The organism is Phocaeicola sp. HCN-40430, assembly GCF_037890285.1.
Classification (GTDB): domain Bacteria; phylum Bacteroidota; class Bacteroidia; order Bacteroidales; family Bacteroidaceae; genus Phocaeicola; species Phocaeicola acetigenes.
Genome location: NZ_JBBKBS010000001.1, coordinates 57,672 through 115,342, shown reverse-complemented (window position 1 = coordinate 115,342; position 57,671 = coordinate 57,672). Strand labels below are relative to the sequence as shown.

General features: G+C 41.8%; 51 protein-coding genes (2 of these 51 cut by a window edge). 13 read left to right on the top strand and 38 right to left on the bottom strand.

The genetic code is table 11. The features are described 5' to 3' along the window. Positions 1-657, top strand: the 3' portion of a protein-coding gene (hemW, locus tag WKU26_RS00465) for a radical SAM family heme chaperone HemW (protein WP_340320490.1). It extends 477 nt beyond the left edge of the window; only the last 657 of its 1,134 coding nucleotides appear in the window; its start codon lies off the left edge, out of view; the stop codon is at positions 655-657. Here the strand turns inward: hemW and WKU26_RS00460 are convergent. From WKU26_RS00460 to dinB, 11 genes are all read right to left on the bottom strand, one after another. Continuing rightward, a complete protein-coding gene (locus WKU26_RS00460; RefSeq protein ID WP_178266545.1) occupies positions 654-1,430 on the bottom strand; it encodes a family 16 glycosylhydrolase in 777 nt (258 codons plus the stop codon). The genes hemW and WKU26_RS00460 overlap by 4 nt on opposite strands. 106 nt (positions 1,431-1,536) lie before the next feature. Continuing rightward, positions 1,537-2,925, bottom strand: a complete 1,389-nt coding sequence (gene glmM / locus WKU26_RS00455) for a phosphoglucosamine mutase (protein WP_178266546.1) — start codon at positions 2,923-2,925, stop codon at positions 1,537-1,539. A 5-nt stretch (positions 2,926-2,930) separates the two neighbouring features. Further along, positions 2,931-3,626: a DUF4827 domain-containing protein gene (locus WKU26_RS00450; RefSeq protein ID WP_340320489.1), complete on the bottom strand. Its 696-nt coding sequence runs from the start codon at positions 3,624-3,626 to the stop codon at positions 2,931-2,933. Between the two features lie 99 nt (positions 3,627-3,725). After that, positions 3,726-4,766, bottom strand: a complete 1,041-nt coding sequence (locus tag WKU26_RS00445; protein WP_178266548.1) for a DHH family phosphoesterase — start codon at positions 4,764-4,766, stop codon at positions 3,726-3,728. A 170-nt stretch (positions 4,767-4,936) separates the two neighbouring features. Next, entirely contained in the window at positions 4,937-6,910 is a 1,974-nt protein-coding gene (locus WKU26_RS00440; protein WP_340320488.1) for a ComEC/Rec2 family competence protein, read from the bottom strand. Between the two features lie 3 nt (positions 6,911-6,913). Further along, positions 6,914-7,576, bottom strand: coding sequence for a ribulose-phosphate 3-epimerase (gene rpe, locus WKU26_RS00435; protein ID WP_269876874.1), 663 nt, complete (start codon positions 7,574-7,576; stop codon positions 6,914-6,916). An 11-nt stretch (positions 7,577-7,587) separates the two neighbouring features. Further along, positions 7,588-8,574 carry a metallophosphoesterase gene (locus WKU26_RS00430; RefSeq protein ID WP_178266551.1) on the bottom strand — a complete coding sequence of 329 codons (987 nt, stop codon included), beginning with the start codon at positions 8,572-8,574 and terminating at the stop codon, positions 7,588-7,590. 12 nt (positions 8,575-8,586) lie between these two features. Continuing rightward, complete coding sequence (locus WKU26_RS00425; protein WP_340320487.1) at positions 8,587-9,828, bottom strand: clostripain-related cysteine peptidase; 1,242 nt, start codon at positions 9,826-9,828, stop codon at positions 8,587-8,589. Positions 9,829-9,834: 6 nt separating this feature from the next. Further along, the gene (locus WKU26_RS00420; RefSeq protein ID WP_269876870.1) at positions 9,835-10,239 is read right to left on the bottom strand and encodes a hypothetical protein; all 405 of its coding nucleotides are present in this window, start codon (positions 10,237-10,239) and stop codon (positions 9,835-9,837) included. Positions 10,240-10,405: 166 nt separating this feature from the next. After that, positions 10,406-11,266 carry a sigma-70 family RNA polymerase sigma factor gene (locus WKU26_RS00415; RefSeq protein ID WP_178266111.1) on the bottom strand — a complete coding sequence of 287 codons (861 nt, stop codon included), beginning with the start codon at positions 11,264-11,266 and terminating at the stop codon, positions 10,406-10,408. A 749-nt stretch (positions 11,267-12,015) separates the two neighbouring features. After that, entirely contained in the window at positions 12,016-13,104 is a 1,089-nt protein-coding gene (dinB, locus tag WKU26_RS00410; RefSeq protein ID WP_340320486.1) for a DNA polymerase IV, read from the bottom strand. Positions 13,105-13,203: 99 nt separating this feature from the next. Here dinB and WKU26_RS00405 point away from each other — a divergent pair, with 99 nt between their 5' ends. The 3 genes from WKU26_RS00405 to fmt are packed head-to-tail and all read left to right on the top strand — an operon-like array spanning position 13,204 to position 16,567. Then, the gene (locus tag WKU26_RS00405) at positions 13,204-13,767 is read left to right on the top strand and encodes an L-threonylcarbamoyladenylate synthase (protein ID WP_269877042.1); all 564 of its coding nucleotides are present in this window, start codon (positions 13,204-13,206) and stop codon (positions 13,765-13,767) included. An 11-nt stretch (positions 13,768-13,778) separates the two neighbouring features. Further along, positions 13,779-15,578 (top strand): chloride channel protein, encoded by a 1,800-nt coding sequence (locus WKU26_RS00400; protein WP_340320485.1) that lies wholly within the window; start codon positions 13,779-13,781, stop codon positions 15,576-15,578. 17 nt (positions 15,579-15,595) lie between these two features. After that, positions 15,596-16,567 carry a methionyl-tRNA formyltransferase gene (gene fmt / locus WKU26_RS00395; protein ID WP_340320484.1) on the top strand — a complete coding sequence of 324 codons (972 nt, stop codon included), beginning with the start codon at positions 15,596-15,598 and terminating at the stop codon, positions 16,565-16,567. Positions 16,568-16,648: 81 nt separating this feature from the next. Here the strand turns inward: fmt and WKU26_RS00390 are convergent, their stop codons facing one another. Further along, on the bottom strand, positions 16,649-17,383 hold the full coding sequence (locus tag WKU26_RS00390; RefSeq protein ID WP_445323194.1) for a NigD1/NigD2 family lipoprotein: 735 nt from the start codon (positions 17,381-17,383) through the stop codon (positions 16,649-16,651). Positions 17,384-17,562: 179 nt separating this feature from the next. On the opposite strand from WKU26_RS00390, the gene WKU26_RS00385 reads away from it, so the two are divergent. Together WKU26_RS00385 and WKU26_RS00380 are read left to right on the top strand one after the other, a co-directional pair. Further along, positions 17,563-18,117, top strand: a complete 555-nt coding sequence (locus WKU26_RS00385; RefSeq protein ID WP_269876863.1) for an RNA polymerase sigma factor — start codon at positions 17,563-17,565, stop codon at positions 18,115-18,117. After that, the gene (locus WKU26_RS00380) at positions 18,114-19,400 is read left to right on the top strand and encodes a porin family protein (RefSeq protein WP_340320482.1); all 1,287 of its coding nucleotides are present in this window, start codon (positions 18,114-18,116) and stop codon (positions 19,398-19,400) included. The genes WKU26_RS00385 and WKU26_RS00380 overlap by 4 nt, the downstream gene beginning before the upstream one ends. 131 nt (positions 19,401-19,531) lie before the next feature. Here WKU26_RS00380 and WKU26_RS00375 read toward each other — a convergent pair whose 3' ends face one another. The 3 genes from WKU26_RS00375 to WKU26_RS00365 form a co-directional block, all read right to left on the bottom strand. Beyond that, positions 19,532-20,719 (bottom strand): FprA family A-type flavoprotein, encoded by a 1,188-nt coding sequence (locus WKU26_RS00375; RefSeq protein WP_340320481.1) that lies wholly within the window; start codon positions 20,717-20,719, stop codon positions 19,532-19,534. A gap of 18 nt (positions 20,720-20,737) precedes the next feature. Further along, on the bottom strand, positions 20,738-21,679 hold the full coding sequence (locus tag WKU26_RS00370; RefSeq protein ID WP_269876857.1) for a TIGR01212 family radical SAM protein: 942 nt from the start codon (positions 21,677-21,679) through the stop codon (positions 20,738-20,740). A 269-nt stretch (positions 21,680-21,948) separates the two neighbouring features. Next, complete coding sequence (locus WKU26_RS00365; RefSeq protein ID WP_269876856.1) at positions 21,949-22,353, bottom strand: DUF6249 domain-containing protein; 405 nt, start codon at positions 22,351-22,353, stop codon at positions 21,949-21,951. Between the two features lie 133 nt (positions 22,354-22,486). On the opposite strand from WKU26_RS00365, the gene WKU26_RS00360 reads away from it, so the two are divergent. Continuing rightward, positions 22,487-23,032: an RNA polymerase sigma factor gene (locus WKU26_RS00360; RefSeq protein ID WP_340320480.1), complete on the top strand. Its 546-nt coding sequence runs from the start codon at positions 22,487-22,489 to the stop codon at positions 23,030-23,032. Positions 23,033-23,037: 5 nt separating this feature from the next. Next, positions 23,038-23,388, top strand: coding sequence for a hypothetical protein (locus WKU26_RS00355; RefSeq protein WP_338158431.1), 351 nt, complete (start codon positions 23,038-23,040; stop codon positions 23,386-23,388). A gap of 111 nt (positions 23,389-23,499) precedes the next feature. Here the strand turns inward: WKU26_RS00355 and trpS are convergent, their stop codons facing one another. Beyond that, a complete protein-coding gene (gene trpS / locus WKU26_RS00350) occupies positions 23,500-24,594 on the bottom strand; it encodes a tryptophan--tRNA ligase (protein WP_340320479.1) in 1,095 nt (364 codons plus the stop codon). 154 nt (positions 24,595-24,748) lie between these two features. Between trpS and carB the strand changes: the two genes are divergently transcribed. Together carB and yaaA are read left to right on the top strand one after the other, a co-directional pair. Next, positions 24,749-27,973: a carbamoyl-phosphate synthase (glutamine-hydrolyzing) large subunit gene (gene carB, locus WKU26_RS00345; protein WP_340320478.1), complete on the top strand. Its 3,225-nt coding sequence runs from the start codon at positions 24,749-24,751 to the stop codon at positions 27,971-27,973. Positions 27,974-28,115: 142 nt separating this feature from the next. Further along, entirely contained in the window at positions 28,116-28,877 is a 762-nt protein-coding gene (yaaA, locus tag WKU26_RS00340; RefSeq protein WP_340320477.1) for a peroxide stress protein YaaA, read from the top strand. An 84-nt stretch (positions 28,878-28,961) separates the two neighbouring features. Here the strand turns inward: yaaA and WKU26_RS00335 are convergent, their stop codons facing one another. The 15 genes from WKU26_RS00335 to dxs form a co-directional block, all read right to left on the bottom strand. Beyond that, positions 28,962-30,392 carry a DUF5723 family protein gene (locus WKU26_RS00335; RefSeq protein ID WP_340320476.1) on the bottom strand — a complete coding sequence of 477 codons (1,431 nt, stop codon included), beginning with the start codon at positions 30,390-30,392 and terminating at the stop codon, positions 28,962-28,964. A gap of 34 nt (positions 30,393-30,426) precedes the next feature. Next, positions 30,427-32,139 (bottom strand): hypothetical protein, encoded by a 1,713-nt coding sequence (locus tag WKU26_RS00330; RefSeq protein WP_340320475.1) that lies wholly within the window; start codon positions 32,137-32,139, stop codon positions 30,427-30,429. A gap of 542 nt (positions 32,140-32,681) precedes the next feature. Next, positions 32,682-34,103 carry an NADH-quinone oxidoreductase subunit N gene (locus WKU26_RS00325; protein WP_445323193.1) on the bottom strand — a complete coding sequence of 474 codons (1,422 nt, stop codon included), beginning with the start codon at positions 34,101-34,103 and terminating at the stop codon, positions 32,682-32,684. Beyond that, positions 34,103-35,584: a complex I subunit 4 family protein gene (locus WKU26_RS00320; RefSeq protein WP_340320473.1), complete on the bottom strand. Its 1,482-nt coding sequence runs from the start codon at positions 35,582-35,584 to the stop codon at positions 34,103-34,105. Before WKU26_RS00320 ends, WKU26_RS00325 begins: the two co-directional genes overlap by 1 nt. 13 nt (positions 35,585-35,597) lie before the next feature. Then, positions 35,598-37,487, bottom strand: a complete 1,890-nt coding sequence (gene nuoL, locus WKU26_RS00315) for an NADH-quinone oxidoreductase subunit L (RefSeq protein ID WP_340320557.1) — start codon at positions 37,485-37,487, stop codon at positions 35,598-35,600. A gap of 11 nt (positions 37,488-37,498) precedes the next feature. Beyond that, on the bottom strand, positions 37,499-37,822 hold the full coding sequence (gene nuoK / locus WKU26_RS00310; protein WP_340320472.1) for an NADH-quinone oxidoreductase subunit NuoK: 324 nt from the start codon (positions 37,820-37,822) through the stop codon (positions 37,499-37,501). Between the two features lie 19 nt (positions 37,823-37,841). After that, on the bottom strand, positions 37,842-38,354 hold the full coding sequence (locus tag WKU26_RS00305; RefSeq protein WP_340320471.1) for an NADH-quinone oxidoreductase subunit J family protein: 513 nt from the start codon (positions 38,352-38,354) through the stop codon (positions 37,842-37,844). 23 nt (positions 38,355-38,377) lie between these two features. Then, positions 38,378-38,851: a 4Fe-4S binding protein gene (locus tag WKU26_RS00300; RefSeq protein ID WP_340320470.1), complete on the bottom strand. Its 474-nt coding sequence runs from the start codon at positions 38,849-38,851 to the stop codon at positions 38,378-38,380. An 11-nt stretch (positions 38,852-38,862) separates the two neighbouring features. Beyond that, positions 38,863-39,963 (bottom strand): NADH-quinone oxidoreductase subunit NuoH, encoded by a 1,101-nt coding sequence (gene nuoH / locus WKU26_RS00295; protein WP_405371293.1) that lies wholly within the window; start codon positions 39,961-39,963, stop codon positions 38,863-38,865. Between the two features lie 26 nt (positions 39,964-39,989). Beyond that, the gene (locus WKU26_RS00290) at positions 39,990-41,612 is read right to left on the bottom strand and encodes an NADH-quinone oxidoreductase subunit C (protein ID WP_340320468.1); all 1,623 of its coding nucleotides are present in this window, start codon (positions 41,610-41,612) and stop codon (positions 39,990-39,992) included. Between the two features lie 47 nt (positions 41,613-41,659). Further along, positions 41,660-42,241, bottom strand: a complete 582-nt coding sequence (locus WKU26_RS00285; RefSeq protein WP_340320466.1) for an NADH-quinone oxidoreductase subunit B — start codon at positions 42,239-42,241, stop codon at positions 41,660-41,662. After that, positions 42,232-42,582 carry an NADH-quinone oxidoreductase subunit A gene (locus tag WKU26_RS00280; RefSeq protein WP_269876845.1) on the bottom strand — a complete coding sequence of 117 codons (351 nt, stop codon included), beginning with the start codon at positions 42,580-42,582 and terminating at the stop codon, positions 42,232-42,234. Before WKU26_RS00280 ends, WKU26_RS00285 begins: the two co-directional genes overlap by 10 nt. Positions 42,583-42,670: 88 nt before the next feature. Beyond that, complete coding sequence (locus WKU26_RS00275; protein WP_340320463.1) at positions 42,671-43,000, bottom strand: hypothetical protein; 330 nt, start codon at positions 42,998-43,000, stop codon at positions 42,671-42,673. A gap of 320 nt (positions 43,001-43,320) precedes the next feature. Next, the gene (gene trkA / locus WKU26_RS00270) at positions 43,321-44,661 is read right to left on the bottom strand and encodes a Trk system potassium transporter TrkA (RefSeq protein ID WP_340320461.1); all 1,341 of its coding nucleotides are present in this window, start codon (positions 44,659-44,661) and stop codon (positions 43,321-43,323) included. After that, positions 44,658-46,565, bottom strand: a complete 1,908-nt coding sequence (gene dxs / locus WKU26_RS00265; protein WP_340320459.1) for a 1-deoxy-D-xylulose-5-phosphate synthase — start codon at positions 46,563-46,565, stop codon at positions 44,658-44,660. The genes trkA and dxs overlap by 4 nt, the downstream gene beginning before the upstream one ends. 102 nt (positions 46,566-46,667) lie before the next feature. Between dxs and WKU26_RS00260 the strand changes: the two genes are divergently transcribed. From WKU26_RS00260 to uvrA, 3 genes are all read left to right on the top strand, one after another. Further along, positions 46,668-47,654, top strand: a complete 987-nt coding sequence (locus WKU26_RS00260) for a GSCFA domain-containing protein (protein ID WP_340320457.1) — start codon at positions 46,668-46,670, stop codon at positions 47,652-47,654. Beyond that, the gene (locus tag WKU26_RS00255) at positions 47,630-50,095 is read left to right on the top strand and encodes a bifunctional UDP-N-acetylmuramoyl-tripeptide:D-alanyl-D-alanine ligase/alanine racemase (protein WP_340320455.1); all 2,466 of its coding nucleotides are present in this window, start codon (positions 47,630-47,632) and stop codon (positions 50,093-50,095) included. The genes WKU26_RS00260 and WKU26_RS00255 overlap by 25 nt, the downstream gene beginning before the upstream one ends. 253 nt (positions 50,096-50,348) lie before the next feature. Continuing rightward, a complete protein-coding gene (gene uvrA / locus WKU26_RS00250) occupies positions 50,349-53,117 on the top strand; it encodes an excinuclease ABC subunit UvrA (protein WP_340320453.1) in 2,769 nt (922 codons plus the stop codon). A gap of 36 nt (positions 53,118-53,153) precedes the next feature. On the opposite strand, the gene WKU26_RS00245 is transcribed toward uvrA, so the two are convergent. The 7 genes from WKU26_RS00245 to WKU26_RS00215 all read right to left on the bottom strand — a co-directional run. Then, a complete protein-coding gene (locus WKU26_RS00245) occupies positions 53,154-53,594 on the bottom strand; it encodes a Fur family transcriptional regulator (protein ID WP_340320451.1) in 441 nt (146 codons plus the stop codon). Positions 53,595-53,673: 79 nt separating this feature from the next. Next, positions 53,674-54,267, bottom strand: a complete 594-nt coding sequence (folE, locus tag WKU26_RS00240) for a GTP cyclohydrolase I FolE (RefSeq protein WP_178266077.1) — start codon at positions 54,265-54,267, stop codon at positions 53,674-53,676. Beyond that, entirely contained in the window at positions 54,267-54,722 is a 456-nt protein-coding gene (locus tag WKU26_RS00235; RefSeq protein WP_178266076.1) for an SPOR domain-containing protein, read from the bottom strand. Before WKU26_RS00235 ends, folE begins: the two co-directional genes overlap by 1 nt. An 86-nt stretch (positions 54,723-54,808) precedes the next feature. Next, a complete protein-coding gene (tpiA, locus tag WKU26_RS00230; RefSeq protein WP_340320448.1) occupies positions 54,809-55,564 on the bottom strand; it encodes a triose-phosphate isomerase in 756 nt (251 codons plus the stop codon). Positions 55,565-55,623: 59 nt separating this feature from the next. After that, positions 55,624-56,946 carry a BT_3928 family protein gene (locus WKU26_RS00225; protein ID WP_340320446.1) on the bottom strand — a complete coding sequence of 441 codons (1,323 nt, stop codon included), beginning with the start codon at positions 56,944-56,946 and terminating at the stop codon, positions 55,624-55,626. Beyond that, positions 56,936-57,478 (bottom strand): DUF1599 domain-containing protein, encoded by a 543-nt coding sequence (locus WKU26_RS00220; protein ID WP_178266073.1) that lies wholly within the window; start codon positions 57,476-57,478, stop codon positions 56,936-56,938. Before WKU26_RS00220 ends, WKU26_RS00225 begins: the two co-directional genes overlap by 11 nt. A 175-nt stretch (positions 57,479-57,653) precedes the next feature. Then, positions 57,654-57,671 carry the final stretch of a peptidoglycan DD-metalloendopeptidase family protein gene (locus WKU26_RS00215; RefSeq protein WP_340320443.1) on the bottom strand. The gene runs 891 nt beyond the window's last position, so the window shows 18 of its 909 coding nt (coding positions 892-909); its start codon lies beyond the right edge, outside the window — the gene reads right to left on this strand; it ends in the stop codon at positions 57,654-57,656.

Below are 57,671 nucleotides of genomic sequence, written 5' to 3'. Positions count from 1 at the left end.
GGTCTTCCAGGAGAAACCATGGCAAGTTGGGAGAAAGACCTGCAACAGGCTCTTGAAATGAAACCCGAACATATTTCAGCCTATCATCTGATTTACGAAGAAGGTACCCCTTTGTGGAAACTGCGACAACAACATCAAGTAGAAGAGGTAGAAGAAGATCTCAGCGTTTCTCTCTTTACCACACTCATACACCGACTGAAAGAACATGGATACCAGCATTATGAAATCTCCAATTTTAGCCTTCCCGGCTTCCATTCACGTCACAACTCCAGTTACTGGACGGGAAAAAAGTATTTAGGATGTGGCGCCTCTTCCCATTCCTATAATGGCCATTCCCGCCAATGGAACGTAGCTTCTATTGAGAAATACATTCAAGGTATTGAACAAAAAAAACCGGAGTACGAGATAGAAGAACTCGATCTGTACACCCGGTATAATGATTTTGTGATTACTACCATCCGCACCTCTTGGGGAATGCCCCTATCCAAGTTAAAGTCCGATTTCGGTGATTCTCTCTACCAATACTGCTTGCGGATGGCTCAGCCTCACTTAAAACAAGGGAAGTTAGAGATAACCAATCATGTCCTGCGCCTGACCGAATCGGGTATCTTTGTATCCGACGGAATCATGAGTGATATGCTTTGGGTAGAAGACTAGCGTTTTCGGTAATACTTCACCCAATCCACCCACATCTCTACCGGAAGATCTTTCGGGTCGACCTGTCCTACCCACGAGCCTCCAAGTTGCATATCAATCAGCAGATAGTAAGGACAATAGAAGGGAAACTGTCCAGGTTCATCAGTTTCAATACGAGGATAAGTAAAAGTATGACTACCGTTGACTGCAAAGACCAAACTATCTGGATAAATATCTACAGAATAAATATTATAATCCTGAGGATTGATGGCATGTGTTCCAAAATGAGGTGGAATGGTATCGTTACCATTTCCTTTCAGCGTATAAGAAGAATGTACGGTCTGGTAAGCAATTGTATCATAATTCAAACGTTCCATTATATCAATTTCTCCTCCATCAGGCCATTTGATATTTTCAGGAAGCATCCATATCGCCGGCCAGACTCCACGTCCCGCCTGTAACTTGGCTCTTATTTCCATTCTTCCACCTGTAAACATTTGTTTTCCTTGTGTATAAAGTCCTCCGGTGAGATATTGAGCCGTATCATTCTTTTGAGTATAATTCACAATACCCCTCAAGACCAGATTACCGTCACGCAAAGCATAGCATGAATCAAAATCAGACATATAATTATCCCAGTCGGATGTTCCCCGAGGTATTTTGCTCCAGCACGTTGTATCAATTACCTCTCCGTCAAACTCATCCGACCATACCAACTCCCATTCATTCGTGTTTTTCGTACAAGCAGTAAGCATGCAAAGTAAAGCTGCTACCGATAAAAGTGTCTTTCTCATATAGTATTTGTTTCTTGATAAAATGATGGCAAATGTAACAAAAAGAAATACCCCATCAAACAAAGATTTCTGTCTGATGGGGCTATATCACTCAAAAAAATTATTCTTACTTAGCCAGGCTGTACACAATATCCATAATCTGTTTACCCAACTCATCGGCCGCCTCCATAGTAGCAGCTTCCGAATAGACACGGATAATAGGCTCTGTATTACTCTTACGCAAATGTACCCATTTATCCGGAAAATCAATCTTCACACCATCAATATCGTTTATCTCTTCATTTTTGTAGAGTTCTTTCACTTTTGCAAGGATAGCATCTACATCTGTTTCCGGTGTCAGATCGATACGGTTCTTAGCAATAAAATAGTTAGGATATCCGGCACGCAATTCACTCACCTTCTTGCCTTCATGTGCCAGATGACTAAGGAAAAGAGCAATACCTACCAAAGCATCACGTCCGTAGTGAGATTCAGGATAAATTACACCACCATTTCCTTCACCTCCAATTACAGCATGAGTATCTTTCATCTTGGTCACTACATTTACCTCACCTACTGCCGACGCATTATATTCAGCACCGTATTTACGGGTCACATCGCGTAAAGCACGAGTAGAACTCAAGTTAGATACAGTATTACCTGGAGTATGTTTCAATACATAATCAGCCACAGTAACCAATGTATATTCCTCGCCATACATTGTTCCGTCTTCGCAAATCATAGCCAGACGGTCAACATCCGGGTCTACCACAAAAGCCACATCAGCCTTTCCTCCCTTCATCAGGTTCATGATATCACCCAAGTTCTTTTCAAGAGGTTCCGGATTATGCTGAAAATCACCGGTCGGTTCACAATACAATTTTTCTACATGCTGTACTCCCAGGCGCTCCAACAACTGAGGAAGAATAATTCCTCCCACCGAATTCACACAATCGATAGCGACACGGAAATCAGCCTTGCGGATAGCTTCCACATCCACTAACTTCAAAGCCAATACACTATCAATATGTTTCTGATTATATGTATTATCTTCAGTATACTTGCCAATATGATCAATATCCGCAAAATCAAATGCTTCGGCTTCTGCAATGCGCAACACTTCATTTCCTTCTTCAGCATTCAGGAATTCTCCATGCTCATTCAGCAGTTTCAATGCATTCCATTGTTTCGGATTATGGCTGGCAGTAAGAATGATACCACCGCAAGCACCTTCCATTGTTACAGCGAGCTCTGTGGTCGGTGTAGAAGCCAGACCGATGTTTACCACATCAAATCCCATCCCCATCAAAGTTCCACATACTACGTTCTTCACCATCTCTCCAGAGATACGTGCATCACGTCCAACTACAATCTTATTACTTTTTACAGTAGTTGTTTTACGAATCAGCGTAGCATAAGCCGAAGTAAACTTTACAATATCAAGCGGATTCAGTCCTTCTCCGGCTTTTCCCCCGATGGTTCCGCGAATACCGGAAATAGATTTAATCAGTGTCATGACAATTATTTTCCTAAATTATAAGTAATTTCATAGAAACAAGGATACACATACTTGGAAGCTGTAGAGGAGCCCTGACCATGAGGAACAATCAGACGTACTCTTGTAACCTGTTCACTTGAGGTAGTTCGGAAAGGCTTCACATACTTCAACGGAATCAGCCATCCGGTAGGAACCGCAGTACTGCCATACTGATTATACATCAGCGAGCGTCCCTGAAAAGTAGCCGAATAAGAAGTACCGTCTATTGTAACCTTAAATTCCTCATCATAGATATAATAGTCGGGGTTAAGAACTCCCATATTAGCCAGTAAAGTATCACCCACAACCATGCCCAAATCAGAACGTTCCTGCATAGCAACCTCCACAAAGCGAGAAAGTATTTCCTGTGAGCCATCTCCCAGTACCTTTCCTTTATATTCGCCTGCATGTTCTCCTTCGGTATACTTCGGACCTTTCTGAATAATATTCATGTATACACCGCTTTCTTCAAACAGAACATACTGGTTTTCTGTTGTCATTGTATCCTGCGCATAGAAGTCTTTTTCGCTGATTACATTAATGTTGTTACGGCTAATCCATGCATTAATAGCATCTGCTTCTTCTTCTTTCATCTCCGCATACGTTTTGCCATTGTTACAACTCTGTAAACAAAAAGCCAACGCACATACTATGGTAAATACAAAATTTATCTTTTTCATTTTTATTCGTTTTATCACGACAAAAGTAATAAAATGGTTAATATACACCTTCCTTTTTTATCGTATTATGAATTATTTAACGTTCAAGGGAGATTTCTTTCATTCGTTTTTCAACAACAAATCCTCATATTTTACCAAAGCCTGCTTAAACAGCCCTATAGCTTCTTCCATCGTGCCATAAAACTCTCCGCCCGAGGCATTCAGATGTCCGCCTCCATTGAAGAACTCTGCCGCAACCTTGTTGCAAGGGAAATTACCTACAGAACGAAGTGAAACTTTAATCATATTCTTCTCTGTATCTTCACGCAGGAATACAGAGAAACAAATTCCTTTCATCTGCAAGGGAATATTGACAAAACCTTCTGTATCTCCTTTTACATACTGGAACTTACCTTGTTCTTCACGGGTAAGCCAAATCAGTGAAGAGCGGAATTGAGGGAATACTTCCATTTTATCGTACAGCACATAACCCATCAAACGCAAACGGCCTTCGGAATAAGTATTGAAAACTTTTCGGTAAATCGCATCCTTATCGATTCCTTTCGACAGAAGCTCGCTGATAATAAAGTAGATTTCACGATTATTGGAGTTGTAGCTGAAACCTCCTGTATCGGTCATCATTCCAGTATAAATACATTCAGCTCCTTCGCGGGTAATATCACTAAAATATCCCAAACGGCAAATCAAACGAAAAATCAACTCAGAAGTTGATGATATTTCCGGATGAGAAATCGTTACTTTACAGAATGGTTCCGGATTCAGATGATGGTCAATCATCACTTTACGTCCTTCTGCTTTTGCCACTGATGCTGCTACAGCGTCAATGCGCGAGAGAGCATTGAAATCCAAACAGCAGATTACATCAGCTTCTGCAATCAACTGATCGGCAAATTCAGCATATTTATCATATCGGATAATATCTTTTGCTCCAGGCATCCAACGAAGAAAGTCGGGAAAAGCATTAGGTACTATAACGTGAACATTCTTTTCCTGTCCTTCCAAAAAGTGGTATAGTCCCAGTGAAGATCCCAAAGCATCTCCATCGGGAGACACATGTGTAACAATTACTATTTTGTCTGCTCGGTCAAAGTATTTCTCTACTTTATCAATATTGGCCTGAAGTATTACTTTTGATAACATATGTGTATAAATTTTTGAAGCAGCAAAAATACAAATTTTATTCTGATTCTACCTGGAGTTATCTACAAAATCAGCCGATTACATACAGGTAAAGTTTGAAGTTTTTATTCTTTCCAGGAATGACAATTACTCATTGGCCGATTTTGCACAATGCGAGTTATATTCCACTGTTAGGATTCCAGTGCAATCAGCATTCCTTCTTCCGCCACCTCTGCATAAGAAAGACCTCTTTCACGACATTCGTCTTTCAAACGTTCCTTGTAACGAACATTGAGTGATGAATCGAACAAAATCTGACGAGGAGAAAAGACGCTGGTCAGATCGGACAGACTACCTTTGAATCCCCTACATACATATATATAATCCAACTCCAATGGAAAAGCCGATTGTTTTTCTCTCCACCGGCCATCATCTATCAGTCCCACAGACAATGAACCGACTTGATAGATACCGGAAGAATTATCCAATAGCGTAAGTTCTCTCCCATACTTAATATATACAGAAGAACGGGCTACACAGAGATAATGCTGCTCCGGAAATAACTTATCGGAAAGGAACGTCCCCAACCAGACATTCAGTACAATCAAAAAAGGCAATAAACGACGAAAAGTCCACTTTCTGTAGCAAGAATAAAAGAAAGCTATCAGTAAAAAAGAAAGCACAACCTGAGTTTCCGAATAATAAATGGATGTAAACTGTGAGGAAGACAGACCTTGTACCCATGCCATGGTTTCATTAAGAGCAATTACTCCTCCCTTCAAACAAGCGACAATCAGACTGCTTACCCCTACCCCAGCCGAGATGTCTAAACACAATGCCAATAGAGCAGTACCTAATATACAAACCGCAAGCGGAGTTACTACCAAATTGGACAACAGAAAATAAGTGGGAAAAGCTCCAAAATAATACAATATCAAAGGTAAGGTACCCAGCTGAGCTGCCAGTGATACAGCCATCGTGTTCCATACATATTTTAAAGGTTTATTGCGAACCGACTTAGACGAAAATATCGGATAAAACAGAATTATAGACAAGACAGCAATAAACGATAATTGGAAACTGACGTCAAACAAATAAAGAGGTTGATACAACAACATCAGAAAAGCAGCTAATACCAATGCATGTCCACCCGAGAAACGATCTTCCACAAAAAGTGAAGCTATTATATATAAGGAGAACATAGTCACAGCACGAACTACAGAAGGACTCAGTCCTGTCATAAAAGCAAATCCCCACAACAGACTGACTATCACCAGAGCAATTCCTGTCTTTCCGCCCCTCAAATAGCGTAACGGATACAGAATACCACCAAGAATCATCGCAAGAATACCTATATGAAGTCCCGACAATGCCAAAATATGACTTACCCCTGCTGCACTATAGGTCGCTTTCAGTTCCGGTGTCAAATCGCTCTTGTCTCCCACAGTAAGAGCCGATACCACAGCCAGTACTTCACCAGTCAGCCCCCACTCACTGTACTTCTGCACAATAGACTCTCTCAGCAGAAGTGCCCGCTGTCTGAATGTGAGTTCCGCTTCCCGTTTCAACAACTTCCAGTCTCCCCGAAAAGCGACCGCAGTTCCACTCACACCCTGTACCTCCAAATATCTGCCATAGTCAAAGCCGGTAAGCAAAGCGGCCGAAGCAGGACGACGAATACATGCCTGAAAACAAATACGGTCTCCTATGGCAGGAGTATCCTGCAAGGAATCGGGCATCCAATACAACAATACAGACCGGTCTACCGGTATCCAGCAGTTCTGAAGCGTATCTTGCCGTGCCATTACCCGTACCTTGGCCTGCAGGGTTTTCTTTTTAGGCTGTGGTATATCTTCTACAATTGCTGTATAGACACACTCTTCTTCCAGCCAGTCATAGCGCACCTGTTCTACCCGAAGGGTAGAAAGCAACATACCAAGTATAATAAAACAAAGGGAAATTATTCCACCAAAGAAAAAACGGAAACGATACTTTCCTATAAAAAACACTCCTGCTGCCAACGCAGCACCGGCAAGCAAACATCCCCAAAGAAAAGACACAGAAAGATATCCGGAAAACAATCGTTCCGATAAAAAGATTCCGGTTGCCAGCGCAAGGGTCAACCGGAATATAGGATAAGCTGTCAATGTGGATACAGCTGCCACACTTTACTTCTTCAACTGTTTCAACTGATGAATCATATCAATCATATCGGGAGCCTTAAATACAGCATTACCTGCCACCAGAACATCAGCTCCGGCATCGGCCAATAGAGCACCAGTTTCCAGATTTACTCCACCATCGACTTCAATCAATGCATGTGAGCCTGTACGCGCAATCAGTTCACGCAATTCTTTTACTTTATTCAGTGTATGTGGAATGAACTTCTGACCACCAAATCCAGGGTTTACACTCATCAGCAATACCATATCTACTTCGGTAATAATATCAGCCAGCATAGACACAGGTGTAGACGGATTCAATGTAACTCCGGCCTTCATTCCTGCCTCCTTGATTTGCTGTACAACGCGATGCAGATGCGGACAAGTTTCAAAATGCACATTCATCATCATCGTGCCCAAATCTTTCACTTCCTTGATGAACTTTTCGGGCTGTACAATCATCAGATGCACATCAAGCGGTTTCTGACACAGTTCTGCCACGTATTTCAATACCGGAAATCCGAAAGAGATATTAGGAACAAATACCCCATCCATAATGTCGATATGCAGCCAGTCGGCCTCACTTTGGTTAATCTTATCCAAGTCTGCTTTCAAATTTCCAAAGTCTGCCGACAGCAGCGATGGAGATATCTTCAATTCATTTGCCATATCAATACAGTCTATTTAGTTTTATCAATTTTTCTGGGTAATGTTTCATACTGGAAAGGAGGAGCCACTTCATAATTACCTTTATCGTCCGTCCAACGGCAATGTGCTATGCCCACCTTATTTCCTTTTATTTTAAGTACAGCAAACGATCCGTTTCCATCCTCATCGGGCCACGCATTGTTCACTTGATAAATAGGATACCCCCGATAATGCTGTACGGAAGGTTCATGAGTATGTCCAACCAGGAATGCAGCTACGTTATAACGGTCCAGAATGTCGAACAAACGTTCTCTGGCACTTTCAGGCCACCATTTAATCGCCCAATCATCCACGCCATAGTGCTGTATATATACCACCGGATTACCTTTTGAGGCATATTTTTCCAAGTCATCTTCCAGCCATTTCCAATTCGCTTCGCCCAATACGGTATCTCCCGAGAAGCGTTGAGCCTGCACAAAATGCACATGACCGATATTCCATGAATAACTGCGGCTTGACGGATGTACGTTCAAGATCTCTTTATGCTGCAATTTCTCCAACAGCAAAGAATCCAAATAATACAGATTGAAAGCCCTTCCCGTCAGATTAGCCATAGAGTCTCCGGATATAGGGTCGATATCATGGTTCCCGAATCCGGGATATACAGGATAATTCACACTTTTATCCCCTTCTTTTCTTTCATAACGCTGACGATATAAATCCAGTATATCGGGATGAGGTTTATCAAACATATCTCCTGCTACAATAACTCCATCCAGTTTGCCGACTGTAGTTCCTGCTATTCCCTGAGGGGCATCTTGTGGAAAACAGAACTTGCCTTCTATATTATTAATAGCACGTACATGATAGTACTGATCCGTTTCGGGAGGTAAATCAAAATGCAAATCACCGGCGACAACTACTGTCACCTCGTCTGCTGTTTGCGATTTATCCGAACACCCGCACAAACAGCATACCCCCAATACGCTCCATAGATAAAAAAAAGATTTTCTTGCCATATTAAATCAGAATCAATTCATTACTTCTTCCCATCCCACAGCTTTATACCAGGCAATAGATGAAGTATAATATGTATTCCATGTTCCATTATTTACATTACAAGGATCGTACATTCCCATACCACAAAAACGGCTATCATCTATTACAAGTCCATTAAAATTATATCTGGCGCCCGATAAACAATTCTTAGCAACCACTACCTGCGACATGGCATCCCGTATGGCATCGGGAGCCGTTCCTCCGTTTACTTTTGTGAGATAATCCACCAAATCGAAAGAAAAATATTTATACGAATATTCATCTAAAGACACGCCGTACTGTTGTACCTTCGTATAATCAAAATTCTTCACTGCTTCCTTGTTTCGAGTCAGTTCCGCCTTCACCACTTCTGCCAATTCTTCCATTTTTGTACAGTCGAAGGCTGCATAGGTTCCCCACGCACGACTGGCATCTTCTGCATTAAAACTGACGATAATATCGCAAACGCTTTGCCAATTTACCTCATCTTCATACAGCAAATCGAATATACGATCATAAGGCATTCCGATTCTCGGTGTTTCCATTACCGACGCAAAACAATACCGTGTAGCATTACGAAGTTCGTATGCTACCTCTGCAGTGCCCATCATGCAGGCATCAAACATTACGAAATCGAGATTGTCAGCTGGGAAACTTCTTTCCAATGTCTGTGCCAATTCCGGAATATTAATAGCATTCTTACTACTTCCGTCTTGCCCAAAAGAACGGGCGGAATATGTAGTTGAAACCGGCAACCATCCACTGGCATGTGAACCGAAAATCAATCCGTAGCTTTTAGAAGGAGCTATACTTTGCATCGTTTTCAAGATATCCTCCATCACATACGGGTCGGTAGCAAGCCCCTCTCGCGCCTGATGAATTTTCGCATATTGCAACATCTTGCTGATGGTAATGTCACCCCAGTCTATCACCGGGATTCCGTTTATATTGCCATAACCGTCAGTCCGAAATTCCAGAATCTGAGGAACATCAATATTATCATTCGAAGAAGTTGGCTTATAATAAACCAATAATGTACAACTATCCGGAGAAGCAACCAGATTTTCGTACATCCATAACACATTCCTCATAATATCTCCATCCAGATTATTATTGGCGACCAAATAGGCCAGCATGGTACGATTCTTTTTTACCGAAAGATGATAGTCCGGCAATTCATTGGAGCACGATACCAACAACAGGATGGAAAACAGGCATAACAAAAGTTTCTTCATGTCAAATTAATACAATTCGGCTTTTTCGAACTTAAATTCCGGATTTACATCCTTTATAATCAATGATTTTCCCTTCTGGTAACGTTGTCTAATCTTATTGACTTCCTTATTCAGTTTTTTCTTGCTTTTATTGAAATAGATAAAACAAGTACGGTTTTTTCCATTCTCCTTGCTTTCCAGATACTCTTTCAGCTGGATACTATACTGTGCTCTTCCATCCAGAAGTCCTTTTTCTCCCAATGAAGCACTATCTACATACTGTACGTTGGTAAAATAGACTAAAGAATCTGTAAACGAAGCAGATACTCCAGCTATATACACCCCATACTCTTTATCCTTAGACTTCTTTCCCCACATAGGAAAAGCAAGAGAAGCTATCAACAAGAAACAAACAAATTTCAGATACCGCATAATAAATCATTTTACATATAATGTGACAAAAGTAAACATTTATAGGCAAACTAAAAAAGGTAAATAATAAATTAATAAGAAAAACCAATAAAAAATGCGAAGCCCGTTCTTTCCGGACTTCGCATCTTTAATCTCTTTTTAGATTCGAAAATCAAGCCTTATCTTATTACCCCAAATAAGATTTGAGCAACTTACTACGAGAATTTTGTCTTAATCTTCTGATAGCTTTTTCCTTAATCTGGCGGACACGCTCACGAGTGAGCCCAAATTTGTCCCCGATTTCTTCCAACGTCATTTCCTGCGTATTAATACCGAAAAACATCTGGATAATATCCTTTTCTCTTTCGGTCAGCGTAGAAAGTGCTCTGTCGATTTCCTTCGAAAGTGATTCATTAACCAGCGAACGGTCTGCCATTGGCGAATCGTCATTCACCAATACATCCAGCAAACTATTATCTTCTCCTTCGACAAACGGTGCATCCACCGAGATATGACGTCCGGAAACCTTCAAGGTATCGGAAATCTTATCTACCGGGATTTCCAACTCGTCAGCCAATTCTTCCGGTGAAGGACGACGCTCGTTTTCCTGCTCAAATTTAGAGAAGGCTTTGCTGATTTTATTCAGCGAACCTACCTGGTTCAAGGGCAAACGTACAATTCGAGACTGTTCTGCCAAAGCCTGCAAAATAGACTGACGGATCCACCATACAGCGTAACTGATGAATTTGAAACCACGGGTTTCATCAAACTTTTCGGCAGCCTTGATCAAACCAAGGTTTCCCTCATTAATCAAGTCCGGCAAGCTTAATCCCTGATTCTGATACTGCTTGGCTACAGACACTACAAATCGCAAGTTCGCACGCGTAAGCTTCTCTAATGCTATACGGTCCCCTTTACGAATGCGCTGAGCGAGTTCCACTTCTTCTTCTACAGTAATCAGGTCTTCACGACCTATTTCCTGCAAGTATTTGTCCAAAGAAGCGCTCTCTCGGTTAGTGATACTTTTGGTAATCTTTAATTGTCTCATTATTATAAACCGATTTGGTAGGCAAAGTTACTAAAAAATAATCAAAGATGAAGCCTTTCTTTAAGAAAGATTAAGTATTAAAATTTGTCAATATTACTTACACAAACTTTACTCCTTATCTTTTTCAACTGATTCTTTTTATAAACACTTCTCACACAAAAAGGTTCTGAGGGTATTTTACAAGAAAAACAAAATAACATTAAAAAAGGGATTACACTATACAAATTCAAGAAATCAGCACTTTCCGATAACACGCATTTGAAGAAAAATCTTCATTCACAAAAAGAAAAAGAGACAAAAACAGGCAAAAACAGAGTAAAATACATGTTTTACAACAGAATTACACTGCATTAAACAAGAAGGTTTTTCAATTGAACCGACAGTTTACGATACTTGTATTGACAGGAAACGATACAAGTACCGTCGGCTAATGCGACTAATCGCATCTGCCAACGCAACCAAACATAGATTTTACAGCAACTTTTTACCTCCTTTTCTTTGTTTTTCACAAGCAAAACAAGACAAATTCCGTATTACCAAATTACATATTCACGAAACATTACCAGACAAATAAACAGAAGAAATACGGTAAATACAGAACTTATATATAAATAGCGCGGCAAATACTATCTTTTTGCACTTCATCAACCTTCAAAAAACACCCTTTTTTCCCGGCACTTTCCTACCGAAGTTCAAATACGCCATTCTACAAGGGGGTAAATTATCATTTTGTCAGAAATGACAATTTGTTATTTTTCAAATTCCAACTCCAGTTGTACCCACTCCGGAACACGCTCTTGCTGTTCATCCTTTGGATTGGATACAGACAATCCTAACAAACGGATAGGATGTTGCTCATAGTCCACTTCACTCAACAACTGCTTGGCCATGGGGAGTATATCCTCCAGTTTATACAACAAGCGGGAAGAAGTGCGACTCCGGGTAATCTGGGAAAAATCATGGAATTTCACCTTCAGTGTCAAAGTCATCCCCTTGAACTCTTTCCGCTCCAAGCGTGCTACCAGTTCACGGGCTACATGGTAAAGTTCGATAATTACTGACGACTTCAGTGTAATATCTTTCTCCAAGGTATGCTCGCAACCTATCGACTTACGTATACGCTCAGCTTCTACGGGACGCAAATCTATTCCCCGGGCAAAATCGTAATACAACTGACCGGTTTTACCAAACTGCCGTGTCAGCATCTCAAGCGAACAGGCCCGCAAGTCTTTCCCCGTGTGTATTCCCAACAGATGCATTTTCCTGGCCGTCACACTCCCAACTCCCCAGAACGATTCGATGGGAAGGGTACTGATAAACTCTTCGGCCCGCTCGGGATGAATGGTGCACAGTCCGTCTGGCTTACGATAATCGGAGGCTACTTTTGCCAGAAACTTGTTGTAAGAAACACCGGCCGAAGCCACCAGATTCAGTTCCGAACGGATACGTTGCTTGATTTCCCGGGCAATATCCACAGCCAGTTCCATGTGCTTCTTATTCTCTGAAACATCAAGAAAAGCCTCATCCAGTGAAATCGGTTCAATGATATCCGTATAATCGTGAAAGATTTCATGAATACGAGCCGATACACCTTTGTAGACTTCCATCCGCCCTTCTACGAAAATCAATTCGGGGCAGAGTTTCTTTGCCTTTACCGACGGCATAGCCGAACGTACCCCATACCGGCGTGCCTCGTAACTGGCCGCAGCCACTACACCACGCAAATCGGCATGCCCCACCGCCACCGGTTTCCCCTTCAGTTCCGGATGGTCGCGTTGCTCAATAGAAGCATAAAAGGCATCCATGTCGATATGAATAATCTTACGTCCGTCTGACATACATTTCCTCTCTTTCCCGCAAATTTAGCGAAAGTTTTTTGCGTCCTCGTAAAATCATTTGTACTTTTGCTTGTTAGTGTCTAAAATAGAAAACTTATGATGAAAGACGAAATAAAAAAAGCCTGCGAAGTGATGCAGAAGGGTGGAGTTATTTTATATCCAACCGATACAGTGTGGGGAATAGGCTGTGATGCAACCAACGAAGAAGCTGTAAAAAGAGTATACGAAATCAAACACCGTGCGGACAGCAAGGCAATGCTCGTATTGGTAGACAGTCCGGTGAAGGTAGATTTTTATGTACGTGACGTTCCTTCGGTAGCTTGGGACTTAATTGAACTGACAACAAAACCGCTGACTATTATTTATGATAATGCACGCAATCTGGCTCCCAACTTAATAGCAGAAGACGGCAGTGTAGGCATCCGTGTAACCGAAGAAGAGTTCTCCAAACAGCTTTGTTTCCGTTTCCGAAAAGCAATCGTCTCGACATCTGCCAACATCAGCGGACAACCGGCACCGGCTGTATTCAGTGAAATTACAGAAGAAATCAAACAAGCCGTAGACTATGTAGTGGACTTCCGACGTGAAGAGACCGGACACCCCAAACCTTCAAGCATCATCAAACTGGGCAAGGGAGGAGAAATCAAAATTATCCGGGAATAAAAGACAAGAGTATGGAATCCATTCAAGAAAAAAAGACATTACTTCAGCGATTTATTGTCTGGAGAAGCAAACATATCAAAGATAAACAGTTTATTTTAATCCTGAGCTTTCTGGTGGGTATCTTCACCGCTTTTGCTGCTTATGTTTTGAAATTCCTGGTAGAGTACATCAAAGAGTTTCTGACAGAAAATTTCGACTCAACAGGAGTAAACTGGTTGTATCTTGTATATCCGGTAGTCGGTATTTTACTGACAAGTCTTTTCATCCGGAAAGTAGTACGCGATGATATCAGTCATGGAGTGACCAAAATCCTTTATGCTATCTCACGGAAACAGAGTCGTATTAAACGCCATAACATCTGGTCGTCTGTATGCGCATCAGCCATCACCATCGGATGTGGTGGTTCGGTCGGTGCCGAAGCTCCGATTGTACTGACAGGTTCTGCCATCGGCTCCAATCTGGGTAGTATCTTCCGTATGGATCACCGTACACTGATGCTACTTGTAGGATGTGGTGCGGCAGGTGCTGTATCGGGTATCTTCAAAGCTCCTATTGCAGGATTGGTCTTCACCCTCGAAGTACTGATGATTGACCTTACCATGGCCTCGCTGCTTCCACTGCTGATTACCAGTGTCACAGCTGCATCGGTTTCCTATCTGCTCACCGGTACGGAAGCAATGTTCCAGTTTCATCTGGATTATCCTTTTGCACTGGAACGTATTCCTTATGCTATTGCCTTAGGTATATTCTGCGGATTGGTAGCCTGGTATTTCACCCGCTCCATGAACTGGATAGAAAACATTTTCCGCCGTTACAGCAATCCTTATATCAAATTCTTGATAGGTGGTGCAATGCTGAGTGTATTGATTTTCCTGTTTCCTCCACTATACGGTGAAGGATACGATACCATTTCACTCCTGCTGAACGGAACCACAAATGCTGAATGGGAAACCGTAATGAACAACTCACTGTTCTACGGCAGCAGCAGTTTGCTGGTTTTATACCTTATACTTATCATCCTGTTCAAAGTATTTGCCTCCAGTGCGACCAATGGAGGTGGCGGATGCGGTGGTATCTTTGCACCAAGTTTGTTTTTAGGCTGTATTACCGGTTTTGTATTTTCGTACGTATGCAACGAGTTTCATATAGGTAATGTATTCATTCCCGAAAAGAACTTTGCACTGATGGGAATGGCGGGACTGATGTCGGGAGTCATGCATGCACCGCTGACCGGAATCTTCCTGATTGCCGAACTCACCGGAGGATACCAGCTCTTCCTCCCGCTGATGATTGTATCAGTCAGTGCCTATCTTACCATCATTGTTTTTGAGCCTCACAGTATCTACTCCATGCGTCTGGCTAAAAAAGGAGAACTGATTACACATCATAAAGACAAGGCTGTCTTGACATTGATGAATATTGAAAGTATTGTGGAAACCGACTTCTTGAAAGTACACCCTAGCATGGACTTGGGAGAAATGGTAAAAGTGATTTCAAAATCAAATCGTAACCTATTCCCTGTTGTCGATACTCAGGATCATTTGATTGGTATTGTAGTATTGGATGATATCCGAAACATCATGTTCCGACAGGAATTATACCATCGCTTTTATGTAGAACGTTTCATGAATCTTCCACCGGCACGTATTATCAATACAGATTCCATGGAAGTAATCATGAAAAAGTTCGATGATACTCAAGCATGGAACTTACCGGTAGTAGATGAAGAAGGCAAGTACATTGGTTTCGTTTCGAAATCGAAAATGCTGAACACATACCGTCAGGTCTTGGTAGATTTTTCAACTGAATAAATACAAAAGACATACATATGAATAAGAAAGACTTAAGAATTGTATACATGGGTACTCCCGAATTTGCCGTAGAGAGTTTGAAGCGGCTGGTAGAAGGAGGATATAATATAGTAGGAGTTATTACCATGCCCGACAAACCAATGGGACGTCATGGCAGTGTACTCCAACCCAGTCCGGTAAAACAGTATGCCGTATCACAAGGTTTGAAAGTGCTTCAGCCGGAAAAGTTGAAAGACGAACAGTTCTTGGCCGAGCTTCGTGAACTGAAAGCCGACTTGCAGATTGTGGTGGCATTCCGTATGCTTCCCGAAGTAGTTTGGAATATGCCTCCTATGGGAACTTTCAATCTTCATGCTTCTCTATTACCACAATACAGAGGAGCTGCTCCCATCAACTGGGCGGTCATCAACGGAGATACAGAAACTGGAATTACGACATTTTTCCTGAAGCATGAAATTGATACAGGTGAAATCATCGATCAGGTACGGGTACCTATAGCAGATACAGATAACGTAGAAATTGTATACAACCGCCTGATGATGTTAGGAGGAGATTTGGTACTAAAGACTGTAGATGCCATTCTGGAAGGTAACGTAAAGACAACTCCGCAAGAAGAACTGGCTCAAATAGAAGAACTGCGTCCGGCTCCTAAGATATTTAAAGAGACCTGTCGCATAGACTGGACGCAAGGAGTAAAGAAGGTATACGATTTCGTACGAGGATTGTCTCCCTACCCTGCTGCATGGACAGAGCTTCACCAAGGAGAACAAGCACCGGTAATGCTGAAGATATTCGAAACAGAAAAACAATATTGCTCACACAACTATCAACCGGGCAGTATCGATACAGATAAAAAAACTTACTTCCGCGTTGCTACTACAGACGGATATCTGAATATACGTTCCTTACAGTTAGCAGGAAAAAAACGAATGGAAGTTACCGACTTCTTGCGAGGATATCGCTTCGACGATTCTACTTATGTAAAATAAACACTCTTCTATAAAAACAAAGACCCGGTAGTGACGGACAACCAATGTCGGTCCTACCGGGATTTTCATTAATATATAATTTTAAAAAGAGTGCATTACAGAAGAAACGGTCAAAGGTTTTATAATCATTCTATCCATCGCTTGCCGTTTCACTATACATTGTGCATGCGAGCCAGATTCGTCATAATATAGAATCTTAAATCCTTTAATTTCCGTATCAGGGTATTTTTCATCTATACTCGCTAAAGTATACGAAGCAATTCCCCAGCCTCTGGTATCCCAATCAGGCAAATCTCCTTCAGCATTATGACGGAACTCTACCGGAAGTATTCCATTTTCATCAGGTACACTTTCTTCCGTCAGTACCAGACTGATGCGATGCGGCTTTCCCGATGTAGAAGATGCGAGCGTAAACTGAATATTCAGATGCTCTTTAGTCACAGAAGCTACAGCAATATGCACAGGGTCATCTCCATATATATCTTCTTCACCATTTCTTATATCATCTACGTTTTTAGTCAGGACCTTATAGAGTTCTACTATCTGAACAGAAGCAGGAGTATTTTCGTTATTTCGTTTCTCACCTTCATAAAACTGAACACCAGCCAATACACGTTGCCCGACTGAGTCTGCTTTTTCAGCAATAAACCAGTTCGGATTAGTAGGCTTTAACAAGCCGTAAGAGTCCGATTCAAAAGTCAGATTAGTGCCCACTTCCGTAACTGTACCCAACGTAGAATAAAATCCTTCCGGCTCATCATCATTCAAACAAGATGAAAGGAAAATACTCCCTAATACAAGGGACATGCAATGCATTTGTTTTAGAAGTTTCATTATACACTTTCTTTTTTTAGTTCATCTCTTAAATACAAGAAAAGAAAGTTCACTGCATGCCTGTTTGTTAAAATACATTAATAAAAAAAAGTAATGAATCAGATGCAGTAAATTTACCTCATCTTCATTTTAAGAATAAAAACAGAGAATAAAAACCGGATATGACAGAAGAAGAGTTGGCGTTACAATGTAAGCGAGCAGATAACAAAGCCCGCAAGCTTCTTTATGAGCGTTACGGCGGTCAGCTGATGGCTATTTGTCTCCGTTATTCCGGCGATAGAGAAAGTGCAGAAGATATTCTGCACGACGGATTTTTACGCATCTTTCAATCAATTGGACAATTTACCTATCAGGGCGAAGGCTCCTTAAAGGCCTGGCTATCCAAAGTAATGGTAAATGAAGCACTGGGATTTCTCAGGAAACGCAATACCCAGATGCAGCAAGAGGTATTGATGGAAGAAGTACCCGATCAGGAAACCAATGAAAACGAAAATTCAATAAACGAAATTCCTCCCTCTGTTCTCATGAAATTTATCAGAGAATTACCGGAAGGATACCGAATGGTATTAAACTTATATATTTTCGAGAACAAGAGTCATAAAGAAATAGCTTCTTTATTAGGCATTGCAGAACATACCTCATCGTCACAGTTCTACCGTGCCAAAAGTTTATTGCAAAAAAGAATTAACGAATATAGAAAACAAATAGCACAATGAAGAAAGAGGACAAATGGATTCAGGATATACGTAAAAGCTTGGAAGACTATTCCGAACCGCTTCCCTCTCATCTATGGGAAGAGCTGGAAAAAGAATTGCCTGCTCCCAAGGTTATTCCAATGTGGCGCAGATGGCAAACAGCAGCTGCAGCAGCAGTACTGGTACTGGCTGTTTCTTCATTGACAGTTTGGTTCTGGTCTTCTCCTTCGGCACAATATATACAACAGATACCTGTCGCATCACAGGAAGTACAACCTCATACTGTAAATGAAAGTCCACTTCCTCAGGTCACGGTAAAAGAAGTTACACCTTCCGAAGCGCATGAGTACCTTGCCCAAGGACAAATAAAGAAAACAACAGACGAAGTATCACCACAAACCTATGCTACTTTGCCGGTTGAAGAAAAAGTTCCGGCACCTGCTATCATAAAAGAAGAAAGTGAAAAAACAGAAGAAAATAACATCACGAAAGCAGAAAAGGAAAATACAGAAGACACCAAGCAACTTCGCCAGCAGCGTATGGAAGCTGATAAAAGGCAAATGCAGAGAAATCAATATCTGGCATACGCACAATCCAAGGCTTCCAATAAACAGAAATGGTCTGTGGGGGTAACTGCAGGAAACACTCCTTATTCCACCTCTTCCTCTTTCGGAGGCTTTGGACGTTTGGACACACGGGCCATGTCGCTCGAAACACTCAATCCAACCAACCGGGTAGAAGCTGCTTATAGTCAGGTTTTATTGAATAACAGAGAACAAGTCACTCAAACCGATATACGTCATCGCACTCCTGTCACAATAGGAGCTTCTGTAAAATGGAATCTGAATGACGACTGGGCCATTGAAAGTGGATTGAATTATACTTTACTGTCTTCCGAACTTCATTCGGGATCCCAATCGTACGTAGAAGAAGAACAAAAACTACATTATATTGGTATCCCTCTGAAAATACACCGTACCATCTGGCAAAACAAGCTGTTCTACTTCTATGCTTCTGCAGGAGGAATGATGGAGAAATGCGTATCGGGGAAACAGGAAGTTATTTATGCATACGATACCAACAGCATAGAAAAAGAGACGAGATCGCTGGATATATCTCCTCTGCAATGGTCGGTAATGGCTGCTGTAGGAGCACAGGTAAACATAGTCAAACGATTCGGTATCTACATTGAACCTGGTATGGCTTATTACTTTGATGATGGAAGCGATGTAGAAACTATACGCAAGCAACACCCGTTCAACTTCAACCTGCAATTCGGATTGCGCTTCAGTTTATCGAAATAAAGCTGCTCTTTTAGATTCGTTTATATACAAATTCTCCCTTTATCTTCTGGCTACATCAGCCAATAGCATAAAGGGAGAATTCATTTCCGACAGAATGTACAATGTACATTCTGTCCGGTTAATATATCATCTTAACGGTCGGCTTTCAAGCGCTCTGCCATTGCTCTAGCCAATTCTTTAGCCTTCTGGCAGCTATCCGCCTTCATACTCTGCTTCATTTCTACAGGTTCACCCACCAATTCGAAATTCAATTTCTGACTGCATTCACACAACTTCTTCACTGCAGCACTAGCCCATGTAAACGAGCCGAAATATCCCATATAACGGTTCTTCATCTCACGTGCAGCTACCTTACTCAACAAAGCTTCCATCTCAGGATAAAGATTCATATTGTATGTAGTACAGCCTACAATCAATCCTTTATACTTGAAGATATCCGACAGAATAAACGAATGATGTGTATGTGACACATTATACATCACAATATTACGGATGCCCTGTGCGCTCAGTTCTTCGGCAATGGTCTCAGCCATTTCTTCTGTATTACCATACATAGTACCGTAAGCAATCACTACTCCTTCTTCTGCTTCATAGCGGCTCATCTTATCGTACATGTCTACTACCTTGGCAATATTTTCTTCCCATACCGGACCGTGAGTAGAACAAATCATCTTGATATCAAGACCGCTACATTTCTGCAAAGCCTTCTGTACCGGATTTCCGAATTTACCCACAATGTTTGAGTAGTAACGACGCATTTCGTTCCAATAAATATCTGTATTGATATCCTTATCGATACATCCGCCGTTCAATGCTCCAAAGCAGCCAAAGGCATCACCTGCAAACAAGATTCCTTCAGTAGAATCGAATGTAACCATTGTTTCCGGCCAGTGCACCATCGGAATCAGATAGAAGTTCAGTTTATGATGTCCTACGTTCAAAGAATCACCGTCGGCTACCACCAAACGCTCACCGGTTACCCCATAGTAACCTTCCACCATATCGAAAGTTTTCTTGTTACCTACCAATACAATATCGGGATAATGCTGCTTGATCAAAGCCAAAGAACCCGAATGATCCGGTTCCATGTGATTAATAATCAGGTAATCAATCTTTCTGTCTCCAATCACATTGCGGATTTTCTTCAGATACAGTTCAAAATAACAAACGTCTACCGTATCTACCAGAACCACTTTTTCTTCGTCTGCAATCAAATAAGAGTTATAAGATACGCCATAGGGCAACGGCCACAGATTTTCAAACAAATGTTTGTTACGGTCGTTTACACCAACATAATGTACATTACCTTTCAGTTTCATTGTTTTTTACTTACTAAATTAATACGTTATATTATTTTTACTACAAAACTTTCCCTGCCATGCATCGCGTTCCACCAAACGCTTCTTTACTTTATTTGTAAATTCATGATTCTTCAATCCCCAGTCTGGTGCGATAAGCAACTCTTTGGGCGACTGCGATACAAAGCGTTCCAGCACTATATCGGAACGTAAATGCTCAATATAGTCGATTACCAAATCGATGTACTCGTCTGCCGAATACAGATGAAACGAATCAGGCTCTTTGGCATATTCCAACGCCATCCGCGTTCCCCGGATTAATTGAAGCTGATGCAACTTCAGGGTAGTAAGCGGAAGCTCCGACAAAGCCTCAGCCTGTGCCATCAGCTCTTCTTTACCTTCTCCGGGAAGTCCCAATATAACATGCCCTCCTGTCAATATCCCTCTCGAAGCCGTACGACGTACCGCATCGGCTGTACAGGCAAAATCGTGTCCTCTATTGATGCGACGTAATGTTTCATCATTCGTACTTTCGATGCCATATTCCACCAACAGAAAGGTCCGCTTATTCAGTTCAACCAGATAATCAAGCAAAGAATCGGGCATACAATCCGGACGAGTACCAATCACAATACCCACTACTCCTTCTACAGATAAAGCCTCTTCGTACATACGTTTCAACTCCTCCAGTTCGGCATAAGTATTGGTGTACGCCTGAAAATAAGCAAGATATTTCATCTCCGGATACTTGCGTGCAAAGAATGCTTTCCCCTCCTCCAACTGCTGTGATACGCTTTTCTCCGTACGGCAATAAGCCGGATTAAAAGTCTGGTTATTACAATAGGAACACCCGCCATATCCTTTCGAGCCATCTCTATTGGGACAGGTAAAACCGGCATTTACAGAAATCTTCTGTACCTTGAAAGGAAACATACGAGCCAAGAAGCCGGAAAAATCATTATATCGCCATTTCTTATCCATCCTATTGTATTTGCACCGCAAAGATAACATTTTTTGGTGGATACCAGATAATCAGACCATAGCGAATCATATAAAAAGTTATCCATACAGGCAGAGTAAGATAACCAGCGACGTTGTTCCCACAACCAACGACATCGAATACACAATCGGCGACGCTGTTTGTATATACGACGTCGCCGATTACAGAGTAAAACAAAATGTAAGTAATAAGAGAGTTATAATACTATCACATCAAGATTTGAAGCAACTGCTTCATTCTCTATATAACCTTATTTGTTTTTCTTAGCCCTTGCCACTTCAATCAGAAATGACACAATCAGTCCGGCACCTCCACCCAACAAGACACAAGCTCCGTAAATAATCGATACGGTCTCACCTACACGCGAAGAATAAGAATCGGAGAAATACTCCGGCTGAGTACCGACAACCAAAGCATAACCTGCCAATAAGCCTAAGCCAAGTCCTGCCAGCAAACATCCCAAACGTAATCCGGAACTAGAAGCAGGCAAATGAAAAGCCGGCAACTTTCCTTCTTTCAACGATTCGGCGTCCAACTTATCTGCCAGTTTTTCAATCATCAGAATACGTTCACGACGTCCTGCAAACAATTCAAACAATTTATAAATTACTCCAAATACAATTGCCACATTGGCTACTACCATCAATTCTTCCATAATATCATATTTTAGTTCTACATTTTTTTGTTTCTTTGCCCCTTTAGACGCAAAAAACAGAAAGAGGTTACAAGATAAAAATATTTTCTTCCGCTTGTAACCTTTTATTTTGTTTCTGCGTCTAAAAAGACAAATGAAAACAGACGAACTACATATTATTACCCAAATACAGGCAGGAAAGACAGGAGAGTTTGCCTATTTCCTCGATACCTACGGCACGCAGGTCTTTTCCCTCATAGTCCGCATGGTAGGTTCGGAGGAAGATGCAGAAGAGCTGACTCAGGATACTTTCATGAAGGCTTTCGAGCATCTGTCTTCGTTCAATGGAAACAGCAGCTTCTCCACCTGGATTTATCGCATAGCCTACAACACAGCACTGTCTGCCTTAAGAAAAAAGCAGACGGAGGTACTGACTTTCGACGATAAATTATGGAATACCGTCTCGGAAACAGAAATAGACGAGGCCTTGGACGATGAGACAGAAGAGAATCTGGAGAAATTACGGAATATACTGGAACTGCTTCCTCCCGATGAAAGAGCTTTATTGACTTTATTCTATGAAGAAGAAAAAACCATTGCGGAGATTGCACATATACTGAATCAAAGCGAAGGAAACATTAAAGTCAAACTATATCGCTTGCGAAAAAAACTATATGTATTAATGAAAACAAAAGACTAAGAGATATGACTGAAAAAGACAAAGGAATAAAAAAAGCTTTACAGCAACAACCTACTTACCGGCTGTCCAGCAATTTTACATACCGTATGATGCTACGGATAGAGGAAGAGGCCCGCTTAAAAGAGAAACGGATGGAACTCCGAATGCGGATAGCATTAATACTGACGGTGATAGCGGCAATCGGCTGTATCGGATGGCTTTATGGAAAAACCATGCTGAATGCGCTGCGTACTTCCACCTCGCATCTTTTGGAGCACATCTCACTGGACTTTTACCTTCCCATAGCTGGTGCTTTGGTGTTGCTCTTCTTCTTCAACCGATGGTTACGCAAAAAATACGGTCATCTACTGACATAAAGGTCTTATTCTAAAATACATCTAAAACGAAATCACCCTTATCACAGTTTTCTGCGGTAAGGGTGATTCTGTTTTAATATAAAGACTAATTGTATCTGTCTGATATAGAAATTATTCCTGAGCAAAACGTTTTACCTGTTCTTCAATCAAAGCTGCATCATCAAAATAATTGATTTTCATAGCCTGACGTACTTCACTCATAGTCTGTGCTGCAGCTTCACGTGCTACTTCACAACCTCTCTTCAGCATATCGTATACAGCAGGAATATCTTTTGCAAACTCTTTACGGCGTTCGCGTATCGGAGTCAACTCTTCCTGCATGATGGCAGCCAGGAATTTCTTCACCTTCATGTCACCCAAACCACCACGAGTATAGTGCGCCTTGAGTTCATCCAAGTTAGGATATTCCGGCAAGTAACGGCCGAAATGTTCCGGACGACAGAATGCATCCAGATAAGTGAACACACAGTTTCCTTCCAGTTTACCCGGATCGCTTACCTTGATGTGTGTAGGATCGGTATACATGCTCTTTACTTTCTTTTCTACTTCATCGGCAGTATCCGAAAGATAAATACAGTTGCCAAGCGATTTACTCATCTTAGCCTTACCGTCTGTACCCGGCAAACGCAAGCAGGCTGCATTATCGGGTAATAAGATTTCCGGCTCTACGAGTGTTTCTCCATAAATATGATTGAAACGGCGTACAATTTCACGGGTCTGTTCAATCATCGGTTCCTGGTCTTCGCCTACCGGTACGGTAGTAGCCTTGAAAGCTGCAATATCGGCTGCCTGACTGATTGGATAAGTAAAGAAACCTACCGGAATACTGGTTTCGAAGTTACGCATCTGTATTTCAGTCTTCACTGTCGGATTGCGCTGAAGACGAGATACGGTAACCAAGTCCATGAAATAAAAGCTCAATTCATACAACTCCGGTATCTGAGACTGGATAAAGATAGTAGACTTCTGAGGATCCAATCCTACAGCCAGATAGTCGAGCGCCACTTCTATTACATTCTGACGCACCTTCTCCGGGTTATCAATGTTATCTGTCAAAGCCTGACCGTCGGCTTCAAATATAAATATCTTGTCGTAAAGACCTGAGTTCTGCAACTCAACACGACGACGCAACGAACCTACATAATGTCCGATATGCAGTTTTCCAGTCGGACGGTCTCCTGTCAATATAATTTTCTCTTTCTTCATTATCTGCTAAATGTTTGATTTATCAATCCTATCTTTCTTTAATTACCGCAAAGATACGTAAATACTTTGTTTTCTTCAAAATAAATTGTTTCTTTGCAAATACTGACGGGATAAATAGCAGAAACGAAACAACCCATAAATCTATATAAACACAATGAAGAAAGAACTTAAAAAAGTACTCGTCTTAGGATCTGGAGCACTTAAAATCGGACAAGCAGGAGAATTCGACTACTCCGGTTCACAAGCATTAAAAGCCTTAAGAGAAGAAGGCATACGTTCGGTATTGGTAAATCCAAACATCGCTACCATACAGACTTCGGAAGGTATTGCAGACCAAGTATACTTCCTTCCGGTAACTCCTTACTTCGTAGAAGAGATTATTAAAAAAGAACGCCCGGACGGCATTCTGTTGGCCTTTGGAGGACAAACTGCATTGAACTGCGGTACTGAACTTTATCAAAAAGGATTACTCGACAAATATGGTGTACAGGTATTGGGAACTTCGGTAGAAGCTATTATGTATACCGAAGACCGTGACCTTTTTGTCAAAAAGCTCGATGAAATTGAAATGAAGACTCCCGTGAGCCAGGCAGTAGAAAACATGGAAGATGCACTGCAGGCTGCACGCAAGATAGGTTATCCGGTGATGATCCGTTCGGCTTATGCCTTAGGAGGATTGGGAAGTGGTATCTGTCCGAATGAAGAGAAATTCATTGAACTGGCAGAAAGTGCCTTTACTTTCTCTCCACAGATTCTGGTAGAAGAATCGCTGAAAGGCTGGAAAGAAATCGAATTCGAAGTGATTCGCGATGCCAACGACCATTGCTTTACTGTAGCCAGCATGGAAAACTTCGACCCGCTGGGTATCCATACAGGTGAGTCTATCGTAGTAGCTCCAACCTGCTCACTGACCGAAGCTCAGGTTGAAATGTTGCAGGAATTGTCGAAAAAATGTATCCGACATTTGGGTATTGTGGGCGAATGTAACATTCAGTATGCATTCAATGCCGACACAAACGACTACCGTGTAATTGAAGTAAACGCTCGTCTGAGCCGTTCTTCTGCACTGGCTTCGAAAGCAACCGGTTATCCATTGGCTTTCGTTGCTGCTAAAATCGGTTTGGGATATACCCTCGATGAAATCGGTGAAATGGGTACACCCAACTCTGCTTATGTAGCTCCTTCACTGGACTATCTCATCTGTAAGATACCTCGTTGGGATTTGACAAAATTTGCCGGTGTATCTCGCCGCATCGGTTCAAGCATGAAATCGGTAGGTGAAATCATGTCTATCGGACGCTCGTTCGAAGAAATCATCCAGAAAGGCTTACGTATGATTGGTCAAGGCATGCACGGTTTTGTAGGCAACGACCATACTCGCTTCGAAAACCTTGACGATGAACTGGCTAACCCGACCGACCTCCGTATCTTTGCCATTGCACAGGCTTTGGAAGAAGGATACAGCATTGACCGTATCTTCGAACTGACAAAGATTGACCCATGGTTTATCGGTAAGCTGAAAAACATTGTTGATTACAAGAGCAAATTATTGTCTTACAACTCTCTGGAAGAACTTCCTGCAGAAGTATTGCGTGAAGCCAAAGTGTTGGGATTCTCTGATTTCCAGATTGCCCGTTTCGTACTGAAACCAAAGAGTGGCAACATGGAAAAAGAAAATCTGGCCGTTCGTGAATTCCGTAAAAAACTGGGTATCTTGCCGGCTGTAAAACGCATCAACACCGTTGCTTCCGAACATCCGGAGTTGACCAACTATCTGTACATGACTTATGCAGTAGAAGGTTACGATGTAAATTATTACAAGAATGAAAAATCGGTTGTCGTACTTGGTTCAGGAGCTTATCGTATCGGTTCTTCTGTTGAATTCGACTGGTGTTCAGTAAATGCAATACAGACAGCACGTAAGCTGGGATACAAATCTATCATGATTAACTACAATCCTGAAACTGTATCTACCGACTACGACATGTGCGACCGCCTGTACTTTGACGAACTTTCATTCGAACGTGTACTCGATGTCATCGACCTTGAACAACCACGTGGTGTGATTGTTTCTGTGGGAGGACAGATTCCGAATAATCTTGCCATGAAGTTATACCGCCAGTCTGTTCCTATTCTGGGTACTTCACCAATCTCTATCGACCGTGCCGAAAACCGCAATAAGTTCTCTGCAATGCTCGACCAGCTTGGAATTGACCAGCCTGCTTGGCAGGAACTGACCAGTCTGGACGATGTAAAAGCATTTGTGGCTAAAGTGGGTTATCCGGTATTGGTTCGTCCGTCTTACGTACTGAGTGGTGCTGCCATGAACGTATGCTACGACGAAGAAGAACTCCAACGCTTCCTGCAAATGGCCAGCGAAGTATCGAAGGAATATCCGGTTGTGGTATCACAATTCATGCAGAATACCAAAGAAATAGAGTTCGACGCAGTAGCCCAGAACGGAGAAGTGGTAGAATATGCTATTTCAGAACACATTGAATATGCAGGTGTTCATTCAGGTGATGCTACACTGGTCTTCCCGGCACAGCAGATTTATTTCTCTACTGCACGCCAAATCAAGAGAATCAGTCGTCAGATTGCAAAAGAGTTGAACATCTCCGGTCCGTTCAACATCCAGTTCCTTGCCCGCAAGAATGAAGTTAAAGTAATAGAATGTAACTTACGCGCTTCACGCAGCTTCCCGTTCGTATCGAAAGTTCTGAAACGCAACTTCATCGAAACTGCTACCCGCATCATGCTGGACGCTCCGTACAGTCAACCGGATAAATCGGCTTTCGACATCGACCGTATTGGTGTAAAAGCTTCTCAATTCTCGTTTGCCCGTCTGCAGAATGCCGACCCGGTATTGGGCGTAGACATGTCGTCTACCGGAGAAGTAGGTTGCTTGGGCGATGACTTCAACGAAGCCTTGCTGAATGCATTGATTGCGACAGGCTACAAGATTCCAAACCAATCAGTTCTTCTGTCTTCCGGAGCAACTAAATCGAAGGTAGATTTGCTGGATGCCAGTCACATGCTAAGCAAGAAAGGCTATCACATCTACGCTACAGCAGGTACTGCTACCTTCCTCAATGCACACGGTATACCTACTACACCGGTATTCTGGCCCGATGAACGTCCGAATGCAGAAAACAACGTAATGAAGATGATATCTGAACATAAATTTGATCTCATCGTGAATATTCCGAAAAACCACACTAAACGTGAACTGACCAACGGTTACCGCATCCGCCGTGGTGCCATCGACCATAATATTCCGTTGATGACCAACGCCCGTCTGGCAAAAGCCTTCATCGAAGCATTCTGCCAAATGAAACAGGAAGATATACAGATTAAGAGCTGGCAGGAATATAAATAATTCTTACAGCCTTCCATAATAAAGCCGGCTGCATCGATACGCTTCCGATGCAGCCGGCTCTTTTTATATAAAGTATCCAAAGAAAAAACTGACATTACACCTTATTTACTATCTTTGTTTTATACCAAAGATACAAATACATATGATGACTTTTATTTCATGTGCCAAGACCATGACCGGCAAAAGCAAACAGCAGGTTCCGTTTACTACACATCCTGCTTTCGAAAACCATGCCAACGAAAATGCCATGCACTTGTCACAGTTTACGGTAGAAGAACTGGAGCGCTTGTTGAAAATCAATCACAAGCTTGCCTCAGAAAACTACCTGAGATACCAGAATTTCCATTCTGCCGACAACAAGCCGCTGCCTGCATTGCTGTCGTACACCGGTATTGTGTTCAAGCGTATTAACCCCAAGGACTTCACACTCGAGGAATTAGCCTATGCACAAGAGCATCTTCGCATTACCTCGTTTCTCTACGGACTGCTCCGTCCTCTGGATACAATCAAGAATTACCGTTTGGAAGGTGACGTACGTCTGCCGGAAAATGGAAACCTTTCGATGTTCGACTATTGGAAACCATTACTGACAGAATATTTCATCAAAGAAATCAAAGAGAAAAATGGAATATTAGTCAATCTGGCAAGTGCCGAGATGAAAGACCTTTTCGACTGGAAACGAGTCTGCCAGGAAGTACGGGTTGTCACTCCCGAATTTCTTGTACATAAAAACGGCAAACTGACTACCGTAGTCATATACGCCAAGATGTGCCGGGGAGAAATGACAAGATACATTCTGAAAAACCGTATCGAGAATCCCGAAGATTTAAAAGGATTCGAATGGGAAGGATTCACCTACAACGAACAGGAAAGTACGCCAGAACGTATGGTATTTACACTTTAAAGCAAAATAAAGAAGCGGTATAAAAATGATGTCCGCACATCATCTTCATACCGCTTCTTCTATTTCTGACTGTTTCAGCTATCTTTATTTACGCTTTCCAAATGTAATGTTGAAACCTAAGCTTACATTGGTATTGGCATTTCCTACCGGAATATACTGCGGAGTCACTTTTGTCAGTGTATGATCCATACCTACGAAGAAGTTGAATCCACAAGGATGGAAGTTCAGAATCCATCCGAAAGAAGAGCCAAAAGTAGAAAGACCATAGTTTACTCCTGCATCAAACCATTTCACCGGTGATACATTAGCCGACAAACGGCCTTCACTCCAGGAATAAGGTCCATTGATACGGGTAGAAGACAAGAATCCAAAATGTAATTTATCATATAACGGGAACGCATAGTCTGCACCGATATTCAATGTAGCTCCCAACATTTTGGTTGCCTTTCCCCCTGTTTCTGTGCGATGAAAGCTGGCATAGTTTTCCACATCCTTACCCAAATCCTCCAACTGATCCTCCAACGGTTTATCACCATTAGGATCATCAGATCCCATTGCTATATTATGAAAACCGTCGAACAACCATGGTTCGTTACTGGTAGCCCCCTTAATGGTATTGCTCCATGAGATAAATCCCAGGTCGAGCAATGCAGCAGACAAAGTCAGATTATCAAGCAATTTATAAGTAGCTCCCAAATCCACGGCCATACCATATCCACTCAATCCCGGAGAATCAATATCCATATTATCCCAATCAATCAAAGTTGCTTCCGACGGATTGTTCAATGTTTTTCCACTCTCTCCTTTTGTAGGTAATGTCAAGCCCTTTACAGAAGCATTCAATTCTCCGTTTGCCTGTACCATCCACTGATTCTCTGCCATCTGTACTTTCATATCGGTCATCTTAATGCTGGCATTACCCAAGCCCAGCAAAGCTTTAACCTTAGCACCGATACGTAATCTTTCATTAATCTGATGAGAATGTCCCAAAGCAATTTCGGCATAGTTGTTCGATGAAATACCCAGTCCATCCATTTCGTACACCGGATTAGTACCATCCATACCCACCTTCATGAACTCAAACAATCCACGCGGTAAGTTCAAAGAAGTATTAGAACGTAAACTGACATCGAACGTATTGAAACCTCCCCATGCACGGAAACCTACCGACAGCAAGGTCAGGTTCATATTCATATTAATACGGTTGTTATCTTTCAGTTTTCCCAAGAACTCATCACTGCTGACAGCGCTGTTCATAAAAGTTGTAAGCTTTCCGTTTCCATACGGGTAAAGGAATGTATTCAATCCCACATTACTCTGTGTACCCATATTGATATTACCGATTCCCGGTATAGATACATAGTTACGTTCCGGTTCAAACGCAGGATTCATCAGATGACGGTATGTATACCCTTCAAGAAAATAGCCGGAATGCAATGCCTGCGCCGAAGCTGTACCACAAAAGAAGATTCCTGCCGCTGCAATAAAATATGCCAATATATTGTTTCTCTTCATATATAAATACTTGTTGAATAAGTTAAAGCCTCCGTTAATTCAAATCCACTGTTACACCACCTTTTACCTTGATAACCATTTTATCCAAACGGAGGTGCTGCTCTTTGTTCAATACCTGTCCTGCTGTTTGTGCAGAAGAGTGTGCTGATACTGAGTATTTCAAACCGTCCAGTTTCTGGAAAGCTTCCGGATTAGAAGTCTTCAGTGTAATATTCAGTGAAGTTACAACCGGATTGTCAAGTGTGCCAGCCTGAATATTTTCAGATACAACAGCAGTCACATTATCCAAAATATTTCCTTCTGCATCTACAGCATCCACTGCCATCTGCATTTCCAAAGGAATGGTATTGGTAGCATCCATACTTACCACAAGTTCTTTTATATAAAGATCGTCCAAATCTCCTTTCCACCCGTCAAACGAATCATTGTACACAATAGTCGTTCCTTCGTTGAACTGCAGCGGAGCATTGATTTCATAATCTGTTTTTACAGTATATTCTTCACCCAAATTCAACACAATTTCTTCTTGAGCAGCACGGGCTTCAATGCTCTCCATACGAATTTCATCCGGAATTACCTGAATCAGATCATTCAGATTGGCAACTGTTATGCTTTCATCCGCACCATTTACATTACCTTGCTGTCTATGCAGACAAATCACATAATTTTCCTGACCGGCAGGAATCATTATCGGTGCAGAAGCTCCTCCTATCATCACAGATGCAGTTTCAGAGCCATCTTTAAACGATTTCAATACCGCACTGAAATCAACGCTGACCGGTGAATCATTGCTCACAGTCAGGAAGATTCTCGGATCTGTCATATCAATTCTCACAGTTTCATCTTTCAGGAAATCGGGCAGATTCTCAATTTGAATAGGAGCAATTGTGACAGTGATATCCGGATCGATCATACCTGTTACCTGCAACATTTCGATACGGTCTACACGGAATTGAGTAGTAATTCCTACCGATATCGCTTCTCCACCTTCAACCGATGCAGTACCCTTCACCTTAATATCGTCTTCAATTATCAAATGTCCGGGGGCAATCAGACCTTTACCTTCTTCCATTGCACTGAATCTGATTTCTGTTATACTCAAATGAATATTCAACGGACTCTGTTTCGAGAACTGAACATCCTGATTAAACACAATCTGGCTCTTTCCATTCAAGATACAGCGAGAATCATCTGTGGAAACAGTATAATAAGAAGGAAAAGTAATAGTAGTTCCTTGCTTCAAGAGGATTGGTTTGTCATAGGTTACACCTACATTCAACCAAGCCGGCATATTAATCTTTGAAGAAGACAAAGATACCAACTCACGAGTTAAATCGGTCTTATCCAGACTGACTGTATTTTTTGTTTCTATATCAGCTTGTAATTCTCCAGGTACACTAACCTTGAAATCGAACCAAACTTCTTGAGACTCTGTACTGATTTCATGACCTTCTATCACCACTTTGTCTACAGAAACTTTTGAATCCGATCCTTCTCCATGCTGTAAGAGAGAATAATTGCCTTCAGAATCGGCCTGAACGGCACTTCCTTCTTCCAAATCGAAGATTTTTTCGAGTGTAATGTTCTTTGTATCACTGGCAGGAATACTTAAATCATTTCCCCCTACTGTTACACTCATATCAATGTCTTTACTCAAATCGTAATCATTGTCCACACACGAAACCATACCGAACAATGACAAAGCCCATAGGCCAAACAACACTTTGTTTGTTGATAATTTATTCATAAAAATAATTTGATTAATACCTATTTTAACCCTAACTCCTAAACACTAAAACAATTATATTGTTTTTGATGGAGACAAAATTACAAATTATTTAACAACAAAAAAAATTCTCAAAAAAACATATTCTTTTTTAATGTTGTAATTATCAATGAGATTACTATTATTGGAAACAGATGTTTCAAAACTATTACAAAAAATATCTGTTTCAATAAATTTTAAAATGATCTTTTTCTGTATCTTCTGATTTCAGTTCGTAATACTTTGACTGCCACTTGGAAAATGTTGCAATATTCAATTGACGGCGCTGATTGTAGAGTTGACGTTGTTGGCTGTACATCCAACGTAGCCGATTGTGTAGCCGACGACGTCGGCTTAAACCTATGAATAAAAGCATGCATTCATATCTATGAGAACAGATACATTTCCTGTAGGATATTAATACAAATAAAGCCTTCCCTTTTTCCGTCAGTTATAAAAAAACGCACAAGCCAATATAGCAGCCTGTGCGTTTACGTATTATCAAATTACTAAGCAACAAATACTTATTGAAGTACCAACTCGGCAAAAAGACTATATACACTGCTGCATATACCTAACAACACCACTCCAGCCAGGCAGACCAGCAGGCTGACGCGCATCAACGGACTACTTTTAAAGGTAGCTACCGGTGTTTCGCTCGGAGTAATATACATGGCTTTTACTATCAGCAGATAATAATACAGAGAAATAATGGTATTGACCAAAGCCAGGAAGACTACCAGCCAATGTCCTGCATGGAATGCAGATGCAAACACAAAGAACTTGGAGAAGAATCCGGCAAACGGCGGAATACCAGCCAATGAGAAAAGTGCCAGTGTCATGACAAAACTCAAACGGGGATTAGTACGGTAGAAACCGTTGTATGTATCACGTGCGGTTTCCCCTCCGGTCTGTTGTTCTACTGCACTGATGACACCGAACACGGCCAGATTGGCTACTACATACACAGCGATATAGTAAACCAGTGAAGTCATACCTTGTGCAGAACCAGCCAGTACCGCCAATACGATGTATCCGGCCTGAGAAATACTACTGTAGGCCATGAATCGTTTCAAGTCACTCTGAAGGATAGCAAACAGGTTGGCTACAGTAATTGTAAGCACAATCACCACGCTAAGCATCAGACTCCAGTCTTTTACCATCGGACCGAATACCTTCATCAGAATAGTCATCAGAGAGAATGCAGCTGCTCCTTTTGAAACTACAGACAGATAAGCACTGACCGGAGTCGGCGCTCCCTGATAGGTATCGGGAGTCCACATGTGGAAAGGAACAAGACTTAACTTGAATCCTAAACCGGCGAAGAAAAAGACCATCGCCGCAACCTGAAGCGGAGTACCGCCCAATGCAGAAACCATATCGGTAAAATACACTGTACCGCATGTTCCATACAACAAAGAAATACCATAAAGCATAATACCCGAAGAGAACATGGCATTCAGAATAAACTTGGCACCGGCTTCAGCACTGTGATGGCGATATTTATCGAAAGCCACCAGACAAGCCATCGGAATACTGGCAAGTTCCAGGCCGATGTAGAACATCAGGAAGTTTCCGGCACTTATCATATAAAACATACCCAACAGTGTGCTCAAGGTAAGCAAGTAAAACTCTCCTGCCTTAAAACGGGTATCTTCACGTTCCAGCCAGCGTTCGGCTTGCATAAAGACCAAAAGCGTAGCGGCAGTAAGAATGGTCTTTACTACCGATGCCATGGGAGTGCTCTGATACATTCCTCCAAATGCCTCGCCACCCGATGGAACAATGTTTACCAACAAGTGAATAAGAGTCAGTCCGCAAGCCAAAGTCTGCAAGGCTTTATGATTGGGTTCCTTGATAATCAAATCTGCCAGTAGCATAAGGATAATCACTACCACCAGACTCAATTCGGCCTGCATAGAAAATATAGCTGTTATATCCATAATCAATGTATTAACTGTGAAATAATCGGTTCAACACTAGTGCTGATAACATGACTTACCCAGTATGGAGCCAGTCCTAAACCGGCTACAGCCAGAATCAGACAGATGACAGCAAAACGTTCATCCCAAGTAGCGTCTGTCAGTTTCAGATGTTCCGGATTGGTACAAGTTCCATAGAGAATCTTGCCAACCACACGCAATATATAGACTGCGGTAATGACAATACTCATTGTAGCTATTATGGTGCAAACACGATGGAACAAGTCGGCATGTTGGAACGAGCCCACAAAGACAGTCATTTCGGCTACAAAACCGCTCAATCCGGGCAATCCCAAGTTGGCCAGACCGGCAATGACATATCCTACAGCCAGGAACGGCATAATCTTCATCAAGCCGGAAAGCTGGCGGATATCGCGTGTATGAGTACGTCCGTAAATCATACCAATCAATGCGAAAAACAGTGCCGTCATCAATCCGTGACTCAACATCTGAAGAATGGCTCCCGTTGCACTGACTTTTGTCATCATCAGCAAGGCAAACAGTACCAGTCCGCAATGGCTTACAGAAGAATAGGCATTGATGTATTTCAAGTCGGTCTGTACAACTGCACTGAAAGCTCCGTATACCACAGAAATGGTTGTCAGTATCAGGAAGAAGTCACCCCAGATTGCTGCTCCGGTAGGCATCAGATACATGGCGATACGGAAACATCCGTAACCTCCCAGCTTCATCAATACGCCGGCATGAAGCATACTAACTGCCGTCGGAGCAGAAGCATGACCATCGGGGCTCCATGTATGGAAAGGGAACAAGGCTCCCAATACTCCGAATCCCAGGAAAACCATCGGGAAGAAGATACGCTGCATTTCGGTAGGGATTTGCAGTTTTACGATTTCAAGAATATTCATGGTCTCTCCTCCGGCTCCGTAGAAAATACCTAAAATACCGATCAGCAGGAAAGCAGAACCTCCCATCAGCATCAAGGTCAGCTTCATGGCGGCATATTCTTTCTTACCACTTCCCCAGACACCAATCAGAAGATACATCGGAATCAAAGCTACCTCGTAGAACATGAACATGGTAAACAAATCGGTAGAAATGAAGAATCCGAATACTCCGGTGCTCAATAAGGTAAACCAAAGGAAATATTCTTTGGTCATAGGTTTCAGTTTCCACGATGCAAAAGTTCCGGTAAATACAATGATGGCACTCAAAAGCAACATTACTACCGAAATACCATCTACTCCTACCGAATAACAGATGTGTAAAGGTGCATACCATGAAATACTGTCGGTAAACAGCATCTCTTCTGTAGCTCCACCATTACGTAATCCGATATAGGATACGGTAAGATAAGCAGCCAAAGCCAGCAATATACTGGATCCTACTACCATTACTCCCCTTACCTGATTGACATTACGGGCTATCCAAAGTCCCAGCAACATCAGTAAAGGAATCAATACAAAAAGACTTAATATATTCATTTGTTCAACTCTCCTAACCGATTAATAAGACAAGTGTTAATACAATCACTCCAATCAGGAACCACATGGTGTAGCTCTGAATCTTGCCACTCTGTATGGGCTGTAATTCTTCGCCGGAAGCTTGTGCTCCCCATGCCATAAAATTCATGAATTGGTCGATGACGTGACGGTCGAACCAGGCAAGTGGAGTAGAAATACAGCGGAAAATGATTTTCTTTGTCACAAACAGCCAGAGTTCATCCATATAGAAACGGCGGTAAGCAGCACGATGCAGGGTTGCAAAACGACATGCCAGCGCATCGGCCACCGGTTGTTTCTCACGCGCATACATCCAGGTAGCCAAGGCTATGGACAATACCGCTACAACAATGCTGGTAGCAGCTACACTCCAATCGAGATGGATATCATACAACTCTCCATTGGAAGAAACAAAATGTCCGAAAGGTATAAAGCCGGCAACCAGAGTTACTGCAGCCAGAAACATCAGTGGGAAAGTCATGGCAAGCGGACTTTCATGAGGTACATGTGCTGCATGAAGTTCCTTGTTTTCTTTTCCCCAGAAAATACAATAATACAGACGGAACATATAAAAGGCTGTCATTCCTGCAATCACGGTCATCACCCAACCTATTGCCGGACTAAACTGGAAACAGGCTGTCAGAATTTCATCTTTCGAGAAGAATCCGGAAAAAGGAGGAATACCTGCAATGGCCAGACAGGCTATCAGGAATGTGATATGCGTAATGGGCATGTATTTTCGCAAACCGCCCATTGTCGACATTTCGTTACTGTGTACGGCATGGATAATGCATCCGGCTCCTAAGAACAGCAAGGCCTTAAACATGGCATGAGTAAACAAATGGAACATGCTGGCCATATATCCCAATCCTCCTTCGTGAGGATGAGCAGCTGTACATACTCCAAGTGCAACCATCATAAAACCAATTTGAGAAATGGTAGAAAAAGCCAGCACACGTTTGATATCGCTCTGCACACAGGCAACGGAAGCTGCATAGAAAGCTGTAAAGGCTCCTACCCACGCTATAAGATGTAACACGTTGGGGGCAAAGCCGATAAACAGAGGGAACATGCGGGCTACCAGATATACACCGGCTACTACCATGGTAGCAGCATGAATCAAGGCACTGACAGGGGTAGGACCTTCCATTGCATCGGGAAGCCAGATGTGCAAGGGAAACATGGCACTTTTTCCGGCTCCACCTACAAACATCAGTCCCAATGCCCAAGGCAATACCATTCCGGCCTTCATCAACTGCTCCTGTCCCGGAGTGAATGTAAAGGTCTGCATATAATAACCGTAAATCAGGATACCAATCAAGAATCCCAAATCGGCGAAACGGGTTACGATGAAAGCTTTCTTACTGGCTGCAATGGCTTCCGGCTTGGTATAATAAAAACCGATGAGCAAATAAGAAGAAACACCAACCAATTCCCAGAACACATACATCTGGAAGATATTAGTAGCGACTACCAACCCGAGCATGGAGAATGTAAACAAGCTCAGAAAAGCGTAATAACGCTGAAAGCCTCTCTCTCCTTTCATATAACCGAATGAGTAGATATGCACCATCAGACTGACAGTACTGATGACAACCAGCATCATCACAGAGATCGGATCGAGCAAAATACCCATATCAATATGCAGCGAACCGGTGAACGGCAACCATTCTATATTATAAGGAGTAAGCGTCGGGAATACGCCTTCGGCAGTACGTCCTGCAGTAAAATAATTCCAGGCAGTGAGATAACTGAGAAAAGTAACTCCTGCCAGCGATGCCGTACCAATCAGTCCGGCTACCCGATGCTTCATGTACATGCCAGTCAGTCCTAATATCAGGAAGCTCAGTACCGGCAGTAAAAGAATCAACACTGTATATTCCATATTCATCTATATTATCCTTTTAAATCGGTGATATCGTCGGTCAGAACCTGACGGATATTCCGATATACATTAATAATAATGGCAATTGCTACAGCTGTTTCGGCAGCAGCAATCGCAATACCGAACAGAGCAAAGAAATGTCCTTCCAGTTGTCCCGGGAAAAGATAGCGGTTGAATACGGCAAAATTGATATTTGTCGCATTCAGCATCAACTCAACTGAAATAAGCAATGCCAGCAGATTTTTACGGGTAAAGAATCCGTAAATACCACAAAACATCATAATGGTACTGATAACCAAATAATGTATGACGTGTACATCTAATTCTAATTCCATAATAAAATCCTCCCTCTGTTTAATGTTTACGTGCAATCAGAATACCGCCAATCATACAAGCCAACAGTAATACACTGGTTACTTCGAAAGGCAATACATACTGATATTTTTCTGTACCAATCAGAGCCAAGCCTATTTCACGGACAGGTAATTCCACTCCTTGTGGTATCATATTCAATGCAAATCCATTGGTAAATACCAAGAAGAGTACCAATCCGGCTCCGACAATACAAGTCAGCAACATACTCCACAACTTAGGACGACTGATTTTGTATTTCATATCCTTGTCCGAACGGGTCAGCAGGATAGAGAATACATACAGTACCACAATACCTCCGGCATATACCATCAATTGTACGGCACCCAGAAAAGTATACCCAAGAATGCCGTATATACCCGCAGTTCCGAATAAGACAAACAGCAAGTAAGTGGCTGCACGGAGAATCTTACCCGTAGTAACAGCCAGTACCGAACATGCGGCAATCATAACTGCTACCGTATAGAAAACTATTTCTTGTAGTGTTATTCCCATAATTTCTTCTATTTAGTGACTTATCATTTTTTAGGAGCAAGCGAAGAACCTTCATTGTTTAGCGTCAGAAGTAGTTTTTCCTTCTCGAATACAGCATTCTCAAAATCATTGGTAAACTTGATTGCTCCGTGCGGACAAGCATTGACACACAGTTCGCAAAACATGCACGAACCTAAATTGTATTCGTACTTAACCAGCACTTTCTTTTTCTTTCCTTCTTCATCTTCACGTGTTTCGGAAATCACTTTAATGGTTCCGTTCGGACATGCCATCTGACAAAGTCCACATGCTATACAGTGATGATGATTTTCTTCATCGTGTATCATCACCAGTTTTGCACGATGACGCTCTGGTATGTGAAGAGTGGTATGACGATTTTCCGGATATTGCTCTGTGACATTCGGCTGAAGAAAAACCTTCATAGAGGTACGCATACCAATCAACAGACTTTTTATACCCGAAGCATATCCTTTTATATATTTGCTAAAACTATTCATACATCACTTCTTTAAAAAACTAAACCAAAAACCTTACATACAGCCATAAGTAATAATACTACCAAGGATAAAGGCATGAGATATTTCCATTCCAGTGTAAGTACCTGGTCGATACGCAAACGTGGAAATGTCCAGCGGATCCACATCAGCAGGAAGACTATTACGAAAGTCTTGCCCACAAACCATATCACACCCGGAATATAATCCATAACAGCATTGAATCCATCTAAACCTGCAATATGCAACGGCATCCATCCACCTAAAAACAAGGTAGTAGCAATACCGGCTGTAATAAACAGATTCAGGTATTCTGCCAGATAGAAGAATCCGAAGTGCATACCGGAGTATTCAGTATGATAACCGGCAGTCAGCTCCTGCTCTGCCTCAGCAAGGTCGAACGGAGCACGATTGGCTTCTGCATTACCGGCAATGAGATAAATAATAAAGGCTGCAAAAGCTGGAATGTGTCCTTTAAAAAGATTCCATCCGTCTTCCTGCCCGCTTACAATGCCTTGAATATCCATTGTACCGCTCATCAAAACCATTGTCAGTACTGTTATACCAATAGACAGTTCATAACTGATAATCATCGCTCCGCTTCGTACCGCACCGATAATGGTATATTTACTGTTACTACTCCATCCGGCAAGCAATATACCCAACACTCCAATGGAAGAAGCTGCCAATACGAAGAAGATACCAATATTCATATGAAGAATTTCTCCTCCCTTATTCCAAGGCAAGCATGAAAAAGTAAGGATAGAAGCCAGTATTACCAGAAACGGTGCCAGGTTATATAGCAAATGGTCTGAATTCTTCAGTTCAATAATTTCCTTGGTCAGAATCTTGAATACATCTGCAGGCACTTGGAGCAAACCACCACGGCCTCCCACACGGTTCGGGCCAATACGACATTGAAAAGCAGCACAAACCTTGCGCTCCATATAGATAAGAATAATAGCAAGTACAGCATATAGCAACAAAATTACTACACCAACTACCAATCCTTCCAGAAAAATAGCCAATCCTTCGGGCATCACGCTGCACAAAGCAGAATGGATTGCCATAAAAAGTGGCTGAAGATTATAATAATCTAAAAATGACTGATTCATATTATATTCTATATTATCTTTATTTATTATCTGTCAATATCCGGAATCACATAGTCTAATGTACCCCCGATTGCAATCAAGTCGGCAATCTTGTTTCCCTTACATACGGTATCGAGGGCATGTACCAATGGAAGACCTGTACTGCGGTAATGCAAACGATAAGGACTCTTATCACCGTGGCTTTCCAGGAATACATCAAACTCTCCACGACTGGTTTCTACAGAAGCAGAATAGTTTCCTTCCGGCAACTTGATAATAGGTTTTGTCTTTACCCGGAATTCTCCTTCAGGAATATTATCAATAAGTTGTTCGATAATATGGCAAGATTCCATGATTTCATCCATACGAACCATATACCGAGCAAAGCTATCGCCTTCGGTATAAATAATTTCCTTAAAGTCTACCTTATCATACATTGCATAAGGATGATGCTTACGTACATCGTTTGCCCATCCGGAAGCACGTCCGGTACCTCCTGTAGCTCCCAAAGAAACAGCATCTTCCTTACTTAGCAATCCGACTCCTTTTAAACGGGTAGTAGCAATTACATTACCGGTAAAGATATCATGATAGTCTTTGATTACACTTCTCAGATGAACGATAAACTCTTTTACCTTCTTTTGGAAATCAGGGTGCAAATCGGCCTGTACTCCACCAATCACATTGTAGTTTTGTATCAGACGTCCTCCTGTGGTTTCCTCGAAGATATCCAGAATCATTTCTCTCTCGCGGAACCCATAGAAGAATGGAGTCAATCCTCCCATATCCATTACCAGACAAGAGTAAAACAACAAGTGAGAATCGATACGTTGAAGCTCATCCATAATGGTACGGATATATTGTACACGCTCTGGAATATCCAGTCCCATTGCCTGTTCAATACACATACACAGTGCATGACGGTTCTGATGAGCACTCAAATAATCCAAGCGGTCTGTCAATGCCAAAGTCTGAGGGTAAGTCAGACTTTCATTCATTTTCTCAATACCACGGTGGATATATCCGCAAATAGGGTCTACTTTACAGATAGTTTCTCCTTCCAATGAAGTTCTTAAGCGCAATACTCCATGAGTAGATGGATGCTGAGGACCGATATTTACAACAAAGTCTTTCTGATCGAATACAATATTTTTACGACCGCAAATCGTTCCATCAGGCTTCAGAAAATACTCATCGGTTACATCTGCATTCTCCTCGTTCTCCATATTCAACGGATTGGAGTTCATATCATAATCTTTCCGAAGCGGATATCCCTTCCAGTCTTCACGTAAGAACAAACGGCGCATATCCGGATTGTTCAGAAAACGGATACCGAAAAAGTCGAACACTTCGCGTTCTTTGATTTCCGCTGTTTTCCACAAGTCACAAACAGAAGGAAGGAATGCATTCTCTCTGTCAAGAGTAGATATTTTCAATGCTACCCGTTCATATGTCTGGCTCGATTCCAAATAATACAATGCACCCAAGCCTTTTTCTCCCCAATCCATCCCCACTATATCGCGAAGATAATCCATTGGCGCTTCCTTATCTGCACGCAGCATCTCTGCTACTCGTCGAAAGTCATCAACTTTCAATGTAATCACCGGCTCACCGGTCTCACTACATACAGCTTCAGGAGCTATGGCTTTAATTTTATCTATTAATTCCATAATCTTTTTTAATGAAAAAATAATACCTAAAAGAAGAACTTTATATTCTACTCTTCTTTCTTTTCTTTTCGGTTTACTCCACCCAGAAACTTTTCCACTTTTATTTTACGCTGCAACTGCATCATTCCATAATAGAAAGCTTCCGGACGAGGAGGACATCCCGGAATAAAAACATCTACCGGAATAATCTTATCGATTCCATTCACCACATGATAAGACTTGACAAAAGGTCCTCCACTGATAGTACAACCTCCAACAGCCACTACATATTTGGGTTCTGCCATCTGATCGTACAAACGCTTCAATACCGGAGCCATTTTATGAGTAATAGTACCCAGCACCATAATCATATCAGCCTGGCGAGGAGAGTTACGGGTTACTTCAAAACCAAAACGAGCCATATCATAACGGGCAGCTCCCAAAGCCATAAATTCTATTGCACAACAGCTTGTACCAAAAGTCAATGACCACAAAGAATTACTTCGTCCCCAGTTTATCAGTTCATCCACAGTTCCGACAACGACACCTGCTCCATTACGGTTCAACTCGTCTACCAGACGTTCCAAATAATCGTTGTTTTTAAACTCTTCATACTTCATCGACCGGATAGCAGGTTTCTTTACTTCCATTCAAGGGCTCCTTTCCGCCAAGCATACGCCAGGCCTAAAATTAGAATCAACAAAAAGAATATCACACTCACAAGGGCGTAAACCCCAACCTCGTGTACAACTACCGCCCAGGGAAACAAGAATACCGTTTCGATGTCGAACATCAAGAACAAAATAGCGAACAAATAATATCCTACTTTAAACTGTACCCAAGACTGTCCACGAGTAGGAATACCACATTCATAAGGTTCGCCTTTCTGCGGATTGAACGAACGAGGTGCAATAAGTTTGGCAGTAGTCATAGCCAACACCACGAGTGCAATAGCCGTCAGAATAACGACAATTAAAAATGTAAAAAACATATATCTAAGATTTTAAATGATACGATACAAAATATTTTTCTACAAAACGCCTTTGCAGAAAAACATAAAGAGAAGTCTTAGATAGTATTTAGATCAGGATTCGTTCCAGTGTATAGATATAATAATCAATACTTCCACCCATATACGGATGAGTAGAATGAGTCAACTTATATAATTTATTGAATAGAGAGTCTGTCTGCCTGAATAGAAAAACATTTATACTACGCAGCAAAAATTTAAAATCATTAGTGCTACCAGAATGATAAACAGATGAATGCTGCAACAAATCGGCATATCGAGAAGAAAGAAGATAATTGATACAAGACTGAATATCGTGCGATGTATCCTGTGCTACTACCTGTTCTTGAGGTATAACCTCCTCTTTAACAAGTTCCATACCACCAGTAGTCTGATTCATACACGACATAGTATTCCCTATCACATATATGGTCAAGGTCCATAGACATAATACGAATACTTTCATCCACTTTCTCATGATTCTATCTGTTAAAAGTGAAGCAAAGATAAGAATTTATTTCGAGTAGAATCAATTACATCCTATAAAATATATTTTCGAACACACTTTCACAAAAATCATCCAATACAATCCTGCTTTTTCTTCCCGTTTTAAAGAAAGGCTTCTTCAACTTTTTTATAGTACCAAGCCACGATTTATCATTATGACAGATCAATAAAAATTTTCCATTCCTCTTATTGTAAAAAGGAATGGAAAACCCATTAATTAAAAAACTTCTCCAGCTTCTTTATCATCATTCCTAAGCAGAATACCACTACATGGTCATTCTCCTGAATATTTGTATTACCAGTTACCAGAATACCCTCACCGTTGCGAATCAATCCACCGATTGTTGCACCTTTCGGCAAACCGGCATCCTTTACTTGTACCTTTGTGATACGTGCTCCCGGTTTCACGACAAACTCTGCTACATCGGCATTGGCAAATGTCAGACACTTTACATTCGAGACATCAGCATCCAACATCATCTGATAAATATGGCTGGCAGCAATAAATTTCTTATTAATCACCGTACCGATATCCAAGCTTTCTGCCATGCTGATATAATCCACATTTTCCACTTCTGCCACAGTCTTGGTTACTCCCATCCGTTTAGCAGCCAGACAAGCCAGGATATTGGTTTCCGAGTTTCCAGTCAGTGCAACAAATGCTTCTGTATTCCCGATACCCTCTTCCAAAAGCAGTTCCATATCACGTCCGTCCCCGTTGATAATCATCACTTTATCATCCACAAGTTCTGTCAGACGATTACAACGGTTCAAATCACTTTCTATAATCTTTGTCCGCATATATTCCGGCATATACTGCACAGTACGCACCGCAATACGGCTTCCTCCCATAATCATTACATTACGGATATCCGCATAATGTTCCTTACCGGCAATTTTACGGATATACGGAATATACTTCTTTGTTGTAGTAAAATATACCACATCATTCAGCATAATCACATCGTCGCCTCGCGGAATAATAGTTTCCCCTCCTCTCTTAATAGCTACTATATGGAAAGGAATATTTCTACCTCCCAGTTCGTGCAACGATACATTAAGGATTTCGGCAGTTTCGCGCATCTTAGTACCAATCAAGACTAAAGCTCCTCCGGCAAATTCCCACCACTGGCGTATCCAACTCATCTTGACTGCATCCACAATGTCCTTTGCTGCCAGCATTTCCGGGTAAATCAAAGAATGTACCCCTAATTTAGCAAAAAACTCCTTGTGTTTAGGTAAAAGATACTCATAGTTATCTATACGTGCTACTGTTTTCTTGGCTCCCAAACTGGTAGCCAACATACAGGCAGTCATATTCTGACTTTCATTAGGCGTTACAGCAATAAACAAGTCTGCACCGGCTACTCCCGCCTCTTTCAAGCCGGAGATAGAAGTCGGAGACAAGTCTACAGTCATCAGGTCCAGATTACTTCCTACCTTACTCAACTTTTCCTCATCCTCATCTATCAGAATAATGTCTTGCTTTTCCCCTGACAAGAGTTTGGCCAAGTGCGTACCTACTGCTCCTGCCCCAGCAATGATAATTTTCATAAGTTCAGCGTTTGAATTAATGTATTATATATTCCCGTTTGGTCAATACCGCAAATAGCATACAGTTCTTTTACTGCACCATGCTGTATAAACGTATCTTCAATACCCAAACGTTTCACTGTGGGTGTATAACCATTATCGGACATAAACTCCAGCACAGCACTTCCCATGCCACCTTTCAGAGTTCCATCTTCTACCGTCACAATCTTTTTGAAACGTCGGCCCACCTCGTGCAACAGCTCTTCATCTATCGGTTTCAAGAAACGCAAATCATAATGTGCTATCGAACAATTATTATTCTTCTCGGCTTCTTCTATTGCCTTGGCAGCCACATTACCTACCGGACCAATGGTAATTACAGCCATATCGGTTCCATCTTTCATCTTACGTCCCTTACCTATTTCAACAGCTTCAAGCGGACATTTCCAATCGGTCAGTACTCCTCTTCCACGCGGATAGCGGATTACAAAAGGTCCCTGATTAGGCAACTGAGCTGTGTACATCAGTCTTCTCAATTCCTTTTCATCATAAGGAGAAGAAATTATCAAATTAGGTATAGGACGAAGGTAGGCCATATCGAACACGCCATGATGCGTAGCTCCATCCTCTCCTACCAGTCCGGCACGATCCAGGCACAACACAACATTCAGTTTCTGTATTGCTACATCATGAATCACATTATCGTAGGCGCGCTGCATAAACGACGAATAAATATTGCAGAAAGGCAACAATCCCTCCTCTGCCATTCCTCCGGAAAACGTAACAGCATGACCTTCGGCTATACCTACATCGAAAGCACGGTCGGGCATCGCCTTCATCAGTATATTCATGGAGCATCCGGTCGGCATTGCCGGTGTCACTCCTATAATTTTATCATTCTGTTGAGCCAGTTCCAGTAAAGTCTGCCCAAAAACATCCTGAAACAAGGGTGGCATTCCTGTAGTATCAACAACAATGCGTTCACCAGTTTCTTTATCAAAAATACCAGGAGCATGCCACAAAGTTGCAGCTTCTTCGGCCGGTTTAAAACCTTTTCCTTTAATAGTATGTACATGCAGCAGTTTAGGGCCTTTCATCTCCTTTATTTCGCGCAATACTTTTGTCAAAGCTTGTACATCATGTCCGTCTACAGGACCGAAATAACGGATATTCATTCCCTCAAAAATATTCTGCTGCTGGGTGATTACCGATTTAAGGCTATTGTTGAAACGTATGAGGCTTTTTCTACGTTCCTCATTCAAGATTCCCCAATGATGGAACATCCGTGAAACACTATAGCGTAAACGGTTATATCCTTCCGAAGTCTGAAGATTCAGCAAATACTGCTTCATACCACCTACACTCCGGTCGATGGCCATATTATTATCGTTGAGTATAATCAGCAAATCATTGGGAGTACCCGATGCATTATTTAACCCCTCAAAAGCCAGTCCCCCACTCATTGAACCATCTCCAATAACGGCTACAACTTTACGGGATTTCTCTCCTTTTCGGGCTGCAGCAACAGCCATACCTAAGGCAGCTGAAATAGAATTCGAAGCATGTCCGCAGGTAAAAGTATCGTATTCACTCTCCGAAGGAGAAGGGAAAGGACACAATCCGTTCAGCTTACGGTTTGTATAAAATCTGTCTCGCCGTCCAGTCAGTATTTTATGCCCATAAGCCTGGTGCCCTACATCCCAAACTATACGGTCGTAAGGTGTATTAAACACATAATGCAAGGCTACAGTCAGTTCTACAACTCCAAGGCTGGAACCGAAATGTCCGGGATTACGAGACAGCTCGTCAATAATCTTCTGACGAAGTTCACCACAAACCTCCGGCAAAGCCTCAGCAGGCAGTTGTCTCAAGTCATCCGGACTATCGATTTTATTTAATAATTCGTAAGAAGTGGGTGATTCCATCCGATTTTATTATTCAATTAATCGTACAAAAATAGTATAAATATATGTATTGTGCTTACATTTGCAGGGCTTTTTTAGAACATGGGAATAAATCTTGAAGTTATGGAGTTTAGAACAAAAGTTGAATTACCAACCGGGCAATGGGAAATACGACACTCAGACAAGCTTATGTTGTGGGGCTCCTGTTTCGTACAAAACATTGGTAAGCAATTGTCCGATAACAAATTTACCTGCGACATTAATCCTTTCGGCATTTTGTATAATCCCATGTCGATAGCAAAAGGACTCGAAGAAATTGCCACAGAGAAAACATACACAGAGACCAATTTACGTTTCGACAAAGGCATGTGGTATAGTTTGATGCATCATGGTTCTTTCTCCAGTCCGGAAAAAGAAGCTTGCCTGTCAAAAATCAACGAACGAATACGGCAAGGAGCCGCTCATCTTCGCCAATCCGACTGGCTGATAATGACTTGGGGAACCGCTCGGGTATATCAATGGAAAGAAGATGGAAGCATTGTAGGCAATTGCCACAAATTGCCGGAAAAACTATTCGAACGTCGTTTACTCCATGTAGAGGAAATTGTAGAGCAGTACCGAATATTACTTCCTCATCTCCGTTCATTGAATCCCAATCTACAAATAATATTCACAGTCAGCCCCATCCGCCATGCCAAAGACGGTCTTCATGGCAACCAGCTCAATAAAGCCGTATTACTTATCGCCATAGAGAAACTGTGTAATCTCTTTTCATTTTGCCATTATTTCCCCTCATACGAAATTATGATGGATGAATTGAGAGATTACCGTTTTTATGCAGACGATATGCTGCACCCCTCTTCTTTGGCTATAGAATATATATGGGAGTGTTTTGCACAAACCTATTTTAGTCAGAAGACTTTACATATAATAAAAGAATGGAATGGAATACGTAAAGGATTGGAACATCGCCCATTCAATGAAGATTCAGACGCATATCATAAATTTTTAAGTCAAATTCTGTTAAAGATAGAAGGGTTAAAAGAAAAATTACCGTACTTAGATGTACAAAATGAAATCACATTATGTCAAACTCGATTGAAGAAATAGCTTCTGTTATAGGAGCCAAACGCATAGGAAACCATCCAGCACATATAGACTGGATTCTGACAGACAGCCGGTCGCTTTGCTTTCCGGAAGAAACGCTGTTCTTTGCACTAAAGACAAAAAGGAACGACGGACATAAATATATAGCCGATTTGTACGAACGTGGAGTACGTAATTTTGTAGTCGGCACACTGACCACCGAACCCGACTCTTATCCCGATGCCAACTTTCTGGTAGTGGGAAGTCCGCTTAAAGCTTTACAACGCCTCTCCAGCCGCCATCGCGAACAGTTTCAGGTACCCGTAGTAGGCATTACCGGAAGTAACGGTAAAACCATCGTAAAAGAATGGCTTTATCAGATACTCAGTCCGGAACGTATCATTACACGTTCACCGCGCAGCTACAACTCACAGATAGGAGTACCTCTCTCTGTATGGATGATGAACGAACGTACAGAACTAGGTATATTCGAGGCCGGTATCTCCGAAATGGGGGAAATGGAAGCTTTGAAGCCTATTATACAGCCTACTATTGGGGTACTCACCAATATCGGGGGGGCTCATCAGGAGAATTTCACATCATTACAAGATAAATGTTTGGAAAAACTGCAACTATTCAAAGACTGTGACGTCATTGTTTACAACGGTGACAACGAGCTGATAAGCAGCTGTGTATCAAAATCACTGTTCACAGCCCGCGAAATTGCCTGGTCTACCAAAGACAATGAACGTCCGCTGTTCATAGAAAGCATACAAAAAGATGACACCGGTACCACTATCAAATACCGGTATTTAGGATTTTTCAAAGAATACCGCATCCCGTTTATCGACGATGCTTCCATTGAAAATTCCTTGCACTGTCTGGCTGTAGCATTATACCTTATGGTATCTCCCGAAGACATTGCCAAACGTATGCTTCATCTGGAACCTATCGCCATGCGACTGGAAGTAAAAGAAGGCAAGAACGGGTGTATCCTCATCAATGATAGTTATAACTCCGATTTTGCTTCGCTCGACATTGCTCTCGACTTTATGGCACGCCGCACTGAAGACAAAGAACGCAAACGTACACTGATACTTTCCGATATACTGGAAACCGGACAGTCCGGCAAACTGCTTTACCGACAAGTGGCTGAACTTGTACACAGCCGGGGAGTAAACCGTATTATTGGAGTAGGCGAAGAAATTTCAGCTTCGGCTTCACGGTTTGAAATCGAAAAAAATTTCTTCCGTTCCACTTCCGAACTAATCGAATCGGGTATTCTTTCTACACTAAAAAATGAAGTGGTGCTGATCAAAGGAGCCCGTATGTTCCACTTCGACCAGATAACAGACTTACTGGAACTGAAAGTACACGAAACCATTTTGGAAATCAACCTGAATGCGCTGACAGACAACCTCAACTTTTACCGTAATAAGTTGAAACCGGAAACAAAAATGGTATGTATGGTAAAAGCATCTGCATACGGGGCAGGTTCGTTTGAGATTGCCAAAACATTGGAAGACCATCGTGTAGATTATCTGGCTGTAGCTGTTGCCGATGAAGGAGCTGAACTGCGGAAAGCCGGCATCGGAAGCTCCATCATCATCATGAACCCTGAAGTCACTGCATTCAAAACCATGTTCGACTACCGGTTGGAACCGGAAGTGTATAGTTTCCACTTATTGGAAGAACTCATAAAGGCAGCCGAACGTGAAGGAGCAACCAACTGTCCTATCCATATCAAGATTGATACAGGTATGCACCGTTTGGGATTTGCCCCAACTGATATGCCGCGGCTTATCGAACGATTGAAAAGACAGTCTGCCGTTATCCCCCGTTCTGTATTTTCACATTTAGTGGGAAGTGATGCCGAACGCTTCGATGCATTTACACGCCGCCAGATTGAAACATTCGAACAGGCAGCAGCCGAACTGCAGGCTGGTTTCAGCCATAAGATTCTGCGTCATATCTGCAATACGGCAGGTATCCAGCGTTACCCTGGAGCTCAGTTCGATATGGTTCGTTTGGGTATCGGATTATACGGTATTGATCCATTCACAAACCAGATGTTGCACAACGTTACCACACTCAAAACCACAATTCTGCAAATACATGATGTGCCAGCCGATGAAACCGTGGGATACAGCCGCAAAGGAGTATTAAACCGCAATTCACGTATTGCCGCCCTACCGATAGGTTATGCCGACGGACTGAACCGACACTTGGGCAACGGAAAAGGCTATTGTCTGGTAAACGGCCAGAAAGCTCCTTATGTAGGCAATATTTGTATGGATGTATGTATGATTGATGTGACTGACATCGACTGCAAAGAGGGAGATAAGGCTATTATCTTTGGCGATGAATTACCTGTCACTGTACTTTCCGACATACTCGATACTATTCCATACGAAATTCTGACCAGCGTATCGGAACGAGTAAAACGAGTGTATTATCAAGACTAATTCCTTAAAATCATAGTTTCATTCACACATTATAGCCAACGACATCGGTTGTGTAGCCGACGTCGTTGGCTATACAATCAGCAACGGCGTTTTTACATTCAACGACGCCGATTTTAAAACAATACCTTTCGCTATCTTTCAATAAGACAGAATGCAGCTCGGGATAGCCAAACTGAAAAACTCTGTTTTTCGTTTGTCTCTCCACTCGCCTTTGCGTATCTTTGCATATTGCAATTTATACCATTCTATTAGTATGTCCGACAGTAAATATATATCCATCAAAGGAGCTAAGGTAAACAACCTGAAAAACATTGATGTAGACATTCCAAGAAATAAGCTGGTAGTCATTACAGGACTGTCCGGTTCCGGTAAGTCTTCTCTTGCTTTCGATACCCTGTATGCCGAAGGCCAGCGTCGCTATGTAGAAAGCTTGTCTTCGTATGCCCGCCAGTTCTTGGGACGAATGAGCAAACCGGAATGTGACTTCATCAAAGGGATTCCGCCCGCTATTGCCATCGAACAAAAGGTTATCAGCCGCAATCCCCGTTCAACCGTCGGTACATCGACTGAAATATACGAATACCTGCGTCTGCTTTTTGCCCGCGTAGGACATACTTTCTCGCCTGTAAGCGGACAGGAAGTCAAGAAAGACAGCCCGGAGGATATTGTCAATTGCATGTTATCATACCCTAAAGGTACACGATACACAGTACTGACTCCTATTTGTCCGAGAGAAGGACGTACGATAGCCGAACAGATTGAAATTGACATGAAGCAGGGATTCACCCGACTGGAAGTCAATGGCGAAATGATTCGTATCGACGAATATCAATACAAAGAGGAAGATACTGTATATCTGCTGGTAGACCGCATGAGTTGCGACGACAGCAAAGATGCCGTGAGCCGACTGACCGATTCTGCAGAAACTGCTATGTTCGAAGGTAATGGTGCATGTATGCTACGCTTCTATCCAGCCGAAGAGGAATCCCGTCTGCACCGTTTCAGCACCAAGTTTGAAGCGGACGGTATTACTTTCGAAGAACCCACCGACCAGATGTTCTCGTTCAACTCACCTGTTGGTGCCTGCCCTACCTGCGAAGGATTCGGAAAAGTTATTGGTATAGACGAGCATCTTGTCATCCCCAATCGTGCACTGAGTGTATACGATGGTGCGGTGATGTGCTGGAGAGGAGAAAAAATGGGAGAATGGCTGACAGAGTTTCTACGCGAAGCGCCGGCACACGATTTCCCGATATTTACTCCATACTACGAACTTACTAAAGAACAGAAAGACTATCTGTGGCATGGTCCGAGAGAGAAAGTTTGTATCGACTCTTTCTTCCGTATGCTGGAAGAAAATCAATATAAAATCCAGTATCGTGTAATGCTGGCACGCTATAGAGGAAAAACGGTTTGCCCCGAATGTCAGGGAAGCCGGTTGAAAAAAGAAGCTTTTTATGTAAAAGTAGGCGGACGCTCCATTGCCGAACTGGTAGAGATGCCTATCTACGACTTGAGAGAGTTCTTCCGCACCCTACAGTTGAACGAGCACGATGCGGCTATCGCACGTCGTCTTCTGAATGAAATAAACAACCGTATCAACTTCCTGCTCGATGTAGGATTAGGCTATCTGACACTGAACCGTCTGAGTAACTCACTTTCGGGTGGAGAAAGCCAGCGTATCAACTTGGCTACTTCATTGGGAAGCAGTCTGGTAGGTTCGCTATATATCTTAGACGAACCCAGTATCGGTCTGCACAGCCGTGACACAGACCGCTTGGTAAAAGTATTGCGTCAGCTGCAGGAATTAGGTAATACGGTAGTAGTAGTAGAGCACGATGAAGAAATTATCCGTGCTGCAGACTATATCATCGATATCGGTCCGAAAGCCGGACGTTTGGGAGGTGAAATCGTATACCAGGGTGATATGAAAGACTTGCAGAAAGGAAGTAACAGTTATACGGTGAAATATCTGCTGGGAGAAGAAACCATCGACCGTCCGCTTACACACCGCTCATGGAATAATTACATCGAAATAAAAGGAGCCCGCGAAAACAACCTGAAAGGCATTGATGTACGCTTTCCGCTGAACGTGATGACTGTAGTTACCGGAGTAAGCGGCTCGGGTAAAAGTACACTGGTACGCGATATTTTCTACAAGGCACTGAAAAGAGAGTTCAGCGAAGCCACAGACCGCCCGGGAGAATTTATCTCTATGAAAGGCGATTTGTCGATGATTAAGGACATTGAGTTTGTCGACCAGAACCCTATCGGAAAGTCTTCGCGCAGTAATCCTGTCACTTACATCAAGGCTTACGACGAAATACGTAAACTGTTTGCCGAACAGCCTCTTTCCAAACAAATGGGATATTCAGCCGGTTATTTTTCTTTCAATACCGAAGGCGGACGCTGTGAAGAGTGTAAGGGAGAAGGTACCGTTACTGTAGAAATGCAGTTTATGGCCGACCTTGTACTGGAATGCGAATCGTGCCACGGAAAACGGTTCAAAAATGAAACCCTGGAAGTGTGTTATGAAGGCAAAAACATTTATGATATATTGGAAATGACTGTAAACCAGGCCATCGAGTTCTTTACAGAGCACAAACAGAAGAAGATTATCAAGAAACTTCTTCCACTGCAGGAGGTAGGATTGGGGTACATCAAGCTGGGACAGTCATCGTCTACCCTATCAGGGGGAGAGAATCAGCGTGTAAAACTGGCTTATTTCCTCAGTATAGAAAAGGCTCAGCCTACGATTTTCGTATTCGATGAACCGACTACCGGACTTCATTTCCATGACATCAAGAAATTGCTGGAAGCTTTCGATGCCCTCATCAGCAGAGGACATACAGTCGTTATTATCGAACACAATATGGATGTGATTAAATGTGCCGACTATATTATTGACTTAGGTCCGGAAGGAGGAGACAAGGGAGGCAATCTGGTAATTGCCGGTACTCCAGAAGAAGTAGCACAATGTGGTGCCTCTTATACCGGCCAGTATCTGGCAGAGAAAATGTAAAACAGAATAAGCAAGCAGACCTGATGGAAAGAGAAGTTAATCTTCTGTCGGGTCTGTTTTTTTTATGCAATTGTCACATATACCTTTTATCATATAATTGACACTTTGCATACGAAAATTTTCGGGAAGGCTGATTAATGGAATCTGGATATTCTTAAAACAGAAGGTACGATGACACCATTCGCAATAAAAATGAACATGCATATCTTCGATACTACAAGAATCTTCATTCTCGCATACCTCATATTTGGACGAACCGCTTCCATCTTCCATCTCGTGTACCAGATGATGTGCCAAAAACAAATTCAATGTACGGAAAATAGTCGACTTATCTACAGTAACCAGCTGTGCTTCCAACTCAGACAAAGACAAGGCATACGAACTCTCCATCAGGGTACGCAGTACCAAAATACGCACAGCAGTAGGCTTAATCTGCTTTTTTTCCAAGCGTTGTATATAAAAAGAAACTTCGTTCATCTGACTGACTCTTTTTGCAAAGATAAGGAATATACTATGCAATTCAGTTGCAAACCTGATGGCATAAAAAAAGAGAGGCTTAATAACCTCTCCGAATCAGATTCATAAACTCTTCACGCGTCTTGGCCTGATTGAAAGCTCCGGTAAAATCAGAAGTAGTAGTTACAGAATTCTGCTTTTCTACTCCACGCATCTGCATGCACATATGCTTTGCTTCTACCACTACCATCACTCCCAAAGGGTTCAAGGTTTCCTGTATACATTCCTTTATCTGCAATGTCATACGTTCTTGTACCTGCAGGCGATGCGAAAAGATATCTACCACACGAGCAATCTTGCTTAATCCGGTAATATATCCGTTTGGAATATAAGCTACATGAGCTTTTCCATAGAAAGGAAGCATATGATGCTCGCACATTGAAAAGAAATCAATGTCCTTTACAATTACCATCTGGCGATATTCTTCCTTAAATTTGGCTGCACTCAATACAGCTTTCGGATCAACTTCATATCCTCGAGTCAAAGTCAGCATGGCCTTAGCAACTCGTTCCGGTGTTTTCAACAATCCTTCACGTTCAGGATCTTCTCCCAACAAGGCTAGAATCTCCTTATAATGTGCCATCAGCTTCTGTACCTTTTCCTCAGGAAAACTAAGTAAATTCGTATCAATCATTATTCTAACGAGATATTAATTATTTCCTGCACTATTGCAGCTTCTTTAAACTCTCCACTTGCTTTCAGTTTGCGCATTGCCACATGCGCTTCTTCTATACTTTTAAAATCGCCAACCCGGCAAAGCCAGCGGGGAGACTGAAAATATGTATATACCGGCATATCCGGAAATAATTCTTTCATCTTTTCCGCTACTGCATGTGCTTCATTACGTGCTATACGCGAATTGTTTCCAGCATACACCTGTACACGGAATCCACGTGTTTTCAAAGCCTTCTGAGTACCTGCAGCAGTAGAAGGAACATAACGTAACCCTATCAAAGCCTTAATCTGCGCACTCTGATGAATAGTTACCGTACCTTCTCCGGGACGCTTCTGTTCAAGGCTTTCTACAATAGTCTGAGCACTCAACATGCCTGCCCAAAGAAAGGATATAAAGAATAAGATGTATCTCATCATTACCGGTTTTGTAGATAGTTAATAAAAATCCTCCTTCTTCCTCTTCCCAAAAGAGGAAGAAGGAGGGAAAAAGATTCGGTTAATTATTTAAATGCATCGATAATGCCTTTGAAGTCTTCTACTTTCAAAGCAGCACCACCAATCAAACCACCGTCAACGTCTGGGTTAGCAAACAATTCTTTTGCATTTGAAGGTTTGCAGCTACCACCGTACAAGATAGAAGTATTTTCAGCAACTTCCTGGCCATATTTAGCAGCAACCAAAGAACGGATGTGAGCGTGGATTTCCTGAGCCTGAGCAGGAGTAGCAGTCTTACCTGTACCGATAGCCCAAACTGGTTCGTAAGCCAAGATTACTTTACCGAAATCTTCAGCAGACAAAGAGAATACAGAAGCCAACTGTGCTTCTACAACTTCGTTCTGCTTGTTAGCTTCACGTTCTTCCAAAACTTCACCGATACAGAAGATAGGTTTCAAGTTGTTAGCCAAAGCCAATTTTACTTTTTCTTCCAAAATTTCTACTGTTTCGTGATAGTAAGCACGACGTTCAGAGTGACCCAAGATTACATATTCTGCACCTGTTGAAGCAACCATTTCTGCAGAAACTTCACCAGTATAAGCACCTGAAACTTTGTCTGCACAGTTTTCTGCACCTACACCGATTACAGCTTTGTCAACGATAGGAGTTACAGAAGCCAGGTGGATGAACGGAGTACAGATGATTACGTCGCAGTTAGGTTTGTCTGCAGCCAAAACTGCGTTCAATTCTTTTGCCAAAGCAATACCTTCTTGCAGGTTCTTGTTCATTTTCCAGTTACCTGCTACAATGTTTTTTCTCATTTCGTTTAAATTTTAAAATTAATATATCAAATTGGTTTATTATATACTTTCACTTAAACTTAGTTCGCTTTTTCCTCTTTGCCTTTTTCTTTCTGCTTCATTTTCCGGTTACGATAATTAAGCCAAGCCAGATCAGATAAAGTCAACAGTAAAAGAGGAGCCACAAACCATGCCACAACTTCTACAATTTTATGGGTTACAGTCTTTCTGTTTAACTTTCCTATCGGCAAGTCTTCCAAAGGCGCATTCAGCTGATATTCGTCGGGCAAACAGCCGTCACTCCATTTGTTAATAACCACACCTTTCTTCAGCAACATTAACCCCGGATTAGAACGAATCATAGTCTTCAGTGTGATATCATCCATTAAAGCAAAAGGATATTCTGCTCCAGTATACTCCTGCCACATGGCAATATCTTCATCTGATGAAGCTGTCACACACAGAAAACGGTAACCATGCTCTAAACTGTAATCATATACCTCATTTATCAAATCAATGTTACTGTCGTCAGCCAACGCCAACTGAGGAGCAACCAACAGAAATGTATAGTTTTCATCATCCAATACAATATCAGTCAAATCAGTTCCATCCTCCTGCGATACAATAGAAAAATCATGAATTGGAGGTTCGTATCCTTTTTCTTTTATACGAGTACGCGAATCTACGAAAACCCAAGTAGTGTCTGAAGAAGGGAAGTTGTCAATAGTAAACTCCTTTTCTACTCCATCTTTGGCATAAATAAAAGTCGTTTCGTATGTAGTAGGCTTTTTTCCTTCCGGAATTTCCATTCCTTTTCGTATATCAGCTCCAACATGATAAGGACGAAAATCAAAAACCGGCAACTTACTAATACAGAAGAACGTATAAAATACAATGAATACCGTACTATATAGAGCAACTAACCAATCGACTTTGCCTGTAACCAATCGTAATACCAGCTTTCTCCATTTAAATACAGAAATAGCAGCAACCAGTAGCACAATATTTTTCCAGAAAGTTTCCCAGTTAGTCAGAATAACAGCGTCACCAAAGCAACCACAATCGGAAATAGGATTCTCTATAGCCAGCCATAGTGTCAAAGGAGTCATTACAGACATCAAAAGAAGAACCAGTGAAGAAGCAATTCGACTACGGATTCCAAAAAGAAGATAAACCCCTAGAGCAAATTCAATTACCCCCATGAGCATAGAAGCCAAATAAACCAATGCATCAGGTACAAGATTTACCATGCCCCATGCCTCTAAGTAATCTGTAATCTTGTAAACTGTACCTAAAGGATCATTGGCCTTGACAAAACCGGAAAAAGTAAAGACTAGTGCCAACAGAAACCGGCAAAAATTTGTCCAAACTAAAACAGCTATATGTAAACGCTTATTCTCCAAATTCTATTTTAATCAATCCGAAAACTGAATAATTTATCATATCCATATAATTGGCATCTACACCTTCAGACACCAGCGTAGCTCCACTCAACGATTCAATCTGTTTGGTCCGATATATCTTCATCAGAATTAAATCGGTATATGAAGTGATGCGCATGCTACGCCAAGCTTCATCATAGTCATGATTTTTGGCAAGCATCAACTCTAATGCCTGATTGGCATATTTGTCATACAAATCGAGTGCTTGTTGCTCTGTCAGATCTTCTGTATCCGAATAGCCTAACTCCAACTGAATTAAACCAATAATACCATAATTTACAATAGCAATAAACTCTGAGCGTATGCCTTCGTTAATCAAAGCTACACCTTTCACTTCAATACTACGAATACGATTTGCCTTAATAAAAATCTGATCAGTAACGGACGACGGACGCATAATACGCCATGCAGCCCCATAATCGTGTAATTTCTTGGCAAACAAATCACGGCAAATAGCAATGATATGTTCAAACTGCTGTTTTGTTTCCTTCATAATACGTTCCGAATAGGCAGCAAAGTTACTGTTTTTTCAGCAAAAATTCTCATTTCAAATCGTGAAAATCACAAAACAAAAATGTCATTCTGAAAGAGAAAACATAAGCATTAAGCTTACCTATCATTCAGAATGACATTTTAAAGATGTATACAGATTAATTAATTTCCTTATTTCAAGAGCATCTCAACAC

What these genes read in the sequence shown, in the direction of transcription:
- WKU26_RS00460 (WP_178266545.1), bottom strand. Translation starts at nt 1,430, where the DNA reads ATGAGAAAGACACTTTTATCGGTAGCAGCTTTACTTTGCATGCTTACT.
- glmM (WP_178266546.1), bottom strand. Translation starts at nt 2,925, where the DNA reads ATGACACTGATTAAATCTATTTCCGGTATTCGCGGAACCATCGGGGGA.
- WKU26_RS00450 (WP_340320489.1), bottom strand. Translation starts at nt 3,626, where the DNA reads ATGAAAAAGATAAATTTTGTATTTACCATAGTATGTGCGTTGGCTTTT.
- WKU26_RS00445 (WP_178266548.1), bottom strand. Translation starts at nt 4,766, where the DNA reads ATGTTATCAAAAGTAATACTTCAGGCCAATATTGATAAAGTAGAGAAA.
- rpe (WP_269876874.1), bottom strand. Translation starts at nt 7,576, where the DNA reads ATGGCAAATGAATTGAAGATATCTCCATCGCTGCTGTCGGCAGACTTT.
- WKU26_RS00430 (WP_178266551.1), bottom strand. Translation starts at nt 8,574, where the DNA reads ATGGCAAGAAAATCTTTTTTTTATCTATGGAGCGTATTGGGGGTATGC.
- WKU26_RS00425 (WP_340320487.1), bottom strand. Translation starts at nt 9,828, where the DNA reads ATGAAGAAACTTTTGTTATGCCTGTTTTCCATCCTGTTGTTGGTATCG.
- WKU26_RS00420 (WP_269876870.1), bottom strand. Translation starts at nt 10,239, where the DNA reads ATGCGGTATCTGAAATTTGTTTGTTTCTTGTTGATAGCTTCTCTTGCT.
- WKU26_RS00415 (WP_178266111.1), bottom strand. Translation starts at nt 11,266, where the DNA reads ATGAGACAATTAAAGATTACCAAAAGTATCACTAACCGAGAGAGCGCT.
- dinB (WP_340320486.1), bottom strand. Translation starts at nt 13,104, where the DNA reads ATGTCAGACGGACGTAAGATTATTCATATCGACATGGATGCCTTTTAT.
- WKU26_RS00405 (WP_269877042.1), top strand. Translation starts at nt 13,204, where the DNA reads ATGAAAGACGAAATAAAAAAAGCCTGCGAAGTGATGCAGAAGGGTGGA.
- WKU26_RS00400 (WP_340320485.1), top strand. Translation starts at nt 13,779, where the DNA reads ATGGAATCCATTCAAGAAAAAAAGACATTACTTCAGCGATTTATTGTC.
- fmt (WP_340320484.1), top strand. Translation starts at nt 15,596, where the DNA reads ATGAATAAGAAAGACTTAAGAATTGTATACATGGGTACTCCCGAATTT.
- WKU26_RS00390 (WP_445323194.1), bottom strand. Translation starts at nt 17,383, where the DNA reads ATGCATTGCATGTCCCTTGTATTAGGGAGTATTTTCCTTTCATCTTGT.
- WKU26_RS00385 (WP_269876863.1), top strand. Translation starts at nt 17,563, where the DNA reads ATGACAGAAGAAGAGTTGGCGTTACAATGTAAGCGAGCAGATAACAAA.
- WKU26_RS00380 (WP_340320482.1), top strand. Translation starts at nt 18,114, where the DNA reads ATGAAGAAAGAGGACAAATGGATTCAGGATATACGTAAAAGCTTGGAA.
- WKU26_RS00375 (WP_340320481.1), bottom strand. Translation starts at nt 20,719, where the DNA reads ATGAAACTGAAAGGTAATGTACATTATGTTGGTGTAAACGACCGTAAC.
- WKU26_RS00370 (WP_269876857.1), bottom strand. Translation starts at nt 21,679, where the DNA reads ATGGATAAGAAATGGCGATATAATGATTTTTCCGGCTTCTTGGCTCGT.
- WKU26_RS00365 (WP_269876856.1), bottom strand. Translation starts at nt 22,353, where the DNA reads ATGGAAGAATTGATGGTAGTAGCCAATGTGGCAATTGTATTTGGAGTA.
- WKU26_RS00360 (WP_340320480.1), top strand. Translation starts at nt 22,487, where the DNA reads ATGAAAACAGACGAACTACATATTATTACCCAAATACAGGCAGGAAAG.
- WKU26_RS00355 (WP_338158431.1), top strand. Translation starts at nt 23,038, where the DNA reads ATGACTGAAAAAGACAAAGGAATAAAAAAAGCTTTACAGCAACAACCT.
- trpS (WP_340320479.1), bottom strand. Translation starts at nt 24,594, where the DNA reads ATGAAGAAAGAGAAAATTATATTGACAGGAGACCGTCCGACTGGAAAA.
- carB (WP_340320478.1), top strand. Translation starts at nt 24,749, where the DNA reads ATGAAGAAAGAACTTAAAAAAGTACTCGTCTTAGGATCTGGAGCACTT.
- yaaA (WP_340320477.1), top strand. Translation starts at nt 28,116, where the DNA reads ATGATGACTTTTATTTCATGTGCCAAGACCATGACCGGCAAAAGCAAA.
- WKU26_RS00335 (WP_340320476.1), bottom strand. Translation starts at nt 30,392, where the DNA reads ATGAAGAGAAACAATATATTGGCATATTTTATTGCAGCGGCAGGAATC.
- WKU26_RS00330 (WP_340320475.1), bottom strand. Translation starts at nt 32,139, where the DNA reads ATGAATAAATTATCAACAAACAAAGTGTTGTTTGGCCTATGGGCTTTG.
- WKU26_RS00320 (WP_340320473.1), bottom strand. Translation starts at nt 35,584, where the DNA reads ATGAATATATTAAGTCTTTTTGTATTGATTCCTTTACTGATGTTGCTG.
- nuoL (WP_340320557.1), bottom strand. Translation starts at nt 37,487, where the DNA reads ATGGAATATACAGTGTTGATTCTTTTACTGCCGGTACTGAGCTTCCTG.
- nuoK (WP_340320472.1), bottom strand. Translation starts at nt 37,822, where the DNA reads ATGGAATTAGAATTAGATGTACACGTCATACATTATTTGGTTATCAGT.
- WKU26_RS00305 (WP_340320471.1), bottom strand. Translation starts at nt 38,354, where the DNA reads ATGGGAATAACACTACAAGAAATAGTTTTCTATACGGTAGCAGTTATG.
- WKU26_RS00300 (WP_340320470.1), bottom strand. Translation starts at nt 38,851, where the DNA reads ATGAATAGTTTTAGCAAATATATAAAAGGATATGCTTCGGGTATAAAA.
- nuoH (WP_405371293.1), bottom strand. Translation starts at nt 39,963, where the DNA reads ATGAATCAGTCATTTTTAGATTATTATAATCTTCAGCCACTTTTTATG.
- WKU26_RS00290 (WP_340320468.1), bottom strand. Translation starts at nt 41,612, where the DNA reads ATGGAATTAATAGATAAAATTAAAGCCATAGCTCCTGAAGCTGTATGT.
- WKU26_RS00285 (WP_340320466.1), bottom strand. Translation starts at nt 42,241, where the DNA reads ATGGAAGTAAAGAAACCTGCTATCCGGTCGATGAAGTATGAAGAGTTT.
- WKU26_RS00280 (WP_269876845.1), bottom strand. Translation starts at nt 42,582, where the DNA reads ATGTTTTTTACATTTTTAATTGTCGTTATTCTGACGGCTATTGCACTC.
- WKU26_RS00275 (WP_340320463.1), bottom strand. Translation starts at nt 43,000, where the DNA reads ATGAATCAGACTACTGGTGGTATGGAACTTGTTAAAGAGGAGGTTATA.
- trkA (WP_340320461.1), bottom strand. Translation starts at nt 44,661, where the DNA reads ATGAAAATTATCATTGCTGGGGCAGGAGCAGTAGGTACGCACTTGGCC.
- dxs (WP_340320459.1), bottom strand. Translation starts at nt 46,565, where the DNA reads ATGGAATCACCCACTTCTTACGAATTATTAAATAAAATCGATAGTCCG.
- WKU26_RS00260 (WP_340320457.1), top strand. Translation starts at nt 46,668, where the DNA reads ATGGAGTTTAGAACAAAAGTTGAATTACCAACCGGGCAATGGGAAATA.
- WKU26_RS00255 (WP_340320455.1), top strand. Translation starts at nt 47,630, where the DNA reads ATGTCAAACTCGATTGAAGAAATAGCTTCTGTTATAGGAGCCAAACGC.
- uvrA (WP_340320453.1), top strand. Translation starts at nt 50,349, where the DNA reads ATGTCCGACAGTAAATATATATCCATCAAAGGAGCTAAGGTAAACAAC.
- WKU26_RS00245 (WP_340320451.1), bottom strand. Translation starts at nt 53,594, where the DNA reads ATGAACGAAGTTTCTTTTTATATACAACGCTTGGAAAAAAAGCAGATT.
- folE (WP_178266077.1), bottom strand. Translation starts at nt 54,267, where the DNA reads ATGATTGATACGAATTTACTTAGTTTTCCTGAGGAAAAGGTACAGAAG.
- WKU26_RS00235 (WP_178266076.1), bottom strand. Translation starts at nt 54,722, where the DNA reads ATGAGATACATCTTATTCTTTATATCCTTTCTTTGGGCAGGCATGTTG.
- tpiA (WP_340320448.1), bottom strand. Translation starts at nt 55,564, where the DNA reads ATGAGAAAAAACATTGTAGCAGGTAACTGGAAAATGAACAAGAACCTG.
- WKU26_RS00220 (WP_178266073.1), bottom strand. Translation starts at nt 57,478, where the DNA reads ATGAAGGAAACAAAACAGCAGTTTGAACATATCATTGCTATTTGCCGT.